The following is a 43,429-nucleotide window of genomic DNA, read 5'->3' on the forward strand; positions in this document are numbered from 1 at the left end:
ATGTCACCCGCACCGAGCCCCACCCGCACGAGGCCCGCCGGCGCCTGGAACACGCCCGCACCTCCCGCCTGGCCCAGCTGCGTGCCCTCGACGCGACCGAGCGCAGCTCGGACGATCACCTGCTGTCCACGCAGAAGGCCGCGATGGAGCGGGCGCTGGAAGAGATCGAGGAAGCCTTCACCCGCATCGACGACGGCACCTACGGCATCTGCGTGGGCTGCGCGAAGCCCGTCCCCCCTGAACGACTCGAAATCCTGCCCCACACCAGCCACTGCGTCGCCTGCCGGCGTCGCACCGCCTGACCCCGCCCGTACCGACCTCCTACGCCCTGCCGCAAAGGGGTGACGTGGTGAACCACCAGACCGTCGACGAGAGCACGACGCACCTGTCGGCCGAGGATCTCGCCGCCCTGCGCGAGAACCTCCACGAGCAGCGCCTCTTCCGCCGGGAGCAACTGCGCCTGCTCGCCGCACCGGTCGCCTCCCGGGCCGAGGACCGGCTCCGGCGGCGGGCCGCCGCGCAGATCGAGGTCCGCGTCAAACTCGCCGCCTCCGCCCGCATGGTCCTCACCGACGTCGAAGCGGCCCTGGCCCGCATGGACGAAGGCTCGTACGGTGCCTGCCACCTGTGCCGGTGCGCGATCGAACGGGAACGGCTCATGATCGTGCCGCAGGCCCGCTACTGCGCCCGCTGCCAGCAGGTCAAAGAGGCGCAGCCGTGACCGGCGCCCACGACCTGTCCGGCGACGCGGCCCGTCACCGGCCGTGGCCACTGTGCCGGCGCTGCTGCATCGCCCTGGACATGGGCAGCGCCCGCACCCGCGTCTGGCTCGCCGGCAAGGGCACGGTCGTCGACGTGCCCACGGTCACCTTTGGCGGCGTCGGCGCGATCCACCCCGTCCAGCGCGGCACCATCATCGACACCCCGGGGTGTTCCCGGATGCTGCGGCGCCTGCTCGGCAACCGGCTGCCCCGGTTCACCCGCCCCGTGGTCATCGTGACCACTCCCGTTCTGGACGGCGTCGCCTACCGTGCCCGGGCCCGTGCCGCGATGGAGGTGCTGCGGCCGCGCAGCGTCCTGACCGTCCCCAGTGCCCGCGGCATCGCCCTGGCCGCGGACGCGGACATGTCCCGGCCGCTGGTGGTGGTGGACATCGGCGCACACCTCACCGAGGTGGTGCTGCTGTGCGACGGCGCCGTCACCGACGCGCACCGCACGGCTCTGGGGACCAGCGACCTCGATGAGGCGACCACGCCCGAGCAGATCGTAGAAGCGGTGGTCACGATGCTGACCGCCGTGCGCCGACACGACCGCACCTCGCGCACCGCCGGCGCCCTGCGGCGCGGCATCCTCGTGGCCGGCGGGGGAGCCCTTCGCCCCGAGATCACCTACCCCCTCACCGCTCGTGCGAAGGCACCGCTGCGCATCGTGCCGTCCCGCACACAGCGGCCGTCCGCGGCGCCGCAAGGGTCCTGCAAGCCGCCCGCCCGCCGTCCGGTCCGTGGCGAAGCTGCCCGTGTGCCGGCCAGGTGCCGGTGGTGAAACAGGTGCGGTGAGCGGGGTGTGCCCTGATGGGTCGGACCGGTTCCCTAGGAGCACGTGCGATGCGCGGCGGCATGGCGGAGGAGATCGACCGGTTGCGGGCCGAGCCGGGGGAGGGCGACATCGCGATCGGCGGCGCGACGCTCGCCGCCGAGGCGGCACGGAGCTCAGCGACGCCGCGCGCCGCCGCCGTCAGCGGGGGATGCCCACGGCGTCCAGGTACTGGTGCATGGACTGTGCGGGGAGGCCGGGGTTGCTCAGGGCCCAGGAGGAGAGCTCCGGGTCCTCACAGCACTCCAGGACGAGGCCGACCGGCAGGGCGGGGTGCGCGGCGGCCATGCAACGCACCCGCTTCTCGGGGTCGGCGAGCAGCCGGACCACGACGGCGGCCGGAGCCTGCCCGTCGAGTCCCACCAGCCATCTCCTCTCCGGGTCCGGGTCGTCGGCGAAGCGCCGGCCGGCGCCCGCTCGGGGGAAGTCGGGGTGGCCGAGCAGACCGCCCTTGGTGATGACCCCGCAGTCCAGGTAGGTCTGCAGCACGATCTCACCGTCGACGGTCGGCTGGTTCTCGCACAGCAGGAGCCTCACCGGGTAGTCGTCGTCGTGGGAGAGCAGTTCGACGGCGTCGGCGGGCAGGTGCGGGCTGCACGCGGCGCTGCGGCGCAGCAGGATGTGGGCCGACCGGGCGCATCGGCGCAGCCGGTCCGGGTCGGCGCAGCGGAGCACCCACTCGACAGGAGACAGTCGGTCGTCCGGGCTGATGGTGATGTCGACGGCGGCCCGTTCGGTCTCCGTCAGCTCCGGTCGCACCGACACGGCCAGCCGGACGCTGTGCGCGTCGTCGTCGGCCAGTGTCCGGACGAGGTCGATGGCCACGCCGAGGTTGGACGCCAGCTCGCGCCGGTCCGCCTCGTCGCTGCTTGTCGCCAGCCGCTCGGCGGTCGCCGTGCTCATGGCGCCGTAGCGGATCACCTCCTGCCGGGTGAAGGAATCGAGGTCCGCGTCGAGCAGCAGGTCGGTGCAGCCCGCGTCGTCGCGGCAGGCCTCCAGCTCGGCTGCCCTGCGCACCTTCTCGTCGGCGTCGTGGAGGAGACGGTTCCGGGTGGTGCCGGGCAGCAGGGGCCACTGGCGGCAGGCTGCCTGCCGGAGCTCCGCGTCCTGGTGGTCGGCGAGATCGGCTACCAGGTCCGGAGCCGTGAACCGGCACCTGGCCGCGCTCCGGCGGACCCGTGCTTCGCGGTCGGCGAGCAGGCGCTCCTGGGCGGAAACGGGAAGGGGCTCCACGGGGACCCGGAACCAGTCGGGTCCGTAAGCCAGGGCCTCGCGTACCCGTGCGTCGGGATCGTCGATGAGGCGGGCGCGTTGCTGCGGCGTCACCGACGGGTTCGCGGCGAAGGCCGACCGCAACCTGTGGTCGGGGTGCGTGACTATCCCGTCGACCACCTCATCGGGCAACTCCCGCCACGCCAGCGCGTCCCAGGCCGCGATGGCCTCCTCGTGCAGCAGCCGGGTCAGTACCTCGACCGGTGCCGCCGGGTTGCGCGCGATGGCATCGATCGTCTTGCGGTCAGGACACTCGTCGCCCATGGTTCCCCCCTGTTGGCCGGCGAACGACGCAGGCCCGCAAATTGTGCTCGTGTCGTGAACGCGAGGTCAACGTCCGTGATCACACCCTCCGCGCACCGGTTCCACCCTCGTTCCGCAGTCGGGCTGTCCGGGTGTCCCACAGTGATGTACTCGTCGGTGCCGCCGGCTCTTGGCCTTCGCCCTGCGGTGCCAACGGGCGTCGGCCGCGGGGGATTCGGCCGGGCGCGGGCTGGTTGTTCGTCGCTGTCGCTGTCGCTGTTGCTGTCGGCGTCTCGGTCGCGACCGCGGCCTGACGCCCGACGCCCGCGGAGAAGACGCATACGCCGTTTGACGGATTCGGCGGTGACCATGCCGGGCAATGGGCTAAAGAATGTCATGAGCACGACTGCCCTTTCCCCACAAGGAGGTCGATCATGCACGTCCGCATGCTGACCGGCGGCCTCGCCGCTGCCTGTCTGGTGTCGTTGTCCCTGACGGGTGGCCAGGCGGTGGCCGCCACCCCCCGAGCCGCGGATGCCCCGTCCGCCGCCCGTGTCCTGACCTATGACGCCGGCGGTTCCGCGGAGTTCAGGAGCGCCGTCAACCGGGGCGCGGCGATCTGGAACGAGAGTGTCGACACCGTCGAGCTGCGGCCGGTCGCGGCCGGGCAGCGAGCGAACATCCGGGTCCTCGCGGACAACGGCTGGCCGCGCGCCCTGCCCACCACCCTGGGCAACGGCACCGTGTACATCGGGCGCCAGGCCGTCGACCAGGGCTACGACACGATCCGCATCTCGTCGCACGAACTCGGGCACATCCTGGGTCTGCCGGATCGCAAGCCCGGACCGTGCTCCAGCCTGATGTCCGGGTCCACCGCGGGCACTTCGTGCACCAACCCGTACCCGAACGCGGCGGAGAAGTCGGAGGTCGAGCGGAACTTCGGCGGCGTGCTCGCCGAGCGGGCCCCGGCGGGGCGTGCGGAGGTGATCGTGGACTGACGCGTGCGGCGGCACGCGTGAGAACGGTCCCCACCCTCGCTTGACCGCTCACCGTCGATCAGCAGCGGCAGCAGCGGCAGCAGCCGCTTCGGGCCCCCGCGGAAGAGGTTTCCCCGCTGTCCGGCCGACGGTGAGCCGCGGTGCCTCATTCCTCGCGGGAGCGGAGTCCGGCCTCGCGGTGGAGGGCGCCGCGGCACGCGAGGACGGCGGGATGCCGGCCGCGGCCCTGACGGACGACCCTGAAGACACGGCGGGTGCGCCGGCCCCGCCTCAACTGCCCGCTGCCCGGGCCATGATGCTCCTCCTCCATGCCATCCTCCTCCTCGTCTGGCTGGGCGGCTGCGGGCTCCTCCTGTCCAAGGCCGGGCCGGTCCTCCACGAGCTGCGCCCCCACCAGGGGCTCGGGCCGACCACGGGCGTGGTGCTGCGGCTTCGGCCTCGCCGCTGCCGTCCTGCCCGCTGACGCGGCGGCCGTACGAGACCGGTGACATTGCCGGTCCCCGCATGGTGTCCGGTCACCGACTCACCTTCCCGCAGGCCTGGGCCGCCTCCCTGCTCGACCGCGACGCGGTCCAGGTCCTGGGCACCACCTACGACATCGACATGATCGCCGCGGTCGACTTCCTCACCCGCACCAAGGGACTCGACAAGGGCGACACGATCGGCCACGTCTACTTCGAGGGCGACTACGGCGCCAACGCGCGTGTGGCAGGATGCGCGGGGAGAAGGTGCCCTCCGGGCCGTCGGCGCGGCCGACCGACCACTGTTGGAGGACCCCCGTGACCGATGTCGCGCCCGCGTCGCTGCCCGCCCCGCCCTACTACGCCGTGGTGTTCACCGCCGTGCGGACCGCAGGCGACAACGGCTACGCGGAGACGGGCGAGCGGATGATGAAACTGGCTGCCGACCAGCCGGGATTCCTCGGCGTCGACTCCGCCCGCGGGGCGAACGGCCTGGGGATCACGGTGTCGTACTGGAGGGACGAGGAATCGATCGCAGCCTGGCGGAGTCACGCGGAGCACATCCTGGCCCGTGCGCGTGGACGCGAGCACTGGTACACCTCGTTCGCGCTCCACGTCGCCAAGGTCGAGCGCGCCTACGGGTTCACCCGCCCGGCAGAGCTGTAGCTCCACCGCCCGGACGCAGCGGCGTTACCGGTCCCGGGCGACGGCGGGATGCATGCTGGTAGCCGCGACCGGCGTACGCACGACGCGGGTGCCGCGCGACCGAGCGGGGGCGCGTGACCCGCGTCCTGGGACAGGTGAGGGGCATCAGGTGGTGGACGACCGGCGAGCGGATGTGCCGCCCGGCACGGAGGCCGGTGTACTGGCGGACCGTCTCAAGGAGCGGATCTACGCGACCATCACGATGATCGCCGTCGTGGTCGGACTGTCCCTCGGTGACGTGGGCTCCCTCGGCGCCGTCGCCACGGTACTGACGACCGCACTGGGCCTGTGGCTCGCGGCGTTCGTAGCCGACCAGCAGGCGCACCGTACGGTCCACCGCCACCTCGCCACCGGCCGCGAGCTGCGCCGCATGCTGTACGTCAGCAGCCCACTGCTGTCCTGCGCCGTGGGCCCGGCCGTACTGATCGCTCTGGCCGCGCTGGACGTCCTGTCCCTGAACACAGCGCTGCTGACGGCGGCGGGGGTGGGTGTCCTCTCCCTCTTCCTGTGGGGCTGTCTGGGCGGGCTGCGGATGGGAGGCGGCGTTCTGGCGGCGGTTGTGGCGGGCCTCGCGGACGCGGTGATCGGTGTGGCGGTCGCCCTGGTGAAGGCGGCGGCCGGGCACTGATCCGGCGCGGGCCGGCGCGGTGACGAGCCGACGGCAGCCGCAGCCGGTGACCAACCAGCCGCTGCCTACGCCCCGTTGCGACTCGCCACCGGGCGCTGCCACCATGCCGCCGTCGCGTCGCGCAGGGTGTTGGTGCCGCAGTGCACCTCGCCCATACCGAGGTGGTACGTGTACCAGTCGTCGATGTACGAGACCTTCAGGCCGGCGCGCTGGTAGGCGGCGGTGACGGCTTCCGTGAAGATGTCCTGGCCGCGGATGACGGGTCCCCACTGGCGGGGCGCGAGGTAGCGGTCGCGCGCCAGGAGCACGCCGTTGACCGCACCGGGAACGTATGCGCTGGTCCTCACCGTCGGCGGAGCCGCCGCCCGCCGGGCGGGGTTCTCGGCGAGCCATTTCTGCTGGCCCTGCTCCCGGAGGCTGTCCACGAGGTCGGAACCGGCGCCCATGCGCGTCAGACGCGGCACGGGAACCTCCTGTCCGTCGGCGGCCAGAGCCTCCGAGTCACGGGTGTACAGCGCGGGTACCCGTACGATCTCCTCGTCGGTGACCCCTGTCTCGCGCTTGAGGATCTCCAGGTTGGCCGCGATGCGCCGCGCCGCCATCTCGTTGTCCGCCACCAGGTGACGGGAGGCGAGCGCCTGGTCGATGGTTTCCTTGGGCGCCGGAGTATCACTGCGGCCCGGGACGGAGAACATCTTCGTCGTGCCGTGGCCGTCGCGCTGGGCGTCGCGCAGCAGTTGCAGCCCCGACCGCGGGTCGGCGATGCCGATGCGCCAGCCGCGCGGAGTGTCGGCGGGCAGGAACTGCACGAACTCGTCGACGTGCCCCACGCCCAGCCAGGAGGTGTCCAGCAGCAGCGGGTTCTGCAACCCCTGCGCCGTGAGCATCGTCCGCATCACCTTCGACGGGCGCGCCCCGCTGTCCTTGCGCTCACCCATGATGATCCGCCCGGCCGGGAAAGAGCGTCCGCCGTGTGCGTAGGGCGGAATGGTCTCCAGGTTCCCCATGGAATTCAGCGACCAGTCGTCGGGCTCCGCCCCGTCGGCCACCTCCACGACACCGATGTCCCGGCCGCGCATCCTCTCGAACAACTCCCGGCCAGCATCACGGTTCGGCTGGGCGGAACGCAGCATCACGCGCATCACCTGCCGCTGACCACCCGGCCCGGTCATGCTGACGTAGGCCGGTTCGACGAAGTCCTGGGCCCAGCGGTCGGCGTACATCTCGAAGGTGATGAGGGGCGTCGTGTCCCCGGCCTTCTTGACCTCCTTCTCGAACGCGCCGACGAACTCGCGCTGCAGACGGCTGTCCGGGCCGTCGCCCTGGACCTTGGACACCATCACCTGTTGGGTTTCCTGAAGGTGATGCTGCGTCAGCAGCGGCGCGACGCGCAGGGCCACGGCGTCGGAGGCGGACTTCCGTCCGGACGTCACCGTCAGCCGGACCACCGCACGGCCGTCCCACTTCGCGGTGTCGCGGACGACGTCGGTGGCCTCGACACCGAACTCCGCGCCGGCGCGCAACTCGGCGGCCGTCAGCCGGGTCCCGGACGTCACCGGGATCCACTTGCCGGCACGCTTCAGGAAGAGGTGCGCGTGCTTGCCTCCCGTGGCGATCTTCAGACTGCCTGTGGCGGCCGCGGCAAGGCCGGGCAGGGGCACGGAACGGACCCGGGCGAGGTCGGCCGCGTCCGCGGTGCCGTTGACCTTCGTGTCGGAGCCGTCGTTGCACGCGGCCAGTTCGGCGTCGGACAGCGGCTCGCCATCGGGCGCGGTCGCCGGGCACCGCTTGGAGTCGTCATCGATGTTGGGCAGGAACACGGCTCCGCGGTCGACGGACCAGCTGTCCTCACCCTTGTTGTCGCTGCCCGCGGTGACGTCGACCCGCCCGTCGCGGTTCACATCCGCCCGCAGATCGGCCCGTACGCCCGTCTCGGCGGCGACGGCGGAGCCGGCCGGCCCCGCGAGCACGGATCCGGCGGCAGCCATGGCCAGGACCACCGACCCGGCCGGGTACAGGCGTGAGCTTATACGTCTGGGTGAACGCACGGCACGTTCCTCTCGGTTGGGGGCTTCCGCCCTGCAAGAGGTGGAACAGTGCTGGTGCGTTCACTGTGCGTCGAGAGTCGCCTCGTCGGCGGTTCAGGCGATGGACGCCGAAATGACCGCGGACACAGCGAGGTTGCACGAGGCCGTCACCCAGACCGCGGGATGAGGCTCCGTCTCGACCAGCGTCGCACCCAGGCGGCCCGGTGTGACCAGGTCCACGAGCAGGAACGCCAGCGCCATCATCACCAGTCCCAGCAGCCCGAACGCCGCGGTCGAGACCAGCCCTTTGCCGAAGTCCTCGTACGTCGTCCAGATCGACGTGAACACGATGCCGCCGATGCCGAGCAGCGCTGAGCTGAGGACGGTGGCCGCGTTGCGGTTGCGCTGTTCCCAGATCTGCCGCCCGAGCTTTCCAGGCGTCAGCACGTCGACCAGGACGATGCCGAGGAGCAACAGGACCAGTCCCAGACCGCCGTACGCGGTGGCCCGCCCGAGTCCGTTGACGATGTCGCTCATGGGGTTGCCAACTCCGAAGCGTAGAGATCAAGGAGAGGGAAAATGTAGCGCACACGTGCAGTCCGCTGATCGGCGCCCGGTCATCCATGACGCCGGCCTGTTCCCGCATCTGGACGACGCGGGAAGGGCATGCGCGATCATCATCCGATGGAGACTCGGTTCCTTGGCATTCCGGAGCTCGCCGAAGCCCCGTCCGTGGCCGTGGTGGTCGACGTCATGCGTGCCTTCACGGTGGCCGCCTGGGCCTTCGACCGAGGGGCGGAGAAGATCGTGCTCGCGCAGTCGCTGGACGACGCCCTGGCGCTCAAGGCCCGCCACCCCGACTGGGTGACGCTCAAGGACGGCCCGCCCGCGCCCGGGTTCGACGCCGTCAACTCACCGGGACTGCTCCGCTCCGCCGACCTCGCCGGGCGGACCGTCGTGCAGAAGACCACGGCAGGGACGGTCGGCGCCCTCGCGGTCAGGGAGGCGTCGCTGGTGCTGTGCGCCGGCTTCGTGGTGGCGGAGGCAACGGCCCGGGTCCTGCGGACACGCGAGTGCGACCGCGTCACGTTCGTGGTCACCGGCGAGGACGGGCAGGCCGACGAGGACCTGGCGTGCGCCCAGTACATCGCCATGAGGGCCACCGAGGCCGGAACGGAGGCAGCCGGCTTCCTCCGGCGTGCCGGTGAGTCGCGTGCCGCCGCCGAGTTGGGGGAGGGCGTGCGTCAGGGCGTCCACCCCGATGACGTCGCGCTCTGTCTCGAGCTCGACCGGTTCCCCTTCGCCATGGTGGCGACCTCGGAACACTCCCTCATGGTCCTCCGCCCCTCGATGCGCAGCGCCGAGCCGGGACGGTGACGCGCCGGCTCTCGGGGCCGAGGCGGGGCCCCTGGCACGCTCGGTCGTCAGGCACCGTAGGGTCCGCGGTGGCGGCGAGACGATCCGGCGCCGGCAGAGGGGGACGAAGGAGCCCCACGCGATGGGAAGGGAATCGACAAGCCATGCACGTCATCGTGGCCCGGCGCCCGGGGGAGGCGTTCCGGTGAGCGGAGCCGAGGAACCCGAACCGGTCCTCCTCCACACCAGCGGGCGTGCCGCCCACATCACACTCAACCGGCCTCGGGCCCTCAATGCCCTGACGCACACCATGGTCCGCCGCATCGACGAGGCCCTCACCGAGTGGGAGCGGGACCCTGCCGTGGAGACCGTCGTCATCACCGGCGCGGGGGAGCGCGGCCTCTGTGCCGGCGGTGACATCCGGGCCATCCACGACGACGCCCGCGACGGCGACGGCTCGGCCTCCGCCGCGTTCTGGCGCGACGAATACCGCCTCAACGCCCGCATCGCCCGCTACACCAAGCCGTACGTCGCCGTGATGGACGGCATCGTGATGGGAGGCGGCGTCGGTGTCTCGGCGCACGGCAGCGTCCGTGTCGTCACCGAGCGGTCCCGGGTCGCCATGCCGGAGACCGGCATCGGCTTCGTGCCGGACGTGGGCGGCACCCATCTGCTCGCCCTGGCCCCCGGGGAGTCGGGTACGCATCTCGCCCTGACGGGCGCTCAGATCGGGGCCGCCGATGCGCTGTGGTGCGGACTCGCGGACCACTACGTGCCGACGGCCACAATGCCGGAGTTCCTCGACGCCCTGGCTGAGCAGCCCGTGGAGGACGCCTTGGACGGCCATGTGCGGACGCCCCCGCCGGACGTCCTGGCCGCCCGGCGCGACTGGATCGACACCTGCTACGCCGCCGACACCGTCGAGGACATCGTGCGTCGGCTGATCGCGCACGGCGACCCCGCCGCCGAAGAGGCCGCGGAGACCCTGCTCGTCAGGTCGCCGACCGCCCTCAAGGTCACCCTCGCCTCCCTTCGCCGCGCACGGAAGCTCGGCCCGCTGGAGCTGGTCCTGAACCAGGAGTACCGCGTCTCCTGCGCCGCCCTGGACATGCCCGACCTGGTGGAGGGGATCCGCGCCCAGGTCGTCGACAAGGACCGCCGGCCGCGCTGGTCCCCGAAGACCCTGGCCGAGGTCACCGACACCGATGTCGAGCGCTTCTTCACCCCGCTCGGCGAGCGCGAACTCGGTCTGTCACCCCTGATGCACTGACGCTCGGTCTGTCACCGCTGACGCGTTGCCGAAGGCCGACTGCGTTGCCGAAGGGGATGCCGGGGCGGCGAGGCCTCCGGCACCCCATCGCCTTCACGGCATGTCAGAGCATGAGCAGCAGCCGTGTGTTGGACACGAGCTTCCGGTTGACGCTGGTGCTCTGCACGAAGATGGTGAAGTGGTCATTGTGGTCCGGCTTGACCCGGGCTTCCGCGTCGGGCAGTCCGAGCAGGGTTCGCGCCTCGGGTCCCGTGAACACGCGGTCCGTCTTCTTCTCCAGCACCGCGATCTGCTTCTGCGCCTGGATCTTCTCCGACTTGCTCAGCTGGTAGAACGCCGCACCGGTCCGGTAGGTGTGCCCGCATTCGACGACCCATTCCTTGATGGCCGCGTTGCGAGCCACCGGTATCAGCTGGTACTTCGACGGATCGACCGGCGTGAGGCCGGCCGCCTTGATGGTGTCCTGGTTGACGGCTTCCGCGCCGGTGGAGAACACCGCGCGCGATCCCCGGATGCCCTGGGTGCGGCCCATCAGGAAGTTCTCGGTGGCCTGCCGGATGACCTGCCCGGCCTCCTCCAGGCCCTGCGTGCTCGTGGCGTCCCAGATCGCGATGTTGTCTCTGGGGAATCCGCACTGCATGGCCTCGCGCTTGCCCATCTGGTCGGGCACCAGGACGGCCAGCGTCCAGTTGTCCTGCTGTGTCTCGATCATCCGGGCCACGGCCTGGACCAGTTCGCGGGGATCCCTGGCGGGGGAGTCCGGGCAGCGGTGACTCGCATTCTCCTGTCCGTCGGTCAGCACGAACGTCAGGAAGCTGTGGTCGCCGTACAGTTGGGCCGTCTGGGCCAGCTCGTGCTGCGACTTCAGTGCGGCCGCCAGGAGGGCCGTCATCCCACCGGTCCGGTACAGCTGCTTCAGCGACGGCATGCGCAGCACGTCCTTGTCGTAGATGACGCAACTCACCTTGTCGGCGAAGACGTACACCGTGACACGGGTTTCCTGGTCGAGTTCCTTCGACCGGCGGGCAAGGTACGCGATCTGCTGATCGGCGACTTCGACGACCTTGTGGCTCAGGTGCGACATGGACGAGCTGGCATCGAGCACTAGAGCAACGTGATTGATGTAGTTCTGGCTTCCGGACATCACAACTCCCCCTCGTTCCGGTGTTCCGGTTTGATGCTTCTACCTTCTCACCCACCACTGACAGTCGATCTTGGTTCGCGGTGCCCGGGCGGTCAGCCGGTCCGCCCCGTGCGGGGTTGCTCCTCGCCCACGGGCCCCCGCGCCGATGCGGTGGGATCGCCGGGTGGGGAGAACACCGGCGTCACGACAGCAGCATGCGCGTCCACGCGAAGGCCAGGAGGACGCAGGCGAGCGTGAACAGGCCCTGCACGACGGCGGTGACGGGCATCCTCAGACGGGCGTGCACGAAGGCGCCGGCTGCCGCCAGGACCGGACCACCCCAGACGATGAGCCAGGTGACAGGCGGGGTGTCGCGGGTGTGCGGGGCCGACGAGGAGCGCGGCGACTGCGCGGTTCCCATGCCGACCGCGACGAGCAGCAGCCCGGCGACGACGACGATGACGGCGTCCGCGACCAGGAGCAGCAGGGCGACGGCGATGTCGGTCAGCCGGGAGGGGCGTTCGCGCCGGGTCGGCGTCGAGGAGTCCTGGTCATCCGTGGACGGTGAGGCCATGACCCGACTGCACCACGGAATGGCGTGTTCAGGACCCTCCCGGACCGTGGAGGAACCCGAATGTGACCATCGGCCACCCGGCCGACCGGGATCGCCCCGCCTCGTCGGCCGCCCAGCAGGTGGGCACGCGCACGGAACTACAGCCGGATGACGATCAGGGCGATGTCGTCAGGGCCGCCCTCGGTGACGTCGAGGTCTGCCAGCAGCGCATCGGCCAGCGGCCCGGGTAGGAGCGTGCGTCCCGCGCTCAGTGCCGTCGTCAGGCGGGCCAGGCCGGCGTCGATGTCCTCGGTGCGGCGTTCGATGAGCCCGTCGGTGTAGAGCACGAGGGTGTCGCCCGGCGTGTAGGTGAGGCCGGCCTGGGGGCGGGGGACATGGTGCTCGCGTGCGCCGAGTGGCGGGTCGGTGGCCTTGTCCAGCAGCTCGAAGGTCCCGTCCCGGTGGAGCAGAACGGGCGGAGGGTGCCCGGCGTTGCTGTAGATGATCAGTCTGCTTCGGGTGTCGATGAGCACCTTGACCGCCGTGGCCGCCATCGCGCCGTCCATGGACCGGGCGTACAGGCCGAGGACCTCCAGCGCTTGCGCGGGGCTGGGAATGGCGCGGATGACGGCGCTCAGGGCACTGCGCAGCATGCCCATGACCGCCGCTGCGTGCAGGCCGTGGCCGACGACGTCTCCGACGGCTGCGGCATAGCGGTCGGGCGGCAGGTCGACGACGTCGTACCAGTCGCCGCAGACGTTCAATGAGGTGGTCGCCGGCAGGTAACGCATGGCGATGTTGTCGTGGCGGTTCAGATCGGGTGCGGAGAGCATGGCCTCCTGCAGCGCGACCGCGACCTGCCGTTCACGGGTGTGCGCCTGGAGCAGTTCCCGGTTCAGCCGGTGCAGTTCGTCGGTGCGCGCGTACAGCTCGGCGGCCAGGCCCTTCTCATGCGGGGTGAATTCCGCGCCGAGCTGCCCGGCCCGGCCCGAGTGGAAGAAGGCGGTGACGTCCTCGGCCCGCTGGACGATCCACTTCACCCTGCCGTCCGGCCCGGGAAGCGGAGTGTGGATCTTCGACCACCATCGTTCCTCGAATCCGGCCGCCCGGCCGGCGGCGGGGATGTCGTAGCGCTGGAGCACCAGGACGTCCGGTTCCCCGGTGTCCATGGCGCGGCACAGTGACGCCTTCACGTCCTGCTGCGGGTCGCCGGGGAAGCCAGGGCGCGGCGGCATGGCGTCGAAGAAGTACTTCCCGAGCAGTTCGCCGCTCGTCCGGCCGGTCGTCTGCAGGTAGGCCCGGTTGACGTAGCGGATCACCAGGTCCGTGTCCAGAACCAGATACGGGCTCGGTGTGATGTCGAAGAAGGCCGTGAAGTCGATGTCCACCGTCACCACGCGCTCGCGGGCGCGTCTTCCCATTGCAGTCTACGGGTGATCCCCTTCACCGCCTTCTGCCGTTCCGGGGCCCTCGCCCCGGTGACGAACCACTGCGACCGGGCACTGCGCGTGATGCAGGACGGCCTGGCTGACCGAGCCCAGCAGCAGGCCCCTGAAGCCGCCCCGCCCCCGCGCTCCGACGACGAGCAGCTGCGCGTCCGCGCTCGCGTCGATGAGAGTATGCCGCACCCGGCCGACCACCGGTCTGCGCACCACCGTCACGTCCGGGTGCCTCTCCTCCCGGCCGGCCAGCGCCGTGTCCAGGACGCGCCCGGCGTGCTCCCGCAGGTGCGTCTCGTCATAGGTGACGAAGGGGGGATCGGCCGGACCGTCGTAGACATCCGGACTCCCTGGCCGGCACACGTGCAGCGCCGTGAGGTCCGCGCCGCGCAGGGACGCCTCGGTGAAGGCGAAACGTACGGCTTCCTCGGAGGCGGACGAGTCGTCGACCGCCAGCAGGACGGGACCCGCGGGGCGCGGGCGTCCCCGTACCACCAGCACGGGACAGCGGCCGTGTGCGGCGAGGTGCCCGGACGTGGAGCCCAGCAGCAGGCTGCTGAAGGCGCCCAGACCGCGGCTGCCGACCACCACGAGCGAGGCCGAACGCGAGGCGATCTCGAGCACCGTCAGTGGCTCTCCCACGGTGACGTCACGGGTGATGTCCACCTCGGGTGCCACGCCGCGGGCCCGCCGCTCGGCCGCCGCCAGTGTGCCGTCGAGCAGCTCGCGCACCCCTGTCCCGGCGGGGTTCCACGGTGGTCCCCCGGCCGGGAGGTGTGAGGACGAGCGTCCGAAGGCGTGCACCAGCCGCAGCTGCGCCCCACGGACGGCGGCCTCATGGCTCGCCGCCTCGACCGCGTGCAGGCTCGACGGTGAACCGTCGACTCCCGCCACCACCGGCTTCGTCATGACGGCACTCCTTCCTCGCGGAGGGGCTCCGGGCCGTTGCCCGCGCGGGCGGCCGGCGGGGATGCCGCCCGGAGGAGCGCGCCCGGTGTCATGACGGCCCCGGTGCCGTCATCCAGCGCCACTGGGTGAACTGTTCCAGGCTGGCCGTGCCGCCGATGCGGGCGCCGTTGCCGGAGACGCCCATGCCTCCGAAGGGGGCGTTCGCCGCGTCCTTGGCGGAGACGTCGTTGATGTGGACCATGCCGGTGCGCAGCTGCTCGGCGACAGCCCTCGCCCTCGGTACGGAGCCGGAGTGCACGGCGGCCGCCAGACCGTACGGGGTGTCGTTGGCGATCTCGACGGCCTCCGCCTCGCTGCGGAAGGGCACGACGGGGGCGACGGGACCGAAGATCTCCTCCGTGTACGCGGGCATGGCCCGGTCGACGTGGTCCAGGACGGTGGGCGGGTAGAAGAACCCATCGCGTCGGCCGCCCGTGAGGACCCGCGCCCCGGCGGCGACGCTCTCGTCGACGATGCGCTCGATCCGGGCGGCCTGCCCCACGCTGATGACCGGGCCGACGCCGACGCCCTCCGCGCGGGGGTCGCCGACACGTATGGCCCGCGCGTGCCGGACCAGAGCGTCGGTGTACGCCTCGACCAGGTCGGTGTGGACCAGATGGCGGCCGGCGGCTACGCACGCCTGCCCCTGGTACCCGAAGGTGCTCACCGCTCCGGCCAGGGCGGCCGCCTCCACATCCGCGTCCTCGAGCACCACGAGCGCGTTCTTGCCGCCGAGCTCGAGCAGGACCCGTTTCAGCCCTTCACCCGCCACACGGGCCACCGCGCGCCCGGCCGCCGTGGAACCGGTGAACACGACCATGGCGACATGGGGGTCCGCCGCGATCGCCTGCCCGGTCTCAGCGCCGCCCGGCAGGACGTGCAGCACCCCGTCGGGCAGGCCGGCGTCCTCGAAGAGCCGGGCGATGAGGACGCCCCCGGACACCGGCGTGAGCGGGTCGGGTTTGAGCAGCACGGTGTTGCCCAGCGCGAGCGCGGGCGCCAGCGCGCGCATCGCGAACAGGAGCGGAGCGTTCCAGGGATTGATGACACCGACGACACCCAGCGGCACCCGCCACGCCAGGCTCGTGCCACCGGGGGCCTGCGGCGCCAGAACCTCACCCCGGGGCAGCGAGGCGAGTCCGGCGGCGTGCGTCAGCTGGGCGAGGGCGGCGGCGATCTCGTAGTCGCCCTTGGCGGGGACGCCGGCCGATTCCCGGACGATCCACTCGCGGAAGGCGTCGCTGTGTTCCCGCACGGCGCCGGACGCCCTGAGCAGCAGCTCGACACGATCAGAAGGAGCAGTCGCGGCCCACTCCCCGGCGGCCCCGGCGGCCCGTGCGCCGGCCCGGGCGACGTCCGCGGGCGACGCGATGCCGACGTCGGCCAGCGTCTCCCCGGTGGCCGGTTCGATCACCTGACGGGTACCGCCCTCGGATTCTCGCCAGCCCGAGCTGTAGATCTTTCCGGTCCACTCGGCCCGGTCCGGCCACCTCTCGCCGATGACAGCCATGGATGCCACCCTCCGTCCGGGACCGGTGCCGCCGCCCTGCCGTGAGGGCCGCCGCGCTGCCCCGAGGACCACGTCCTGCTGAGGACCTGTTCGCGCACATCTGTCACGCTTGATGTCTAGTGTCGTAAAAAGTGAAGGTGCGGCGCACCTCGGGTGCAGGGCGCTCCCCGGCGGACGGCCCCAGGCGGGAGTGAGGCGGGATGAGGTCATGATCGGATCCGCGTCCGCCCGGGGCGGGGGCCCGTCGGGCGACGGGTCGCCGGAACGCATCGACGAGGCGGCCACGGCCAGGGCCGTCGTCGACGGCCGCGGTGTCGTGACCGCGTGGAACGAAGGGGCCCGGCGGCTGCTCGGGTACCGGGCCCCCGAAGTGATCGGCAGGAGCGGGGCCCGGCTTCTCGCGGACACCGCTCACCCTCATGTGCCGGACTCGCTGACCGGCCTGCGGAGGTGGAGCGGGACCGCCACCCTGCTGCACCGGGACGGTCACCGGCTCACGGTCGCCCTGCTGGCCCATCACCGGAAGAGCGAAGGAGACGACGACTGGCTCCTGGTGTCTCCGGCGGCCCGGCCGGCACCCACGCCGCAGGACGACGCGTTCGTGCGGCGCAGTTTCGCGCAGGCTCCCTACACCATGGCCCTGTACGACACGAGGCTGCGGTTGCGCTGGGCGAACGGGGACATGGAGCGTGTGATGGGCCTGTCCGAGGCGGAGATGCGCGGTCTTCGGGTGACGGAGATCGTCCTCGACCCGGAGAGCGAGCGGACCGAGGAGGGCATGCGCACCGTGTTGCGGACCGGGCGTCCCCAGGAGCTCGGTGCCGCGCTGCACCTCGCAGGCCAGGAGCAGGAAAGCGTGTGGTCGGTGTCCCTGGTGCCCGTGCGCGACTCCGACGGGCGACTGGAAGGCGTCCTGCTGTCGGCGCACGATGTCACGGAGCAGTTCCTCGCACGGCAGCGACTGGTTCTGGTCGACGACGCCAGCCTGCGGATCGGCAGCACCCTGGACCTGCCCCGTACCGCTCAGGAACTCGCCGACGTGGCCGTCCCCAGGTTCGCGGACTTCGTCACGGTCGATCTCCTGCCGTCGATCGAAGGGGGCGAGGACCCGCCGCTGGGCCCTCCGCACGGTCCGGTGATGATGCGCCGGGTCGCCTCCCGGTCGGTACTGGAGGGCTGCCCCGAAGCCGTGGTGCCGCTCGGGACGGTGGCGAACTACCCGGAGCGTTCCACAGCGGCACGCTGCCTGGCGGAAGATCGGCCGGTCATCGAGCACATCACCCCCCTCGCACTGGCGGATCTGGACCGGACGGCCCCGCAACGGGCCGCGCGCATGCGGCAGTTCGGATTCCACTCGGTCCTGGCCGTGCCCATGCGCGCACGTGGTCTCACCCTGGGAGTGGCCACGTTCTCCCGCCATCAGCGGCCCCAGCGCTTCGAGCAGGACGATCTGCTGCTCGGCCAGGAGATCACCGCCCGCGCCGCCGTGTGCATCGACAACGCCCGCCGCTACACCCGCGAGCGTGACACCTCGCTCACCTTGCAGAACAGCCTGCTGCCGCAACGCCTCCCCGAGCAGGCGGCTCTGGACGTCGCCTCCCGCTACCTGCCCGCCAGCGCCCGGGCCGGCGTGGGCGGCGACTGGTTCGACGTCATACCGCTCTCCGGTGCCCGGGTCGCTCTCGTCGTCGGTGACGTCGTGGGCCACGGCATCCAGGCCTCGGCGACCATGGGGCGGCTGCGCACCGCCGTACGCACACTGGCCGATGTCGACCTGCCCCCCGACGAGTTGCTGACCCACCTCGACGACCTGGTCAACCGCCTGGCCGGTGGGCGGGACAGCACGGCGCAGCTCGACGGCGACATCGGCGCCACCTGTCTGTACGCCGTCTACGACCCGGTCTCCCGCCGCTGCACCATCGCACGGGCAGGCCACCCCATGCCCGCCCTGGTGACACCCGACCGCACCGTCGAAGTTCTCGAAGTCCCAGCAGGGCCACCTCTCGGCCTGGGCGGCCTGCCCTTCGAGTCGACCGAGCTGGAGCTGGCCGAGGGCAGCCTTCTCGTCCTCTACACCGACGGGCTCGTGGAGAACCGCGGCCGTGACATCGACGAGGGAATCGCGGCCATGCGCCAGGTGCTGCGGCGACCGGCACATGATCTGGAGGCCACCTGCGATGCCCTGCTGAGCAACCTGCTCACGGACCGCCCCTCCGACGACGTGGCGCTCCTCGTCGCGAGGACGCGAGCCCTCGACGCTTCGCACGTGGCGACCTGGCCCGTGTCGCCGGATCCCGCCGCGGTCGCCGAGATGCGCAAAGCCGCCTGCCGGCAACTGGCCGCGTGGAACCTGGACGACGCGGTGTTCGTCACCGAGCTGGTCGTCAGCGAACTGGTGACCAACGCCATCCGCTACGGCCGCCCGCCCATCGAGCTCAGACTGATCTACGACCGCACCCTCATCTGCGAAGTCTCCGACGGCAGCACGACCGCACCCCATCTGCGCCGGGCCCGCACCTTCGACGAAGGCGGACGCGGCCTGCTTCTCGTCGCCCAGCTCACCCAGGGCTGGGGCAGCCGTCAGATACCCAACGGCAAGGTCATCTGGGCGGAGCAGTCACTTCCCGACGACTGAGGCTGTAGGCCGGGATCTGGCCTACAGCCCCCGTAACTTCGGAAGGAGCAGCACCCACTCAGGAGGAAAGCGGATGACCGTGAAACCGATCCCGGACGGCTACCACACCGTCACGCCCTGGATCGTCTCGCGCGACACGGCCGGGCTGATCGACTATCTGAAGGAGGCGTTCGACGCCGAGGAGATCGCTCGCGTCGTCGGCGAGGACGGCCGGATCGGGCACGCGGAGGTGCGGATCGGCGACTCGGTCGTCATGCCCTTCGACGCACCGCCCAACTGGCCGCCGACGCCCGCCTTCCTGCGCCTCTACGTGGAGGACGCCGACGCCGCGCACCGCAGAGCCGTCGCGGCAGGCGGCACGTCCGTCACCGAGGTGACGCATCTCTTCTTCGGCGACCGAATCGGGCGGGTGCGTGACCCGCTGGGCAACCTGTGGTGGCTCCAGACGCGGGTGGAGGACGTCAGCCCGGACGAGATGGAACGCCGCCTCCACGACCCGAAGTGGACCGAAACGATGGCGTACGTCCAAGGCGCAGACTTCTTCCCGGGAGCTACGGGCAACGCACAGCAGGACTCGGCCCTTCGGTGACGGCCCGGGACCGCTCCAGCTGGGATGCCGATGCGGGACGGACGCCTCCTTGACCTGAAGTCCGCTCGAGCTTCCAGCGTGTCCCGGAGTTGATCTCCGACGGCGGGAGAACGCGCTCATGATCCTCGTGACCGGAACCGTTCCGGCGGGTGGGCTGCGGAGAATGCCCACAGGTTCCGCTGAGCCGGCCGGCCGGTGAGAGTTCCTGTGCTATTCAAGGGCGATGACGCTGATCAACACCTGTGGCAGGCCGTTCGACGCGGTGCTGTGCGACCTCGACAACGTGATCCGGTTCTATGACCTGACCCGGTTGGCGGGGCTGGAGCAGCTGGCCGGACTGGCCGAGGGGACCACCACGAGGGTGGCCTATGCGCCGGAGACGGACCTGCCGCTGCTCCTCGGAAAGATCGGCAAGGAGGAGTGGGTGGAGACCATCGTGCGGGGTCTGGTCGGTGAGGTCTCGGAGCCGCAGGCCCGTGTACTGGGAACGGCACTGGCCGAGGCACCCTTCCGGGCTGACGACGTGGCGGTCACGATGCTTCGCCGGATACGGGAACACATGCCGCTCGTCCTGGTCACCAACGCGACCCTGGAGCTGGAGAACGACCTCGAATCCCTGGGACTGTCCGACCTCGCGGACCATGTCGTCAGCAGCGCCCGGGTCGGAGTGGCCAAGCCCGACCGCGAGATCTACGAAATCGCCGCCGCGCGAGCGGAGACCGACATCGAGCGATGCCTCTTCGTCGACGACCGGCTGGAGAACATCGAGGCCGCTGTCGCGCTGGGCATGACGGGTGTGCACTACCGCGAGCCGGAGGACCTGCGAAGGGTGCTGGCGTTCGCGCTTGAGGACTGAGGCTGCACAAGATCCCCTGAAGTGCGGGTCGGTCGGCGCCCGCCTCGGCGGCCGCGGCGTTCCGCGGGTCCGCGAAGTCCCCGACGCCGGGTATGTCGATGGGGAAGCGCATCCCAGCAGGATGTGCGGTGCGCGCCGAGGCCGGCGAATCGGATGCGTTGCGGGAGCCCCGTGAAACGGAAATTCAGCCCTTGAGCTGCGCCCGCTCCGGCTTCTCGCTCCGCGGCAGATCACGCATGCGGCGCATCGGGCTCATGGCGAGGATGAGCCAGGAGGGCGCGACGACACCGGTCATGATCCACATGGCCGGCCGGTACCCGACGGCATCGCCCAGCATGCCGCCCAGCAGGGAGCCGAGCGGGATGGTGCTGTGGTTGATCACCATGGCGGTCGCCACGACCCGGCCGAGCATGTGCGGCGGGCAGTAGGTCTGCCGGAAGGTGCCCACCACGATGTTGGCCACGGAGACCCCGATCCCTACGAGGAAGGATCCCGTCGCGAACAGCAGCAGCCCCGGCCCTGCCGTGGTCATCGGCAGCAGCAGCACGAACGGCGAGGTGGTGAGCTGCAGGAGAAGCAGCCCTCGCGCCGTGCCGAAGCGCCGGGTGAGGCGGGTGGCCACCAGCGCGCCGACGAGGCCGCCGGTGCTGCCGCTGGTGAGCAGCAGCCCGACCAGGCCAGGGTTCAGCCCGATCGTGCGGACCAGGAACACGACCTGGACCGCCTGATAGCCCATCAGCGCCAGGTTGATCACGGCGCCCCAGGTGACCATCGGCCGCAGGTACCGGTCGCGGCCGACGAAGCGGAGCCCTTCCGCGATCTGCCGCCGGAGAGGCACGCGTTCCTCGTCGGGAGCAGGGTCCGGCTCGATGACGCTGATCCGTTGCAAGCAGACCGCGGAGACCAGGAACGTCACGGCGTCGGCCACGAGCGCGGTGACCGCGCCGAGTGCCTGGGCGAGGAGTCCCGCCACCCCCGGCCCGGCGATCTGGGTGGCGGCCTCGCTGCCCTGCAACTTGGCGTTGCCCTCCAGGAGGTCGCGGCCATCGAGCACGATGCGGATGTACGAGTGGTAGGCGGTGCTGAAACACACCGACGCCGTACCGCAGACCAACGCGACGACGACCAGTTGCTGAAAGGTCAGCGCGTCGAGCCACGCCGCCGACGGGACGCTCACCAGCGCCGCGGCGGCTGTCACGTCACACGCCGTCATCAGGGGTCGTTTCCGCCTCCGGTCCACCCACGCCCCTACCGGGAGACCCACGAGCAGCCACGGTAGCCACACCGCCGCGGTGAGCAGGCCGACAGCGGTGGAGCCGGCGTCCAGCCCCACGACCGCGATCAAGGGCAAGGCCACCACGGTGATGCTGTTGCCCAGGCCACTCACGGTTTCGCCCAGCCAGAGCAGGCGAAAATCCGGTCGGCTGAAGACTCCCCAGCGCGGTCGGGGCCGGTCCGACGTGTCAATCCTCGCGTCCACCCGAGGCATCATGCCGTGGGCCGGCGCATCCACCCACGGCGGGCAGCCGTAGCCGCTCCGCCCCTGGTGTCCAGGCGCCTCGGTGGGGGGATGGCGCCCCGCTCCACGAGCACTGCGCGACCAGGGTTCGTCGCCGCCGGGGGTCATCCACGCCGACCCGGGCGAACGCCTCGGCCTCGCCGCTCGTGGCCACCCGGCGTCCTTCGAAACACCCGCAGCGACGCACCTTCTCGCGACACCGCGTCCAGCCTCCGCGGACTCGTCAGATGTACGGCCAACCGTGTGGGCGAGTTGCGAGTCTTCTGATCGATCACGTCGTGATCGAAGCCACGAGGAGACCATCATCAACCCCATACGCAAGACCCTGATCGCCACCGCCGTCGTCGGTGCCGTACTCGCGGGCGCGGCCGCCTGCGGAACGGTGGAGCAGCTCTCCGCCGGCCAGAAGCTCGACCGGGCCTTCGAGGAGCTCGGCAAGAAGAAGACACTCTCCTTCGAGCTCGGCCTGGACACGGACGTCGCGTCCTTGAAGGCGCTGGACGCCAAGTCCGACCCCGCGCCCGGTGAGGAGATCCCGGAACAGGTCGCCGAGTTGCTCAGTGGTGCGAAGATCACTGTGACCGTGCAGTCGAAGAAGCCGCTCGACGAGTCCGGTGAGAAGGACCTCCTCGGAACGGCCCTGAAGGTCAGCACTCCGGACGGCGAACTCGCCGAGTACCGGGTGATCGGTGACTTCACCTACGTCCGTGCCGACATGGCCGCGATGGGCGAGATGACGGGCAGCCCCGTGCCGGACGCTGACGATCTGCCACCGGAGGCCGGGGCGATGAAGGACGTCATCGAGGGCAAGTGGGTGAAGATCAACACCAAGGAGATGGAGAAGGTTACCGGCGATAGCCGGAAGGCCGAGGGTGGTCCCGCGCCCGCGCCGTCCCTCGACGCCAAGACGCAGAAGAAGCTCGTGAAGGCTCTCCGGGGGGTCATCGCCCGTGAGGTGAAGTTCAAGACGGCCGACGGCGACAACGGCACCGAGCACGTCACGGCGACGGCCCCCTTGCGCACGCTGGTCACCGAACTGTTCGGCGAGATCCGCCCGCTGGTGAAGGACCTGCCGCCGGGCGTGGAGCTGCCGACGGACAAGGACCTGAAGGAGGCTCCCGACGCCAAGGTGACGGCGGACTTCACACTGAAGAACGGCGAGCTGTCCCAAGTGGAGGTGGACCTCGCCAAGCTGGCCGAGAGCGCCAAGGGCAAGAAGCTGGGCCTGACCCTGCGGATGCGTGAGGGCATCAAGCCCACCGCTCCGGCCGGTGCCACGAAGCTCGACCTGGACAAGCTCATGAACGGCTTCGTCGGCGGCGCGGCGATGAGCGACGCCGAGTCGGCGTAGAGCGGGGACGGCGTGGGGCCCGTCATGTTGTTCGGACGTGTGGCCCCACGCGTCGGCCGCGTAGGCGAGGGACCGCCGACACCCCACCGTCCGGTGCTGGTCGGCCTCTGCGCTCAGTCGGGTCCTGTCCAGTCGAAGGGGAAGTACTTGCTCGACTTCCCCGAGCGTTCCCAGGAGAAGCCGAACGCGTCGGCCCTGTCGGCGGTGGCCCGCCCCCAGGTGGCGACCTGGCCCGGCCCGACCTCGGCGCCCGGGGCGTTGTGGACCTCGACGCGGGTCCCTTCCGATGTCGTCGGGCCGGTGAGCGCCTCGGCTGTGGCGGTGACCCGGCCGGGGATCTCGGCTCTCCAGGTGGCCAGATCCTCGTCGATCTCCACGCGGATCGGCGCGAAGTCCATGCCGCGCATCTCGGGCCGGAGCATCTGGCCGAACTGTGCCGGCCAGCCTCCTGCCTCGCCGCCGAACACCGTCCCGAGCGCGGCGCGCTGCCGGTCGTCGGCGCGTTCGTCGAGGAAGACCGCGGCGTACGCGTCGGTGTGCTCGCCGGCCCACACGTTGCCCACGAAGGCGCCCAGCATCAGGACGTTGAGACCGTCGAGGCGTACGTCGCCGAAGTTGCCCTCACGGATGTGCCAGACCAGCACGCCTTCGCAGTCACCGTAGGTCGGGGGCTGCGCGAACGTGCAGGGGCACGGTATGGCGCATTTGCACACGTCGAACCAGTCGCCGGCCAGATGCCAGCGGGTCCCGGTGCCGTCCTGTTCCGTCATCTCGCTTCCCTCCCGTCGAGCCGGGGAGCTCCTCCGGAATGGCGAGACCGCACGTCCCGAGCCGCACGCGGATCGCGAAGCGGCCTTTCTTCCAGTTTGCCGCGGACACTCACATGTCGTCCATCGACGGCGCAGGTTCCTGCAGCCCCGGCAACACCCAGTCCTGGAACGGCGCCAGCACCGCGAGGACGAGGAAGACAACACCCACCACTCCCGCCAGCAGCGGCCCCCTGGACCACAGCTTCTCCACGAAGATCACAACCGCCAGTCCGGCCATCGCCGCCACGTTCATCACTCCGAGCGGTATGAGGACGACCATCAGCCCCGCGCAGCAGCCGACGCAGTAGGCGCCGTGGTGGAGGCCCACCCGCAGATCGCGGGCCGGCTGCCGGAACCCGGAGTAGCGCACCAGCTGGCCCATGGGGTCACGGCAGTGCCGCAGACAGACGTTCTTGAGGGGGCCCAGCTGATAGAGGCCCGCCGCCAGGAAGGCGACCGAGCCGATCCAGCGTCCCGCCGCCGGATGATCGCCCACCAGGTCGCCGGTGAGGTTCAGAGCCACGTAGGCGAGCAGCCCGAAGGCCGTCCACACCAGCAGGTACCCGACCAGGAACTCCACGGTGCGCCCCGCCCGGCTCCACCCGGTCGTCCGGCGCCCGATTCCCCGCACCCAGGTGAGGGCGACCGGTGCCATGGAGGGCAGCATCATGGCCGCCATCATCGTGACCCAGAGCAGCAGGAACAGCGGCAGTGCCAGCCCCATTGTGCCGGGTTCGGCTCCCATGTCCCGGGCCTGCGCGACGGTCAGCACCCAGGCGGGCACGGCGATCAGGACGACCAGGGACCAGGCGACCGCGAGTTCCCGCGCCGGCATCAGCCCTCCGCCCGCTCCGGTGGGTGCGGGCGACCTGGCGGAGAGGAGGACGGAAGTCCGGAGATGCCGCATCGGTGCACTCCCTGCGTACTGTCCCAGGACAGCACACCCCCCGCCGCGCCCGCGACTCCGCCCTTTCCCGCGCCGACAGCCGGTACGCATGCGGTGGCACGGTGGCACGGTGGCACGGTGGCACGGTGGCACGGTGGCGACCGCGCCCGGCGGCCGGGAAAGTCCGTGGTCGTCGCGAACTGCAGGACGATCGCGCCCCACCGTTCCTCGTCGGCCCGTTCAACCCCGACGCATGCGTCGTTCCCCGCACTCCTGACCCAGGATCCGGTCCGGACTCGGCACGCGGGGAACGCAACACTCCCGTCGCGGGCGGCCTGCCCGGGCCTCTCGTCTTTGCTCTTCACGCCGGCCAAGAGAACGGGCCGTGTGATCCCGACGGCCCATTCGGATCATGCGTTCAGCAGCGGGGATATTCCGATTCCGCCTACAAGGAGCAGATCATTCCGTCTGCGGGAGAGCTTTGCACTCCAGTCGTTGCCCCATCAACATTCGAGAAATGATCTACTTCCTCACTTGGAGCGCATGCAGAGCCCTTGCGTCAACTCCATCCTCCTGACAGGGTTCGGGAGTCGGTTCTCGGCATTGCGTCACGGGGGAGACTCGATGTTGCACATCTTTCCGATGGCCCATGAAAGCTCTTTCTGTCCATGGCCGGTGGCCGGCCTCGCTGCCTGACGCCATCCGCTCCGGATGAATCTCACGACAGCCGGTCGGCCCACTGGGGAGGAAGAGCGATGGACGGTGTCTCCGCATCGGCACAGAAGCCGATACGACAACATTTCCGTCCCCCGGATTCGTACCTCGGCGGACTCTTATCGGAGATCACCCGGGTACCGATCAGCCGCATCACGGTCGTGGGCTCACTCCGCACCGTCGGGGAGGATCCACGGCACATCAATGCGCTCGCCGAGGTGTGTTCCGAACTGCCACCGATTGTGATTCACCGCAGGACGATGACCGTCATCGACGGTGTGCACCGGCTCCGGGCGGTGGAGAACAGCGGTGCCACGCACATCAGTGCCGTGCTCTTCAACGGCGACGAGCGAGAAGCCTTCGTGCTCGCGGTCAAGCTGAACAGCAACCACGGACTGCCGCTCTCCCTGGCCGACCGCAAGGCCGCCGCCCTCCACATGCTCGCCGATTTCCCGGAGTGGTCCAACCGGCGGCTGGCGGGGGTCGTAGGCCTGTCGGACAAGACGATCGCAGCGCTCAGGCGGCGGTCGGGTGCGGAACTTCCGCACCCGACCGCCGTACGACTCGGGCGTGACGGGGTGGCCTACCCGCTCGCGGCGGGCGAAGGCCGCAGGCGCGCCCTGACGTACCTCGCCGCGCATCCCGACGCGTCCGTGCAGGAGGTGGCGCGCGCCGCCCACATTTCGCTCACCACGGCGAAGGACGCGCGAAAGCGGGCGCGCGCCGCTCGGGAAGAGCCGCAGGCGACGGTGCAGCAGAACGCCGGGCCGGTCCGGGAGCGTGAGGCCGGCCGGCCCCCGACCGGGAAACGTCCCAGCGCGCACCCGGTGAGCACGGACCCCACGCCGGCGGTCCGGCGGTTGCGGGCCGATCCCTCACTTCGCTTCACCGAGGTGGGCCGCAAGCTGCTGCGGACACTGGACCCCTCGGCTCCGCAGCCGCACGAGTGGGCGGCGATGGCGAGCAGCCTCCCGATCCACTGCGCGCCCCTGATCGCCGAGCTGGCACGGCACCACGCCGAGAGCTGGCAGCTCCTGGCGGAATCGTTGACGGAACGGATGAATTCCCGGGACGCTGACGTGTAGCGTCCGGCCGCTTTCAGACGGAGCCGTTTCCAACGCCTTTGTTTCGGCGTGCCGGTTGATTCCGTCGACATCGCCTTCATGCTTCTTGCGAACCTGCCGCAATACGCGGGGTTGCCGTATTCGGCAACAGTTCCACTATGTCGGCGTCTGTTTCGACGGAGTTCCTGCCGGTGGTTTCCGGAAGCTGATCAACCGGAACTGACCAACCCGATGAAAGATGCAATTGTTGAAGTTTCGACCTGAAGTTCAAACGGTTGCGCGGCGCTCGATCGCTTCGTACGATGACGCACACAATGTGAAGCGGGGGAGCGGGGGGAACGTGACTTCGTATAGCCCAAGCCGTGTTGGCCATGAGCAATCGCCCGTGCCTCAACCCGGTATTCGTAGCGATGTGTCATTACCGGGAATGCCGACCCACTGGTACAACTTCCTGGGAGACCTGCCCGGCCCTATGCCCGCGGTCAGGGACTCCGGAAGCCCTACCGCCGCGGAGATATCCGCACAGGTCCGGCCGCGAGTTCTCATCGAGCAGAACGCTCCTGACGGGCAATGGGTCGCGATACCCGAACCGGTCGTGGAGCGGCTGCGGCAATGCGGCAGGCCGACACCGCTGCACCGGGCACGCCGGCTGGAGAAGCATCTCGGTACGGGCGCGAGGATCTACCTCAAGCGTGAAGACGTCCTTCCCAGCGGCAGCTTCAAGCTGAACACCGCCATAGCCCAGGCGTACTACGCGGCCGAGGAAGGGCGGACCACCCTCGTCACCGAGACCGGAGCGGGCCAGTGGGGCATGAGTGTCGCCCTGGCGGCGAAGATGTTCGGTCTGCGGGCCGAGATCTTCATGGTCAGGTGCTCGCTCGACCAGAAGCCCTACCGGCGTCACTACATGGAGCTCCTGGGGGCCGAGGTCCGGCCGTCGCCGTCGACCCACACGGCGATCGGGCGGAAGATCCTCGGTGAAGTCCCGGACCACCCCGGCAGTCTCGGCACCGCGATCAGCGACGCGATCGAGCATGCCCTGGGCAAGCCCTCAGCCGCCTATCTCGCCGGCAGCGGGATGCCGCACGTGTACCTCCATCAGACGCTGCTCGGGCTGGAGGTGGCCGAGCAGCTCAGGGAAATCCATGGCGAGGACCTGGGCGTTGACGGGCGCGGCGACCACCTCATCGCGTGCTCGGGAGGCGGAAGCAACCTCTGCGGTCTCATCGGCCCCCACCTGCGGGCCAGGGCCGAAGGAGCCGATCTGCGCTTCCTGGCCGCGGAATCCACGGCGGCGCCCCGGCTCACTCAGGGCGTCTACGAGTACGGCCGCACCGACCTGGGCGGATTCACGCCTGAGGTACTCGGCTACACGATGGGGGAGAGCTTCATCCCACCGCCGAACCACGTCGGTGGCCTGCGCAACCACCACAGCTCCGCCCTGGTCAGCCTGCTGCGACGGGAGGGCGTCCTGGACGCCGTCGCCTTCGACCAGCGGACCGCGCTGGAGGCAGGCCGGCTCCTGCTGCAGACCGAGGGCCTGCTGCTCGCCCCCGAGGCCGGCCACGCGGTCGCCGCGGCCCTGGACGTCGTGGCCAAGGCCGACGCGCAGAACCTCGAACCGGTCATCGTGGTCCTGGCCAGCGGCTCAGGCTTTCTCGACCTGCAGGGATACGGCGAAGTCCTGCTCGACGCATAGCCGCACCATCGTTCACGGCATCTTGCACCTTGCGATTGGGAAGCCACATGCGCTTGGCGACATTTCAGCCCCAGCTCGGCGATCATTGCGAGACGACCACCCTCAGGAACATGATCCACCATGCCGGCGCCGGCATATCCGAACCCATGCTGTTCGGCCTCGGCCAGGGGATCGACTTCCAGTACTGGGATGCTCCGGACCCTGGACGCGGTGCGCCGATGCTCACCGGCCGGATCGAGCCCGCCCTGGTGTCCCGCAACGCCTGCTCGGCCCTGGGTGTGGAACTTCACCAAGCGCAACCACCCGACCCGGAATCGGCCTTCTCCGCGGCGGTCGAGCTCCTCGACGCGGGACACGTCGTGGGCATGTCCGTCGACATATTCCACCTCGACTACTTCTCGTCCCGTAGCCACTTCGCATCGCACTACATCGCGCTGTACGGGCTCGACGACTCCCTCGCCCACGTGGTCGACACCGGTCAGCAGGGCGGCGCGCAGACACTTCCGACCGAGTCGCTGCGCCGCGCCCGCGCCTCCAGCGAAGGATTCATGCCATCACCCCATCTGCACCTGTACATCGAGCAGTTGCCGGCAAGGCTGACCACCGACACCGACGCCGTCCTGCGCGAGGGGATCTGGAACGCCATCCGGCTGACCGCTCAGCGGATGACCACGGACCGCGGACCGCGATACGGCATCGGCGCCCTGCGGCGGGCAGCTTCCGAGATCGCCGGATGGAGCGACACACTCGCCCCCGCGGACGAGGTGGTGCAAGGCGTCGGCCGCTTCTGGCGCTTCGCGGGAACCGGGGGAGCGAACTTCCGGAAGCTCTACCACGCGTTCCTCATCGAGGCGCGGCAGCTGTACGGCGATGGTGAACTCGACCCGTTCGTCCGCGACTTCGGCGAAGTGCAGCAACAGTGGGACGAGGTCATCGACATGCTGATGGCCTACCGCGGCGCGGACGACGGGCGCAAGCAGCTCGAAGCCGTCGCGGCCCGGCTGGACGCGATCGCCGACGCCGAACAGGCCGTCTTCGAAAAGCTGCTCGTGCCGGCCGCCAAGCGGGCGGGTGAGCCGGTTTGACCGTCACCCGGCTGAAGTCCGTCTGCCGTATGTGCCACGGCGGGTGCGGCGCCATCGTCGAGCTCGTGGACGGCGTTCCCACCGACATCCACGGAGACCCGGACAACCCGACGAGCGAGGGCTACTTCTGCATCAAGGGCAAGGCGTCGCTCGACCTGCTGCGCAGCCCGGACCGGCTCACGACACCGCTGGTACGGACCGGCCCGCGCGGCTCCGGGACGTTCGAACCCGTCAGCTGGGAAGCCGCCCTCGACCGGATCGCCGGCGAACTCGCCGCGACCATCGGCCGGCACGGGCCCGAGTCCGTCGTCCTCGGCCAGGGGACCGACCGCAACTACCAGGAGTGGGTGTTCCGGCTCGCGAACGCGATCGGGACGCCGAACGTCGTCGGCCCGGCCCACGTGTGCTTCTACCCGCGAGTCATGGCCTCGATCATGACGTACGGCGCCTTCACGTTCTGCGACTACGACGGTGATCCCGAGGTGGTCCTGCTCTGGGGCAGCAACAAGCCCAGCACCCACTCGGACGGCGTGATCGGCGTCAAGCTGCTGCGCGCCATGGAACGGGGCAGCCGCGTCGTCACCGTCGATCCGCGACGGACGCAGACCGCCGCCCGGTCCGCCCTGCACCTGCCGGTCCAGCCCGGAACCGACTGCGCACTGGCACTCGGCATGATCAAGATCGTCATCGACGAGGGCTGGTACGACCACGACTTCGTCGCCGCGCACACCTCCGGGTTCGCCGAACTCACCGAACACGTGAAGGCGTACGACACCGAGCGGGTCGCGCGGATCACCGGACTCACACCCGGGCTCATCCACGAGGCGACCCGCACCTACGCCCTCGCGTCACGGGCGTGCATAGAGGCCGGAACCGGCCTGTCGCAGAACGAGAACTCCTTCGACACCCACCGCGCGATCGCCATCCTCGCCGCGATCTGCGGCAACATCGACGCTCCCGGTGGCGACGTGATCTGGCAACCGATGCCGATAGAGGGCCGGCGTGCCTTCCCGCGCCCGGACCTGCTGCCCGAGGAACAGGCGAAGAAGCGGATCGGCGGCGACAAGCACAAGATCCTCTCGATGTCCGGCTGGGTCGCGCCGGGAGACCTGCACGAGGCCATCGTGACCGGGGTGCCGTACCCGGTCACCTCGATGGTGATCTTCGGCAGCAACATCCTCGCCTCGCACGAGAACACCGAGCTGGTCCGCGAGGCGATCGGCAAGCTCGACCTGCTCGTCGTGTGCGACCTGTTCATGACGCCGACCGCCCGGCACGCCGACGTGATCCTGCCGACCTCCAGCTGGCTGGAGCGGGACCAGATCGTCGAGTTCAACTCCTACATCGCCGCCCGGCAGAAGATCGCCACGGTCGGCGACTGCCGCTCGGACGAGGAGATCATCCTCGAACTGGCCGCCCGGCTCGGCCTGGAACGGCACTTCTTCCCCTCGCTGGAAGCCGCTCTCGACGCCAAGCTGGCCGGCATCGACCTCACCTGGGAACAGTTCACGAAGATCGGCTACATCCGGAACGAGAAGCGGTACCGCAAATACCGCGACGGCGGATTCGGGACCCGGTCCGGACGCGTGAACCTCATGAACAACGGGCTGCGGGCCATGGGCTACGAGCCGTTCCCCGTCTTCCGGTGCCCACCGGAGGCGGACCCGGCCCTGCCGTACGTGATGACCAGCGCCCATCCGCGCCAGTTCTACAACACCGAGTTCCACCAACTGCCGACCACCGCGCGCAGCCAGACGACGGCGCGGGTGACCGTCCATCCGGACACCGCGCGGCGGGAGGGGCTGACAGACGGCGAAGAGGTGGACCTCTTCTCGCGGGCCGGTGCGCGCGGGGTGCGCATGACGGTCAAGATCTCCGACTCCGTCGCACCGAACGTCGTGATGGCGGACGCCGGCTGGTGGTATCCGGGCGAGCCCTCGACCGACGAGCAGCTCAGATCCTCGGTCAATCTCCTGACGACCAACGACCGTTCCGACGTGCACATGGGGAGCGCGACGATGAGAGGTGTAGCAGTGGGTATACGGCGACCGGAGCCGGACCGTGGCTAGCGCGCGGGGCACCGTCGCCGCCCGGGTGCCGGAAACCGACGAGGGCCTCCAGGGCGACGAACTGGCCCTCAAGTACGACCAGATGCAACGCCACATCCGGGACAACGGCTGGCTCCAGGAGAAGATCGACGACATCCTGGCGGCGGACATCCGCTCCGGGGAAGTCCTGGAGCTGGGATGCGGCCCCGGCTACCTGGGCCTGGAATGGATCACCCAGGCCGATGACTCCGCCCGGCTCGTCGGCCTCGACATCTCACCGGCGATGCTCCGGCGGGCGAGCGCCAACGCCGCCGGATACGGCGTCGCCGAGCGCTGCGCCTACGAATGCGGCACCGTGCTGGCCCTGCCGTTCGAGGACCACCGCTTCGATCACGTCATCAGCGCGTCCTCGCTGCACGAATGGGCGGATCCGGTGACCGCCCTCACGGAAATGCACCGCGTGCTCAGGCCGGGTGGCCGCTACTGCGTCTCCGACCTGCGCCGGGACGTCGACCGGACGACATTCCAGTTCATGAAGGCGAACATCGCGGCCGACATGCGCCCCGGCTTCCGCACCTCGATCCGGTCCGCGTACGTCAAGAGCGAGATCGAGGAACTGCTGCGAGGCACCGCGCTCGACACGGCCGTCGTGACGGAAGTGCAGATGGGGATCGTCATCACGGGCAGGAAGGAAGCGCCATGAACGCACTCGCGGGAAGTTCACCGGCCATCACCGCCACGCGTGACGGGCGCTTCCCCGACCGCCACGGCTTCGACCGCTCCTGGGAAGAACTCCTCCAGACGTCGAGCACCTGGCGGAGCCTGGACTGCGGGGAATACCTGTCGGCCTGGTGCGGATACGCGCCCGGCCACGTCGTCGAGAAGTTCGCCGGGGTCAACCACGTCGGCGTCTACATGGGCGACTACGACAGCGACGACCAGGTGTTCGGCTGGAACGCCTACCTGAACGACCTCCGGGCGTCCGGCCGGATCACCACCGTCGAGATGGGGCCGTCGTACATCTCGCCCCGGCAGTACGGAACGCCGGGATGGTGGAACTCGATCGCGCTCGCCGACGGACGCGTCATCGAGATGTTCGCGTGCCGCCGGTTCGGCCCCTGGGCGGACCGTTCCGCCGACGAGCGTGGACGTCTCATGTCGCACGTCGCCATCGACGTGCACACCGACGCCGACGTCCGCTACCTCCTGGACGTCCTCGACCGGGACGTCGACCACCTGGAGAACATCGCGTTCACCGAGGCGGACGAACTCGGCCACACCTACGGGCACCTGCGCAACAACGACAGCGGCTCCGTGCTGGAGATCGTCTACGAGGCGCCGCGCGGCGGAACGGGGCACGGCGATGGCGGTCATTGACATCTCGCCGTACTCCGGTGACCACTGCGAATCCACCGCCCTGCTCAACATGCTCCGCAACCACGACATCGAGCTGAGCGAGCCGCTGATCTTCGGGCTGGGACAAGGTCTGTCGTTCCTGTACTGGCACTCGAAGCAGATGCCCAACCCCTTCCTCGCCGGCCGGGTCAAGCCCGACCACCTGATGCGCAACGTGGCGGACGCGCTCTCGCTCCAGCTGGGGGTGCAGGAGACGTCCTCACCGGCGAAGGCCGAGGCCACTCTGATCAAGGCCCTCGACGAAGGCGATGTCGTGGGGCTCAAGCTCGACCGCTACCACCTCGACTACGCGCGGGAGAACCACCACTTCGCCGCGCACTACGTCGCCTGCATCGGATACGAGGACGACAGGTTCGTCGTCGTCGAGACCCGGTCACTCGGCGTTCAGTCGACTTCGCGGGAGAGCCTGGCCCGGGCCCGGTCCGCCAAGGGACCGATGTCCTCGCGCAACCTGTCGGTCCGGGTGGACCCGCGCGGGTACGACGAGTCGGTCCTCGCGAAGGCCTGCCAGACCTCGATCCTGGCCACCGCACAGGAGTTCCTCAGCCCGCCGATCACCAACATGGGATTCAAGGGCATCGCGAAGGCCGGCTCGCTCATGCGTGGATGGCACGACCGGCTCGACCGCCCCGTCGAGGCGATGAGCATCGTCGGCACCAGCATGGAGGAAGGCGGCACGGGCGGCGGCCTCTTCCGGACGCTGTGGGCGCAGTTCCTGGAAGAGGCGCACGAGCTGACCGGCATCGAGGCCTACGACGCACTCGCCGTCGAGTACCGCCGCATCGCCAAGCGCTGGACGGACGTGGCGGATCTGCTGCGCGAGGCCGACGACGCCGGTGCCCGGCGATCACTCGACGAGGCCGCGGCCATCGTCGACGCCCTGGCGGCCGAGGAGCGCACGGCGATGACCCGGCTGGAGGAGGCGTCCCGATGACCACGCTCGCCCGGCCGACCGGGCACGACCCGCGCAGCAGGCTGCGCGACACCCTCGTCTCCCGCGTCGACATCGCGCGGAAGGTCGCCGCGGTCACGTCACTGGACCGGAAGGCGCTCGACGCGTGGGCCGCGGCGGCGCTCGCCGCGACCGTGGAACACGCCTGCCGCAACTCGCCGTTCTACGCCGGCCTCGTCCCGGCCGAGGCCGCCCGGGCGGTCGCGCAGGGCCGCCCGCACGCGTTCGAGGCAATCCCCTTCACGACGCGGGAACATCTCTCCGCCGCCTACCCGCTCGGCATGCTCGCCGTGCCGCGGCGGGAGGTGATCCGGTTCGACGAGAGTTCCGGTACCGGCAACGGGCGCCCGATCGCGGCGTTCTTCACCATGGCGGACTGGCTGGAGAACAACCTCACCGTCGCCGGGCTGCTGGCAGCGGTGCTGGACCAGCGGGACGTCGCCGCCATCGCCGTCCCCTACGAACTGGCCGGGGTGGGCCAGGACCTCGACCGCGCCATCGAGATCCTCGGGTGCACCATCGTGCCGCTCGGCGCGGCCTCACCGTCCTGCACCCCGGACCGGATGGTCGACGCCCTGCTGCGTTCGGGCGCGACCACCCTGGTGTGCTCCGGAACGCGCGCCCTGTTCCTCGGCGAGATCGCCCGGCGCCGCGGCATCGACCCGCGGCGCGACCTCGCGGTCACGAAGATCCTCATGGCGGGGGAGGGCGCGTCCGCGGCCAAGAAGCGGCGCCTGGCCGATCAGTGGGACGCCGTCGCCTACTCGATGTTCGGCATGACCGAGACCAACACGCTGGCCATGTTCTGCCGTCGGCGTGAGCTGCACCTGGTCGAGACACGGACGTTCTTCGAGGTGGTGGATCCGGGATCCGGCGAGCGGCTGCCGGACGGCTCCGTCGGCGAGCTGGCCGTGACGACGCTGGCGAGCCGGGCCATGCCGCTGCTGCGCTACCGCACCGGTGACGTGTGCCGGATCGAGGCGGCGCCGTGCGGCTGCGGATCCCCGCTGCGCCGGCTGCAGCATCGCGGCCGGATCGGTGACCGGATCCCGGTCGGTGACCGCTGGACGTCGCAGCTGGAGATCGAGGACATCGTCCTCGGCGCCATGACCGCCGGGCCGTACTACTTCGCCTTCGGCATCGACGGGGACGTCCTGGAGATCGCCCTGCCGCCGTCGGGCGCCGACGACGCGACCCGGGCCTCGATCGCGGCCGGTGTGCGCGACCGTCTCGGAGCGTCCGCGCGATTCCGGCGACTGGACACGCAGCGGTTCGAGACGGCGCTGCGAACCTCGGCCAAACCGACGATGCGCAACTTCAGTGCCTACGGGGGAGGAGGGGCTGCCGGTGAGGGTTGAACTGCCGCTGCCCACGCGCATGCCGATCGACGGGCGCTTCGAGATCGATGACACGTGCATCGACTGCAAGCTCTGCAACGACCTGGCGCCCGACAACTTCGACGCCGACCTCGACAACGACGTCCACTACGTGTGCAAACAACCCGAGACACCCGACGAACTGGAGCGGGTCCTCGACGCATTCGAATCCTGCCCCACCGAATCGATCCGGTACTCAGCGGCACCTAGCGGGGAGTGATGGCGCAATGTCAAGCCTGGACGATCCAGTAAAAGCCGACATGTGCGCCGGCCGACGGCAGAGGACCGAACTGGGACCGGTCGCCGAGAGCTACGACCAGCTGCACCGCATCGACCTGCTCGGCGAGGCGCGGGCCGCACGGGGAGTGCCGGAGGGCACGTACGACTCGACGGTGTGCGCCGTCCTCCAGGCGTCGGAGGTGTGCCTGCTCAACCTGGCCCGGCTGGCGCGCAGGACCCAGGCGTGCCTGCTGGCCGGCGACATCCCGGCCGCCTCCCGCTACGTCCAGTGGGCCGTCGGATTCCACCGGTTGCTGCGCGGGCTCGGCACCGTGACGTCCGGCGCCCGCGGCATCTTCGGGGCCGGCGTGTCCGCCGGGGCCACGGCCGTGAGCGTCTCCGAGTCCTCCGGCTACGCGGCCTACGTAGAGGCGCTCCGGGGGCTGGAGGACGTCGCCAAGGGGTCGCTGCTGGCCGGTGCGCCCGAACTCACCCGCTCCACGATCGCCACCAAGAGCATCGACGACGCGCTGTACCGCGTGCTGCACGGCATCCGGACCGGCTGCCACGACGCGACCAAGTGGGAGAGCGACCTCACGGCCGTACCCATCGGGGTGAGCCGGAGCACCGACGAGCTGATCTCCGCCGAGACGCTGGCGCGAGCGGTCGCCGCGACCGAGCTGAACGCGGACACCCTGCACGGCGAGTTCGTCGCCCTGCACCAGGTACCGGAGATTCTCTGCGCCGAGGCGAACGACCACCTGGAGGTCGCGATCCGGGCCATCCGGGCCTCGGCCCTGAGCCGGGCGGCGCAGCACCTGACGGCCTGCCGGGAACTGCTCGGTCCGGTGGTCGACGCGCAGCGGGTGATGGCCGAGCACCTGGCGACCGGGGAGTACCACGGGTTCCGGACGAACCTGGGGCCCGCGAGCGGCACGCACTCGCTGTCGATCAAACAGCACATGTTCCGCGACCTGTTCAAGCACATGTGGAACGACCTGGAGACCTGGCTGAACTCGCTCGGGGAGGCCTCACTGGAGGAGACCGTCCGGGACATCGACGCACGCCGCCACGACGACCCGGAGGCGTGGCTGCGGCACGCCGTCGTCGACCAGGCGTTCAAACTGCACTCCGCCCACCAGCAGTGGCGGCACGAGCACCTGCACATGCCCCGCAACTGCCTGGGCAGCGGCGGCACCAAATCCATGATCGGCATACCGGATGGGCCCCAGGCGGTCTACAAGATGCGGGACGCGGCCAACGCCCAGCACTCACTGGCCGTGATCCACCGGGCACGCCGCACACCCCTGGCGAACGCCGTGCCGGACTCGCCGCTGGCCAAGCTCATCACCGATCCCAGCTCCCTCGACGCCGAGCTGATGCGGGTCGTGGGCGAGGCGACACGCGAGTACTTCCCCCAGGTGCAAGAGCAGAGCTACCAGCCGTTCCGGTCCGGTGCGGCCGAGCGGAACCCGTAGGAGCGCGGACGGTGACCACCACAGGATCCAAGCCCTCTGACAGCGTCATGCCCCCCGACGAGATCACCCTGCTGCCGGGCTCCTCCGGCGGAGCCTGGCGAGGGAGCGAGTACGCCGCCAGCCTCAAGGACGAGCGGGAGGTCTGGTGCGACGGACGCCGGGTCGACGTGACCGGCGACCCGGGCTTCCGGCCCATGCTGTCCACGCTGGCCGGCCTCTACGACGCCCAGCACCTGCCCGGCCGGGCACAGGAGATGCTCCACCGGTCGGACACGTCCGGCAACCTCGTCAGCCTGTCGTACCTGGCGCCGGCCGACCGGGACGGCCTCAGCCGCAAGTGGGTCAACTCCCACCGGTGGGCGGAGGCCTCCTACGGCCAGCTCTCCCGGATACCCGACTTCATGTCGAACGTCGTGGTCGGCCTGTACGACTACCGTTTCGAACTGGCCGAAGTGGACCCCGAGTTCGGGCGCAACGCCGAGAACTACTACCACTACTGCCGCGAGAACGATCTCACGCTGACGCACGGCCTGGGCGACCCGCAGATCGACCGTTCCTCGACCCCCGCCGACCGGCCGGAACTGGGACTGAGGGTGGTGCGGCGCGGGGCCGACGGCATCGTCGTGCGGGGAGCCAAACAGATCGCCACCCTCGCGCCGTACGCCCACGAGGTGCTCATCTACCTCTCTCCCGCGAACTACCTGCGCGAAGACCCCAGCTATGTCTGCTGGTTCGCCGCTCCGCTGGCGACTCCGGGCCTTCGCGTCCTGTGCCGCAGGTCGTACGCCGACGGCTCCGGCGGCCTCTCGGCGCGCTTCGACGAGCAGGACGCCATGCTGGTGTTCGACGATGTGTTCATCCCGATGGACCGGGTCTTCCTGCTCGACGACTCCCAAGCGGCCGTCCGCGGGTTCGGCGAGCTGAACAAGTGGTCGCTCTACACCGGCCAGGTGCGCTACTACCACCGGCTGCGCACCATGCTCGGGGTCGCGTCGCTGCTGGCCCAGGCGATCGGCGTCGACAAGTTCCGGCAGGTCACGGATCTTCTCGGCGAACTCACCTCGTACGTCGAGATCGTCAGGCTCGGCCTGGCCGCGATCGACGCCGAGTGCCGGCCCACCTCCTCCGGGCTGCTCGCCCCCGGCTCGACGGCCGCGCTCGACGCCGTCGCCGGACGCTTCTCCACGCGGGGCTCGGAGATCATCCGGCAGATCGGCGCGTCCGGACTGATCATGCAGCCCTCGGACGCGGACCTGGGCACCTCCGAGCTGCGCGCGGTGCTGGACACCTACATGTGCGGGCGCGAGATGAGCGTGGACGAGAAGTCCCGGATCTTCCGGCTCGCCGCCGATCTGGCCGTCGACCGTTTCGGGATGCGCCAGGAGCTGTACGAGACGTGGAACCGCGGTGATCCCGCCCGGGTCCGCTCGATGCTCTACGCCCGATATCCCGACCTGCAGCGCTGCGAAACCCAGGCCCGCGATCTGGCCGAAGGGCGGAACTACACCACATGAGTCTCGACAGCATCCGGCTGGAGGGCGTCACGACCCACAACCTCAAGTCGGTCGACGTCTCCTTCCCCAAGGGGAAGCTGGTCGTCGCCGCGGGCGTCTCCGGGTCGGGCAAGTCGTCCCTGGTCATCGACACCCTCTTCGAACACTCGAAGACGCTCTACCTGGGGGCCCTGTCCAGCAAGTCCCTCGACATGGGCGACGGCGACTACCAGTTCGACCGGATCGCTGGGACGCAACCCCCGGTGGCACTGCGCCAGCGTGACGGCGGCTACTCCAACCCCCGCTCGACCGTGGGGACCCTCACCGGACTCGACGGGCTGTACCGGCTGTTGTTCGGCGCAGGGTCCCGGCCGGTCTGCCCGGCCTGTCTCGGCCCGACCGGCCCGGGCCTGTTCTGCGACGACTGCGGCTGCTTCGCCGAACCGCACTCCGCGAAGCACTTCAGCCCGAACCGCAAAGAAGGCAAGTGCCTTCAGTGCGACGGCATCGGCGAACTCGTCGGCTTCTCGCTGGAGAAGATCATCCCGGACCGGTCGAAGACGCTCACCGAGATCTGGGACGGTGCCGACCCCGGCACGTTCGCCGTTCCCAACGTGCGCAAGGCCTTCGAGGCGATGGCCGCGGACATCGGCCTGGACCTCGCCCTGCCGTTCGAGAAGCTGAGCCCGGAGCAGACCGAGCGGGTGCTGCACGGCTCGGACACGATCTACACGCTCAAGATCCGCAAGGTCACCAACGACTTCCGCTTCGAGGGCATCCTGGGCTTCCTGGAACGCGCGTACCGCAACGCGTCGTCGGCCGCCCGCAAGAACGCCTTCACCAACTATCTCGGACGGGAAGTCTGCCCCGCGTGCAACGGAGGGAGGCTGCGCCCCGAGTCGCTCAGGGCGACGGTGGCCGGGCACACCTTCCACGACTTCCAGGGCGACGAGCTGTCACGTTCGATCACCCGGTTGCGCGACGGGCTGGCCACCGGCGACGTGCCGGCACAGGTCCGCGAGCTCGCCTCCGCGATCGTCAAACAGAGCGCGAACATCGAGGACGTCGGCCTGGGACACCTGCAGCTGCAGCGGCCGGTCACCACCCTCTCCGGCGGCGAACTGCAGCGGCTGCTGCTGGCGCAGCATCTGGCCAGTGACCTGACCGGGGTCATGTACGTCCTCGACGAACCGACCGCCGGTCTGCACGAGGCCGACACCGGGAAGATCCTCACCTCGCTGCGACGGCTGCGCGATCTCGGCAACACGGTCATCGTCATCGAGCACGACGAGTCGGTGATCCGTGCCGCCGACTGGATCGTCGAGCTGGGACCCGGAGCCGGATCCCGCGGCGGCGAAGTCGTCTTCGAGGGCCGGTACGCCGACCTGCTGGCCTCCGGCGACTCGCCGACGGCGACCGCGATGGCGTCGGACGGGCCGTCGCGCACACGGACCGACCTGGCCGGCGTGCCGTGGGCCGAGGTGCGGGCCATCACGCGCAACAACGTGGTCGACCAGTCCGCGAGGTTCCCGCTCGGCGCGCTGACCTGCGTCTCCGGCGTGTCCGGCGCGGGCAAGAGCTCCCTGGTGGCCGACCTCCACGCAGCGGTCTCCCGGACGATCGCCCAGCGGGCGACCGGCGGGGCGGCCGAGAGCAACGACGTCCAGGGAGTTGAGGCCCTGGACGACGTCATCTACGTCGAGCAGCGCCCGATCGGCCGCTCCAGCCGGTCCACGCTCGTCACCTACATCGGCGTCAGCGACCACATCCGCGACGCCTTCGCCGGCAGCGCCGACGCGGTCGAACGCGGCCTGGGACGCGGCGAGTTCAGCCCGAACGTCGCCGGTGGCCGGTGCGAGTCGTGCAAGGGACTCGGACTGGCCGAGATCGAGATGACCCTGTTCAAGAGCGAGTTCATCGTCTGCCCCGAGTGTGAGGGCCGGCGCTTCCAGGAGCACGTCCTCGAAGTGCGGCTGGGCGGCAAGAACATCCACGACGTCCTGTCGATGACCGTCGAGGACGCCCTCGAATGGTTCGACGCCAAGAGCAGCCCCAAGGTCGTCCAGGCGCTCGGTGTGCTCAGCGAGTTCGGCCTCGGCTACCTGCAGCTCGGCTGCTCCACGACCACGCTCTCCGGTGGCGAGGCACAGCGGCTCAATCTGGCCGGAGAGCTGCTCAAGCAGCGCCGCAACCGCACGCTGTTCATCTTCGACGAGCCGACGCGCGGCCTGCACACCGCGGACATCCGGCACCTTCTGGCCCTGTTCGAGCGGTTGATCTCCACGGGCAACACCATCGTGGTCATCGAGCACAACGTGAAGGTGATCGCCATCGCCGACTGGGTGATCGACCTGGGGCCGGGCGCGGGCCGCGAGGGCGGCCGGGTGGTGCACAGCGGGACGCCGGAGGACCTCGCGGACAACCCGGCCAGCGTGACCGGCCGGTTCGTCCGCCGGCTGCGCGACGACCCCGCCGCGACGCCGGTGCCCGACCTCGCCCGGAGCCCGCGGTCCCGTACGGCGCCGGACCTCGGGGTCATCGGCGAGCTTCTGCCGCGGGCCGTGACGGTGGTCGCCGGCACGGCACGGCAGTCCGAGCGGAACGGTCCGACCCCGTACGGACTGGTGATCGGCTCGCTCACCGTCGTATCCGACGAACTCGCCCTCATCGGCTTCCTGGTGCGCTCGGGCAGCACCAGCTGGAACGCCATCGCGGACACCGGCCGGTTCTGCGTCAACATCCTCGGCGAGGACCAGCACGACGTGTCCGACGCCTTCTCGCAGGGCAGGCCGGACAGCCGCTTCGACGCCCTTTCGTGGACGCCCTCCGCCAACGGCTGCCCACGGCTGTCCGGCGCCGTCGGCACCATCGACTGCAGCCTGAAGTCGACCTACCGGATCGGCGACCACGAGTTCGTCCTGGCGACGGTCGTCAGCGTCGACATGGAGACCGGCACCGACAGCCGCCCACTGCTTCGCGCCGAACGGGGCGACAGCGCTCTCGACGACTACGGGTGGCGCCGGTTCGCCCGGGAAGCGGAGGCCAGGTGACGACGACCACGTCCATCGCCGCGCACTACGAGCAGTTCCTGGAGCTGCTCACCCGCGATCCGGTACCGGCCCCCACCGCGGCGGACGGCCGTGAACCGGTCCGCGCGCGCTACGGCGAACGGGTCGACGCCTCGGGCGGATCACAGCCGATCGTGATGACCCGCGACGAGTGGATCCTGAACCAGATCGACCTGACGCTGGCGCTGGGCCGGCTGCTGACCGAGGACGACGTCGTGGTCTCGGCCGTGCCGTACGAACTGTCGTTCGTCGGCGCCGAGGTGGACCGTGTGATCGAGATGGTCGGCGCCTCGGTGATCAGCGTCGGGACGAGCGGGACCATCTGCCCCATGCCGCGGCTGCTCGGGCTGATCGAGCAGTACGAAGTGACCGCCCTGGTGTGCTCGCCGAGCTTCGCCGCGGAACTGGCGAACCTCGCTCTCTCGCTGGGGCGGCGGCCGGAGGACTCGACCATCCGGACGATCATCTGCGTGGGAGAGGCCTGCTCCACCGAACGCCTCGACCGCATCGGCGCCGCCTGGGCCGCGCGGACCTCCGCCCTGTACGGGACGCCGTCGACACCGACGGTCGCCGTCGCCTGCGACCACGGCGCACTGCACCTGTGCGACCACCGGCTGCGGGCGGAGGTCCGTGGTGGCCTGCGCGGCGAGCTGCTCCTGGACGGCTCACCGACCGGCGAACTCGTCGAGCTGTGGCCGGCCGAACGCCGCTGTCACTGCGGTTCCGCCAGCCGGGTCCTGGTGCCGCTCGGCAGCGCGGCGTCGGCGGTACGCGGACCGGACGGGCTGGTCTCGACGCTGGACGTGGAGCGGATCGTGTTCGGCCACAGAAGGCTCGCACCGCACTTCGCCTGCGCCGTCCGGGACGGCACCTTCCACGTGACCTGCGCCGTGGCCGGCCCTCAAGCGGTCGACCTGGGGGCGATGCGGCGCGCGATCCGCAGCGGCATCGGCGAGGCGCTCGGAGTCGAGGCCGAGGTCACGGTCGTCGGCGTGCAGGACTGGAGTACCGCCACGTCATGACCCGTACCCGGTCGCGGCACGCAGCCGCCGCGGCCGATCCACCGGTGGCATCCCGAGGAGACAAGACGCATGAGGGTAGCGGTAGTACAGACCCAGTGGGTCGACGATCACGAAGACGGCCTGCGCAACGCCTACCAGGCGATCGAGGACGTCTGCGGTGCCGGCGACATCGACCTGGTGTGCTTTCCCGAGTTCCTGCTCGGCCCGCCGTGGTACATGCCGGGGCAGGACGGCCTGAAGGGGCGGACCGACACTCCGATCCCCGGGCCGATCGTCGACGGCTTCCAGTCCCTGGCCCGCAAGCTCAACACACACATCCTGCTGGGTTCGCTCGTCGAGGACCTGCAGGACGGCATGTACCGGAACACGTCTCTGCTGATCGGCCGGCAGGGCGTCATCACCGGGCGCGCCGTCAAGGCACACGCCTTCGGCAACGAGATGGTGGTGTGCCGCCAGGCCGACTCGCTCGGTGTCCTGTCGACGGAGTTCGGGCAGATCGGCATCGCCGTGTGCTCGGACTTCTGGATCCCCGAGGTGGTCCGCCTGCTGGCGCTGGCCGGCGCGCGCACGATCTTCGTGCCGGGCGGAACGCTGGGGCAGAACCAGCCGCTGATGGTGAACGCCCTGCGCACGGCGGCGTACCTGAACGGCGTCAACATCGTCTACGCGAGTTCGGTCGGCGTCGTCCGCGGCAAGCGCGGGGACCGGCTCGTGGAGATCCACTTCGCCGGCACGAGTCTGGTCGCGAGCCCGGAGGGCGTGCTCGCGCAGGCCGGCAGCGACGAGCCGGAGACCCTCGTCGTCGACCTCGACGAGCCCGCGGACGGCGACGGCCGCCGCTGGCAGCAACTCCGCCGGCCCGACGCCTACCAGAAGCTGCTCACCCCGTACGCCGGAGCGGACCGGGATCTCGCGGCCGAACTGCGGGCGAGCCTGACCGGGAGCGGCCCGGACCGGGGCCGGCCCGCCGGCGCGACCAGTGCACATGAGGGGACTCGTTCGTGACCATCTTCGTAGCCCAACC

Annotated in this window: 37 protein-coding genes and 3 pseudogenes; 29 read left to right on the forward strand and 11 right to left on the reverse strand. The window is 70.2% G+C overall.

All coding sequences use genetic code 11. The features are described from left to right. From C1J00_RS04725 to C1J00_RS48165, 4 genes and pseudogenes are all read left to right on the forward strand, one after another. Nucleotides 1–302: TraR/DksA C4-type zinc finger protein (locus tag C1J00_RS04725; protein ID WP_102907762.1), on the forward strand; the 302-nt coding region annotated here is incomplete at its 5' end. A 44-nt stretch (nucleotides 303–346) separates the two neighbouring features. Then, nucleotides 347–721 carry a TraR/DksA family transcriptional regulator gene (locus C1J00_RS04730; protein ID WP_102907763.1) on the forward strand — a complete coding sequence of 125 codons (375 nt, stop codon included), beginning with the start codon at nucleotides 347–349 and terminating at the stop codon, nucleotides 719–721. Nucleotides 722–801: 80 nt separating this feature from the next. Further along, nucleotides 802–1,556 (forward strand): annotated as a pseudogene (locus C1J00_RS04735) (rod shape-determining protein). Between the two features lie 39 nt (nucleotides 1,557–1,595). After that, nucleotides 1,596–1,760 (forward strand): annotated as a pseudogene (locus C1J00_RS48165) (dihydrofolate reductase family protein); the annotation flags it as partial. Here C1J00_RS48165 and C1J00_RS04745 read toward each other — a convergent pair. Beyond that, nucleotides 1,735–3,129: a hypothetical protein gene (locus C1J00_RS04745; protein ID WP_245936198.1), complete on the reverse strand. Its 1,395-nt coding sequence runs from the start codon at nucleotides 3,127–3,129 to the stop codon at nucleotides 1,735–1,737. The pseudogene C1J00_RS48165 and the gene C1J00_RS04745 overlap by 26 nt on opposite strands. Before the next feature lie 413 nt (nucleotides 3,130–3,542). Here C1J00_RS04745 and C1J00_RS04750 point away from each other — a divergent pair, with 413 nt between their 5' ends. The 5 genes and pseudogenes from C1J00_RS04750 to C1J00_RS04770 all read left to right on the forward strand — a co-directional run bounded on the left by C1J00_RS04750 (nucleotide 3,543) and on the right by C1J00_RS04770 (nucleotide 5,900). Beyond that, complete coding sequence (locus tag C1J00_RS04750) at nucleotides 3,543–4,106, forward strand: snapalysin family zinc-dependent metalloprotease (RefSeq protein ID WP_102907764.1); 564 nt, start codon at nucleotides 3,543–3,545, stop codon at nucleotides 4,104–4,106. 130 nt (nucleotides 4,107–4,236) lie between these two features. After that, the gene (locus tag C1J00_RS45035) at nucleotides 4,237–4,569 is read left to right on the forward strand and encodes a hypothetical protein (RefSeq protein WP_180989405.1); all 333 of its coding nucleotides are present in this window, start codon (nucleotides 4,237–4,239) and stop codon (nucleotides 4,567–4,569) included. Nucleotides 4,570–4,628: 59 nt separating this feature from the next. Continuing rightward, a pseudogene (locus C1J00_RS04760) lies at nucleotides 4,629–4,808 on the forward strand (ABC transporter substrate-binding protein); the annotation flags it as partial. Between the two features lie 77 nt (nucleotides 4,809–4,885). Continuing rightward, on the forward strand, nucleotides 4,886–5,233 hold the full coding sequence (locus tag C1J00_RS04765) for an antibiotic biosynthesis monooxygenase family protein (protein ID WP_102907765.1): 348 nt from the start codon (nucleotides 4,886–4,888) through the stop codon (nucleotides 5,231–5,233). Nucleotides 5,234–5,384: 151 nt separating this feature from the next. Then, nucleotides 5,385–5,900 carry a hypothetical protein gene (locus tag C1J00_RS04770; protein ID WP_439333384.1) on the forward strand — a complete coding sequence of 172 codons (516 nt, stop codon included), beginning with the start codon at nucleotides 5,385–5,387 and terminating at the stop codon, nucleotides 5,898–5,900. A 65-nt stretch (nucleotides 5,901–5,965) separates the two neighbouring features. Here C1J00_RS04770 and C1J00_RS04775 read toward each other — a convergent pair whose 3' ends face one another. Together C1J00_RS04775 and C1J00_RS04780 are read right to left on the reverse strand one after the other, a co-directional pair. After that, entirely contained in the window at nucleotides 5,966–7,888 is a 1,923-nt protein-coding gene (locus tag C1J00_RS04775; protein WP_102907794.1) for a protein-arginine deiminase domain-containing protein, read from the reverse strand. Nucleotides 7,889–8,041: 153 nt separating this feature from the next. Next, a complete protein-coding gene (locus C1J00_RS04780; RefSeq protein WP_102907767.1) occupies nucleotides 8,042–8,464 on the reverse strand; it encodes a DUF350 domain-containing protein in 423 nt (140 codons plus the stop codon). Nucleotides 8,465–8,611: 147 nt separating this feature from the next. Between C1J00_RS04780 and C1J00_RS04785 the strand changes: the two genes are divergently transcribed. Together C1J00_RS04785 and C1J00_RS04790 are read left to right on the forward strand one after the other, a co-directional pair. Next, on the forward strand, nucleotides 8,612–9,304 hold the full coding sequence (locus C1J00_RS04785) for a 2-phosphosulfolactate phosphatase (protein ID WP_102907795.1): 693 nt from the start codon (nucleotides 8,612–8,614) through the stop codon (nucleotides 9,302–9,304). Nucleotides 9,305–9,488: 184 nt separating this feature from the next. Then, nucleotides 9,489–10,553 (forward strand): enoyl-CoA hydratase/isomerase family protein, encoded by a 1,065-nt coding sequence (locus C1J00_RS04790; protein ID WP_245936199.1) that lies wholly within the window; start codon nucleotides 9,489–9,491, stop codon nucleotides 10,551–10,553. A gap of 103 nt (nucleotides 10,554–10,656) precedes the next feature. Here the strand turns inward: C1J00_RS04790 and C1J00_RS04795 are convergent, their stop codons facing one another. The 5 genes from C1J00_RS04795 to C1J00_RS04815 form a co-directional block, all read right to left on the reverse strand. Further along, complete coding sequence (locus C1J00_RS04795) at nucleotides 10,657–11,697, reverse strand: vWA domain-containing protein (RefSeq protein WP_102907769.1); 1,041 nt, start codon at nucleotides 11,695–11,697, stop codon at nucleotides 10,657–10,659. A gap of 181 nt (nucleotides 11,698–11,878) precedes the next feature. After that, nucleotides 11,879–12,250 carry a DUF6234 family protein gene (locus C1J00_RS04800; RefSeq protein ID WP_102907770.1) on the reverse strand — a complete coding sequence of 124 codons (372 nt, stop codon included), beginning with the start codon at nucleotides 12,248–12,250 and terminating at the stop codon, nucleotides 11,879–11,881. Between the two features lie 137 nt (nucleotides 12,251–12,387). Beyond that, nucleotides 12,388–13,650 (reverse strand): SpoIIE family protein phosphatase, encoded by a 1,263-nt coding sequence (locus C1J00_RS04805; protein ID WP_102907771.1) that lies wholly within the window; start codon nucleotides 13,648–13,650, stop codon nucleotides 12,388–12,390. A 6-nt stretch (nucleotides 13,651–13,656) separates the two neighbouring features. Next, nucleotides 13,657–14,577: a universal stress protein gene (locus C1J00_RS04810; RefSeq protein WP_102907772.1), complete on the reverse strand. Its 921-nt coding sequence runs from the start codon at nucleotides 14,575–14,577 to the stop codon at nucleotides 13,657–13,659. An 88-nt stretch (nucleotides 14,578–14,665) separates the two neighbouring features. After that, entirely contained in the window at nucleotides 14,666–16,126 is a 1,461-nt protein-coding gene (locus tag C1J00_RS04815; RefSeq protein WP_102907773.1) for an aldehyde dehydrogenase family protein, read from the reverse strand. Between the two features lie 208 nt (nucleotides 16,127–16,334). Between C1J00_RS04815 and C1J00_RS04820 the strand changes: the two genes are divergently transcribed. From C1J00_RS04820 to C1J00_RS04830, 3 genes are all read left to right on the forward strand, one after another. After that, entirely contained in the window at nucleotides 16,335–18,761 is a 2,427-nt protein-coding gene (locus C1J00_RS04820; RefSeq protein WP_102907774.1) for a SpoIIE family protein phosphatase, read from the forward strand. A 73-nt stretch (nucleotides 18,762–18,834) separates the two neighbouring features. Beyond that, on the forward strand, nucleotides 18,835–19,350 hold the full coding sequence (locus C1J00_RS04825; protein WP_102907775.1) for a VOC family protein: 516 nt from the start codon (nucleotides 18,835–18,837) through the stop codon (nucleotides 19,348–19,350). Between the two features lie 223 nt (nucleotides 19,351–19,573). Further along, a complete protein-coding gene (locus tag C1J00_RS04830) occupies nucleotides 19,574–20,206 on the forward strand; it encodes an HAD family hydrolase (RefSeq protein WP_102907776.1) in 633 nt (210 codons plus the stop codon). 184 nt (nucleotides 20,207–20,390) lie between these two features. On the opposite strand, the gene C1J00_RS04835 is transcribed toward C1J00_RS04830, so the two are convergent. Then, the gene (locus C1J00_RS04835) at nucleotides 20,391–21,698 is read right to left on the reverse strand and encodes an MFS transporter (protein ID WP_342751660.1); all 1,308 of its coding nucleotides are present in this window, start codon (nucleotides 21,696–21,698) and stop codon (nucleotides 20,391–20,393) included. A gap of 409 nt (nucleotides 21,699–22,107) precedes the next feature. Here C1J00_RS04835 and C1J00_RS04840 point away from each other — a divergent pair, with 409 nt between their 5' ends. After that, nucleotides 22,108–23,076: a hypothetical protein gene (locus C1J00_RS04840; protein WP_102907777.1), complete on the forward strand. Its 969-nt coding sequence runs from the start codon at nucleotides 22,108–22,110 to the stop codon at nucleotides 23,074–23,076. 113 nt (nucleotides 23,077–23,189) lie between these two features. Here the strand turns inward: C1J00_RS04840 and C1J00_RS04845 are convergent, their stop codons facing one another. Both C1J00_RS04845 and C1J00_RS04850 read right to left on the reverse strand, forming a co-directional pair. Next, nucleotides 23,190–23,846 (reverse strand): DUF1326 domain-containing protein, encoded by a 657-nt coding sequence (locus C1J00_RS04845; protein WP_102907778.1) that lies wholly within the window; start codon nucleotides 23,844–23,846, stop codon nucleotides 23,190–23,192. A gap of 109 nt (nucleotides 23,847–23,955) precedes the next feature. After that, the gene (locus C1J00_RS04850; protein WP_245936200.1) at nucleotides 23,956–24,720 is read right to left on the reverse strand and encodes a DUF2182 domain-containing protein; all 765 of its coding nucleotides are present in this window, start codon (nucleotides 24,718–24,720) and stop codon (nucleotides 23,956–23,958) included. A gap of 1,025 nt (nucleotides 24,721–25,745) precedes the next feature. Between C1J00_RS04850 and C1J00_RS04855 the strand changes: the two genes are divergently transcribed. From C1J00_RS04855 to C1J00_RS04920, 14 genes are all read left to right on the forward strand, one after another. Next, nucleotides 25,746–26,570: a ParB/RepB/Spo0J family partition protein gene (locus C1J00_RS04855; protein ID WP_342751658.1), complete on the forward strand. Its 825-nt coding sequence runs from the start codon at nucleotides 25,746–25,748 to the stop codon at nucleotides 26,568–26,570. Between the two features lie 406 nt (nucleotides 26,571–26,976). Continuing rightward, nucleotides 26,977–28,248: a TrpB-like pyridoxal phosphate-dependent enzyme gene (locus tag C1J00_RS04860; RefSeq protein WP_102907781.1), complete on the forward strand. Its 1,272-nt coding sequence runs from the start codon at nucleotides 26,977–26,979 to the stop codon at nucleotides 28,246–28,248. Nucleotides 28,249–28,295: 47 nt separating this feature from the next. Then, nucleotides 28,296–29,333, forward strand: coding sequence for a BtrH N-terminal domain-containing protein (locus tag C1J00_RS04865; protein ID WP_102907782.1), 1,038 nt, complete (start codon nucleotides 28,296–28,298; stop codon nucleotides 29,331–29,333). Next, the gene (locus C1J00_RS04870; protein WP_245936202.1) at nucleotides 29,330–31,402 is read left to right on the forward strand and encodes a molybdopterin-containing oxidoreductase family protein; all 2,073 of its coding nucleotides are present in this window, start codon (nucleotides 29,330–29,332) and stop codon (nucleotides 31,400–31,402) included. Before C1J00_RS04865 ends, C1J00_RS04870 begins: the two co-directional genes overlap by 4 nt. Then, nucleotides 31,395–32,084 carry a class I SAM-dependent methyltransferase gene (locus C1J00_RS04875; RefSeq protein ID WP_102907783.1) on the forward strand — a complete coding sequence of 230 codons (690 nt, stop codon included), beginning with the start codon at nucleotides 31,395–31,397 and terminating at the stop codon, nucleotides 32,082–32,084. Before C1J00_RS04870 ends, C1J00_RS04875 begins: the two co-directional genes overlap by 8 nt. Beyond that, on the forward strand, nucleotides 32,081–32,758 hold the full coding sequence (locus tag C1J00_RS04880; protein WP_102907784.1) for a hypothetical protein: 678 nt from the start codon (nucleotides 32,081–32,083) through the stop codon (nucleotides 32,756–32,758). The genes C1J00_RS04875 and C1J00_RS04880 overlap by 4 nt, the downstream gene beginning before the upstream one ends. After that, a complete protein-coding gene (locus C1J00_RS04885) occupies nucleotides 32,745–33,731 on the forward strand; it encodes a BtrH N-terminal domain-containing protein (protein WP_102907785.1) in 987 nt (328 codons plus the stop codon). The genes C1J00_RS04880 and C1J00_RS04885 overlap by 14 nt, the downstream gene beginning before the upstream one ends. Next, nucleotides 33,728–35,107 (forward strand): phenylacetate--CoA ligase family protein, encoded by a 1,380-nt coding sequence (locus C1J00_RS04890; RefSeq protein WP_102907786.1) that lies wholly within the window; start codon nucleotides 33,728–33,730, stop codon nucleotides 35,105–35,107. The genes C1J00_RS04885 and C1J00_RS04890 overlap by 4 nt, the downstream gene beginning before the upstream one ends. Then, nucleotides 35,097–35,345 (forward strand): ferredoxin, encoded by a 249-nt coding sequence (locus C1J00_RS04895; RefSeq protein WP_102907787.1) that lies wholly within the window; start codon nucleotides 35,097–35,099, stop codon nucleotides 35,343–35,345. The genes C1J00_RS04890 and C1J00_RS04895 overlap by 11 nt, the downstream gene beginning before the upstream one ends. 7 nt (nucleotides 35,346–35,352) lie before the next feature. Further along, complete coding sequence (locus C1J00_RS04900; RefSeq protein ID WP_102907788.1) at nucleotides 35,353–36,822, forward strand: hypothetical protein; 1,470 nt, start codon at nucleotides 35,353–35,355, stop codon at nucleotides 36,820–36,822. Between the two features lie 11 nt (nucleotides 36,823–36,833). Next, on the forward strand, nucleotides 36,834–38,336 hold the full coding sequence (locus C1J00_RS04905) for a 4-hydroxyphenylacetate 3-hydroxylase N-terminal domain-containing protein (RefSeq protein ID WP_245936203.1): 1,503 nt from the start codon (nucleotides 36,834–36,836) through the stop codon (nucleotides 38,334–38,336). Next, a complete protein-coding gene (locus tag C1J00_RS04910) occupies nucleotides 38,333–41,365 on the forward strand; it encodes a flavin reductase (RefSeq protein WP_102907790.1) in 3,033 nt (1,010 codons plus the stop codon). Before C1J00_RS04905 ends, C1J00_RS04910 begins: the two co-directional genes overlap by 4 nt. After that, on the forward strand, nucleotides 41,362–42,405 hold the full coding sequence (locus C1J00_RS04915) for a phenylacetate--CoA ligase family protein (RefSeq protein ID WP_102907791.1): 1,044 nt from the start codon (nucleotides 41,362–41,364) through the stop codon (nucleotides 42,403–42,405). Before C1J00_RS04910 ends, C1J00_RS04915 begins: the two co-directional genes overlap by 4 nt. A gap of 69 nt (nucleotides 42,406–42,474) precedes the next feature. Next, nucleotides 42,475–43,410 (forward strand): carbon-nitrogen hydrolase family protein, encoded by a 936-nt coding sequence (locus tag C1J00_RS04920; RefSeq protein ID WP_102907792.1) that lies wholly within the window; start codon nucleotides 42,475–42,477, stop codon nucleotides 43,408–43,410. Nucleotides 43,411–43,429: the final 19 nt, after the last annotated feature.

The sequence above is a fragment of the Streptomyces cahuitamycinicus genome (assembly GCF_002891435.1).
Classification (GTDB): domain Bacteria; phylum Actinomycetota; class Actinomycetes; order Streptomycetales; family Streptomycetaceae; genus Streptomyces; species Streptomyces cahuitamycinicus.

What these genes read in the sequence shown, in the direction of transcription:
- C1J00_RS04910 (WP_102907790.1), top strand. Translation starts at nt 38,333, where the DNA reads ATGAGTCTCGACAGCATCCGGCTGGAGGGCGTCACGACCCACAACCTC.
- C1J00_RS04795 (WP_102907769.1), bottom strand. Translation starts at nt 11,697, where the DNA reads ATGTCCGGAAGCCAGAACTACATCAATCACGTTGCTCTAGTGCTCGAT.
- C1J00_RS04775 (WP_102907794.1), bottom strand. Translation starts at nt 7,888, where the DNA reads ATGGCTGCCGCCGGATCCGTGCTCGCGGGGCCGGCCGGCTCCGCCGTC.
- C1J00_RS04880 (WP_102907784.1), top strand. Translation starts at nt 32,081, where the DNA reads ATGAACGCACTCGCGGGAAGTTCACCGGCCATCACCGCCACGCGTGAC.
- C1J00_RS04800 (WP_102907770.1), bottom strand. Translation starts at nt 12,250, where the DNA reads ATGGCCTCACCGTCCACGGATGACCAGGACTCCTCGACGCCGACCCGG.
- C1J00_RS04785 (WP_102907795.1), top strand. Translation starts at nt 8,612, where the DNA reads ATGGAGACTCGGTTCCTTGGCATTCCGGAGCTCGCCGAAGCCCCGTCC.
- C1J00_RS04845 (WP_102907778.1), bottom strand. Translation starts at nt 23,846, where the DNA reads ATGACGGAACAGGACGGCACCGGGACCCGCTGGCATCTGGCCGGCGAC.
- C1J00_RS04850 (WP_245936200.1), bottom strand. Translation starts at nt 24,720, where the DNA reads ATGCCGGCGCGGGAACTCGCGGTCGCCTGGTCCCTGGTCGTCCTGATC.
- C1J00_RS04745 (WP_245936198.1), bottom strand. Translation starts at nt 3,129, where the DNA reads ATGGGCGACGAGTGTCCTGACCGCAAGACGATCGATGCCATCGCGCGC.
- C1J00_RS04885 (WP_102907785.1), top strand. Translation starts at nt 32,745, where the DNA reads ATGGCGGTCATTGACATCTCGCCGTACTCCGGTGACCACTGCGAATCC.
- C1J00_RS04805 (WP_102907771.1), bottom strand. Translation starts at nt 13,650, where the DNA reads ATGGGAAGACGCGCCCGCGAGCGCGTGGTGACGGTGGACATCGACTTC.
- C1J00_RS04900 (WP_102907788.1), top strand. Translation starts at nt 35,353, where the DNA reads ATGTCAAGCCTGGACGATCCAGTAAAAGCCGACATGTGCGCCGGCCGA.
- C1J00_RS04825 (WP_102907775.1), top strand. Translation starts at nt 18,835, where the DNA reads ATGACCGTGAAACCGATCCCGGACGGCTACCACACCGTCACGCCCTGG.
- C1J00_RS04750 (WP_102907764.1), top strand. Translation starts at nt 3,543, where the DNA reads ATGCACGTCCGCATGCTGACCGGCGGCCTCGCCGCTGCCTGTCTGGTG.
- C1J00_RS04835 (WP_342751660.1), bottom strand. Translation starts at nt 21,698, where the DNA reads ATGATGCCTCGGGTGGACGCGAGGATTGACACGTCGGACCGGCCCCGA.
- C1J00_RS04820 (WP_102907774.1), top strand. Translation starts at nt 16,335, where the DNA reads ATGATCGGATCCGCGTCCGCCCGGGGCGGGGGCCCGTCGGGCGACGGG.
- C1J00_RS04865 (WP_102907782.1), top strand. Translation starts at nt 28,296, where the DNA reads ATGCGCTTGGCGACATTTCAGCCCCAGCTCGGCGATCATTGCGAGACG.
- C1J00_RS04855 (WP_342751658.1), top strand. Translation starts at nt 25,746, where the DNA reads ATGACCGTCATCGACGGTGTGCACCGGCTCCGGGCGGTGGAGAACAGC.
- C1J00_RS04815 (WP_102907773.1), bottom strand. Translation starts at nt 16,126, where the DNA reads ATGGCTGTCATCGGCGAGAGGTGGCCGGACCGGGCCGAGTGGACCGGA.
- C1J00_RS04810 (WP_102907772.1), bottom strand. Translation starts at nt 14,577, where the DNA reads ATGACGAAGCCGGTGGTGGCGGGAGTCGACGGTTCACCGTCGAGCCTG.
- C1J00_RS04860 (WP_102907781.1), top strand. Translation starts at nt 26,977, where the DNA reads ATGCCGACCCACTGGTACAACTTCCTGGGAGACCTGCCCGGCCCTATG.
- C1J00_RS04920 (WP_102907792.1), top strand. Translation starts at nt 42,475, where the DNA reads ATGAGGGTAGCGGTAGTACAGACCCAGTGGGTCGACGATCACGAAGAC.
- C1J00_RS04830 (WP_102907776.1), top strand. Translation starts at nt 19,574, where the DNA reads ATGACGCTGATCAACACCTGTGGCAGGCCGTTCGACGCGGTGCTGTGC.
- C1J00_RS04890 (WP_102907786.1), top strand. Translation starts at nt 33,728, where the DNA reads ATGACCACGCTCGCCCGGCCGACCGGGCACGACCCGCGCAGCAGGCTG.
- C1J00_RS04780 (WP_102907767.1), bottom strand. Translation starts at nt 8,464, where the DNA reads ATGAGCGACATCGTCAACGGACTCGGGCGGGCCACCGCGTACGGCGGT.